Genomic DNA, 55839 nt, shown 5'->3' with positions numbered 1-55839 from the left:
CTCCTGGTTGAGCCGGGGCACGGCCAGTGCCGTCTTCTGGTCGCTGAGGCCGCCCTGGGGCGCTTGCACGGCCTCCGCCCGGGTGACGCGGCCACCGCTGACCGTGATCCGGACCTGCACCGGACCGTACTGGGTCTGCGCCGTCCCGCCGGTGACGGTCCGCGCCGCGGGGGCCGCCGGCCTGCCCTTGCCGGCCTTGTCCAGGGCCGACTGCAGCGACTGCCTGTACCCGGCGCTGGTGTACGTCGCGCCGGACACCGCGTCGATGTCCGCGCCGCCCGCCGTGACCGCCTCCCGGTTCAACCGGGGCACCGCCATCGCCGTGACCTGGTCGCTGTGGCCGCCCCTGGGCGCCTGCACCGCCTGGGCCCGGGTGATCCGGCCGCCGGAGACGGTGACGCGGACCTGCACGGCCCCGTACCGAGTGCGGGCCACGTCCCCGGTGACCGTGCCCGCCGCGGTGCCGCCCTGAGCGGACGGCTGCGCCGCGGGCGGCGGTGCGGCGACCGCGCCCGCCTGCGCCGACGCCGGGTCGGAGGCCGGTTTCAGCGTCAGCAGCAGGACGACACCGCAGACGGTGGCGGCACCGGCCAGCACGGTCCGCCGGACGGGGTGGTTCTTCCTCATCTGTGTGCAGCTCCCGCTCACATCTCGAAGGACTCGTGGTGGATACGACGGGCGGGCACGCCGGCGCCCCGCAGCGCCTCGTAGACGGACTGCGCGAACCCGGGCGGCCCGCACAGGAAGACATCGTGACGCTCCACGTCGGGGATCTTGCGGCGCAGCGACTCGGGCGAGATGTCGGGCCGCTCCCCGTCCGGGCTGTTCACGGCGTACATCAGCCGCGCCCCGCGCTCGTCGGCGATCGCCGCCAACTCGTCCCACAGAGCCAGGTCCTGCGTGCTGTTGGCCCGGTACAGCAGCGTGAGGTCGCCGGCCGCGCCGGGCAGCGTCTCGAACAGGGCCCGCATCGGCGTGATGCCGACACCGCCCGCCACCAGCAGCACCTTGCCCCGGCTGCGCCGCTGCGCGGTCAGCGCGCCGTAGGGCCCCTCCGCCCACACCCGGGTGCCCGGCGTCAGCTCGCGCAGCCGGGAGCTGTGGTCACCGATGGCCTTCACGGTGATCCGCAGCAGGCCGGGGCGCGGCGCCGCCGACAGCGAGTACGGGTGCGAGCTGAACCGCATCCCCGGCGCCAGGAACCGCCAGCGGAAGAACTGCCCGGCCTGCGCGCCGATGCGGTGCAGCCTGGTGCCGCTGATGAGGACCGACACGATGCCCGGCGTCTCCTCGATGACCGCCTCGACCCGCATACGGTGGCGCAGGTTGAGCCGGACCGGGGTGAGGACGCGGTACCAGAGCACCAGCGCGGTGACCGTGCCGTACAGCCCGTACCAGAAGGTCTTCGCGGCGGGTTCGACGGCGAAGTCGTTGCCGTCGCCGATCTGGTGCCAGAACGTCAGGAACACCGCCGCGTAGGTCAGCAGATGGACGTGGTACCAGGTGTCGTAGCCCAGCCTGCGGCGCACGCCGCCGGCCGACATCAGCCCGATGAGCAGCAGCAGACCGGTGCCGATCGCGGCCTTGCCCAGGTCGGGCAGCCCGGTGACCGAGTCGACCGTCTGCCGGACGATGTCCGTGACCGGCCTGCCCGCCTGGAGGGTGTAGCCCCACATGGTCAGGGCGATGTGCGCGAGCACCAGGCTGAGCGTGTAGCGGCCGCTCATCGCGTGCCAGCGCGCCACCCGGTCGGAGCCCACCCGCCGCTCCAGCGCGGGCACCCGCGCCATCTGCAGCACCACCAGCGCCATCAGGTAGCCGGCGAGCAGGCCGGTGATCCGGCCCGCGCCGAGGACCCTGCCGGTGTCGTCCGCGATGGACGGCGTGTTGCGCCACCACAGCCACAGCACGCCCGCCGCGCCCGCACCCACGGCGAACAGCAGCACGGCGGCGGGGGAGCGGCGCGGGCGGATACGGCGCATCGTCTGGCGGCGGGCGGCACGGCCGCCGGCGAGCGTGGTGCTCACGGTTCCTCCGGGGGGACGGGACCCTTGGCCCACACATACGGGCCGTCCCACGGGAGCGTTCAGAGGCCCGCCGAGTCCAGCGCCGACTGCAGCGACTGCTTGTAGCCGCCGCTGGTGTAGGTGGCGCCGGAGACGGAGTCGATGTCCGCGCTCTGCGCGTCCAGTGCCTCACGCCGCAGTTGGGGCAGGGCGTAGGCGTTGATCTCCTGGTCGCGCGGGTTGTCGGTGGGGTACGCGACCGCGGTGACGTCGGTGAGCTTGCCGCCGCTGACGGTGACCCGCACCTGGACGGGCCCCCAGCGGGTGTCGACCGACTCGCCGGTGGCGGTCTTCGTGCCCGTGGTGGTGCCGGCGCCGGGCTGCGCGGCCGAACTCGCGGCCGGCCGGGGCGAGCCGGCCGTGGCCGGCGCCGGAGTGGTGTGCGGCTTCAGCGACAGCATCAGCACCACCCCGGAGACGGTGGCGGCGCTCGCCAGCACGATCCGGCGCAGCGGACGGTTCTTCCTCAGTGCGTGCACTTCGCAGGCCTCACAGCTCGAACGACTCGTGGTGGATGCGCCGGTCCGGCACCCCGGCGGCGCGCAACTGCTCGTACACGTAACGGGCGAAGCCGTGCGGACCGCACAGATAGACGTCGTACGCGGCGAGGTCCCCGAACTCCGTCCGCAGGGCGGCGGCCGACAGGTCGGGGCGCTCGCCGTGCGGGCCGTTGAGGGCGTACCGCAGTCGGGCGCCGCGCCAGCGGGCCAGCGCCTCCAGCTCGCCGCCCAGCGCCAGGTCCTCCGCCCGGCGCGCCCGGTACAGCAGGGTCACCTCGCCCGGCAGCGTCTCGAACAGCGCGCGCAGCGGGGTGATGCCCACACCGCCCGCGATCAGCAGCGACTTCGCCGCCGTGCGCCGCTCGCCGGTCAGCGAGCCGTACGGCCCCTCCGCCCACACCCGGGTGCCCGGCCGCAGCACCGCCACGGCGGCGCTGTGCCCGCCGAGCGCCTTGACCGTGATCCGCATCCGGTCCGCACGCGGCGGCGCCGACAGGGAGTACGGCGTCGACGTCCACGCCAGCCCCGGAGCGAGGAACCGCCACCGGAAGAACTGCCCCGGCCGCGCCCCGAGTTCGTCCAGCCGCCGCCCGCGCACGACGACCGAGTACACGCCCGGCGCCTCGGCGTGCACGGACTCCACGCGCAGCCGGTGCCGGGAGTTGAGCCGCCACGGCGTCAGCAGACGGAACCACACCACCAGGGCGGCGGCCCCCAGATACAGCGCGTACCAGAAGGCGGTGGCGGCCGGCTTGCCGTTGAAGTCGTTGCCGAGGGTCAGCTGGTGACCGAATGCGAGGAAGACGGCGGCGTAGGTGAGCAGGTGGACGTAGTACCAGAACTCGTAGCCGGTGCGGCGGCGCACCGCGCGCGCCGAGGTGACGCCCACCGCGAGGAGGATCACCGTGCCGGCGGTGGCCTTCAGCATGTCGGGATAGTCCAGGACCACCGTCAGCGTCTCGTGCAGCAGCGAGGCGTGGTCCTGCGCGGCGTACCCGCTCAGGATCAGCGTGATGTGCGCGAGCAGCAGGCAGATCGTGTACCGGCCGGCCATGGCGTGCCAGCGGGCCACCCGGTCCGAGCCGATCCGCCGCTCCAGCAGCGGCACCCTGGCCATCAGCGCCACGAGCACCGCGCACGCGTACCCGCACAGCAGGCCCGCGATCCGCCCGGCCCCGGTCAGCCATCCCGCCGTACCGACCACGGACGCGGTGTCCGACCACCACAGCGCGATCACCGCCGCGACCCCCGCCCATATCGCGGCCAGCACGCCGGCCGCGGGGAAGGGCCGGGCGGGCGGCGCCACGGGCGGGGCCGCCCGCCGCTCGTCCACCGTCGTCATCAGTCGTGTCCTTTCGCCTGTCCGAAACGCAACTGTGCGGGGCGAACCTCTGAGGACCCTCTGAAACGGGGACCTCAGCGCGCACTCAAAGGAAACTCAGAGCCCCCGGCGACGCCCGCGGCCCGCGTCAGGGGCGATCCTGGAGGCAGCCATGAACACCATCACCCGCTCCGGCCGCCCCGCGCTCACCCGCCCCGACGGCACGCCCCTGCGCGTCCTCGTCGTCGACGACGACCCCGACCTCGCCGAGGTCCTCTCCGGCGCCCTGCGCTACGAGGGCTGGCAGATCCGCACGGCCGGCGACGGCGCGTCGGCGCTCACCGCCGCCCGCGAGCTGCTGCCCGACGCGGTCGTCCTGGACGTGATGCTCCCCGACACCGACGGTTTCGCCGTGCTGCGCGGCCTGCGCGCGGTCCGGCCGGACGTCTGCGTGCTGTTCCTCACCGCCCGCGACGCCGTGGAGGACCGCATCGCCGGCATCACCGCGGGCGGCGACGACTACGTCACCAAGCCGTTCAGCCTGGAGGAGGTCGTCGCCCGGCTGCGCGGCCTGCTGCGCCGCGCCGGCATGGCCCGCCAGAGCGAGGACGGGCCCCAGCTGGTCGTGGGCGACCTGGTCATGGACGAGGAGGCCCGCGAGGTCACCCGCGCCGGGGAGCTGATCGAGCTGTCCCCGACCGAGTTCGAGCTGCTGCGCTTCCTCATGCGCAACCCGCGCCGGGTGCTCAGCAAGGCCCAGATCCTCGACCGGGTCTGGTCGTACGACTTCGGCGGCCGCGCCCATGTCGTCGAGCTGTACATCTCCTACCTGCGCAAGAAGGTCGACGCCGGCCGGGACCCGATGATCCACACCGTGCGCGGCGCCGGATACGTGCTGAAGCCGGTGACGGCGTGAGGCCGCGCCTGCCCCGCCCGCGGACCGGGCGGCCGCCCCGGCGCCGGACCGCGCGCCTGCCCTGGCCGCGGACGCTGCGGGCCCGGCTCACCGCCGGTCTGGTGGTGCTGCTGGCGATCAGCTGCGCCGCGGTCGGGGTGGCCGCCGTCGTCGAACTGGACGGCTTCCTCACCCGCCGCCTCGACCAGCAGCTCACCGATGTCGGCAGCCGTTTCCCGTCCAGCCTGGAGCACGCCGGCCAGGTGCCGGACGACCACGACGGCGACGAGCACGGCGACACCCGCCGCCAGGCCACCGGCACCTTCGGCGCCCGCCTGCTGGACGGCACGGTCACCAACGCGGCCGTGGTCCGCTCCGGCGATACGACGACCGACCTCGGCGTGAACCTCACGCCCCGCGACGAGCGCACCCTTGCCGCCGTCCCGGTCGACGGCCACGGCCACAGCGTCCATCTGTCCGCGCTCGACGACTACCGGGTCATGGCGGGCCGCGGCCGGGACGGCGACGTGCTGGTCACCGGGCTGCCGCTGGAGCCCGTGGAAGCCGCGGTGCACCGCCTGGAGGCGGTCGCCGCGATCGTCTTCGGCGTCGCGCTCGCCGCGACGGGCGTGGCCGGGGCGCTGTGGGTGCGCTGGTCGCTGCGTCCGCTCAGCCGGGTCGCGGCGACCGCCACCCGGGTCAGCGAGCTGCCGCTGGCCAGCGGAGAGGTGGCTCTGCCGCCGCGGGCGCCGGAGTCCGACCCGCGCGGCGAGGTGGGGCGGGTCGCCGCCGCCTTCAACCGGATGCTCGGCCATGTCGAGGACGCGCTGACGAAACGGCACGCCAGCGAGGAGCGGCTGCGCCGCTTCGCCGCCGACGCCAGCCACGAGCTGCGCACCCCCGTCGCCTCGGTGCGCGGGCACGCGGAGCTGGCGCTGCTGCACCCCGGGCCGGTGCCGCCCGAGGTCGGCCGGGCCCTGGAGCGCATCGCCGCCGAGTCCTCCCGCATGGGCGAGATGGTCGACGAGATGCTGCTGCTGGCCCGCCTGGACGCGGGGCGCCCGCTGGAGAGCCACCCAGTCGACCTCACCCGGCTGGTGCTGGACGCGGTCACCGACGCCCGCGCCGCCGGCCCAGGCCACCGCTGGATGCTCGACCTGCCGGAGGAGCCGGTGACGGTCACCGGCGACGCCCACCGGCTGCAACAGGTGGTCGCCAACCTGCTGGCCAACGCGCGGGGCCACACACCCGCCGGCACGAAGGTCACCGTGTCCCTGACGTCCGACGGCCCGGAGGCGGTCCTCACCGTCCAGGACGACGGCCCCGGCATCCCCGCCGACCTCCAGCCGGACGTCTTCGAACGCTTCACCCGGGCCGACCACCGCCGCACCCACACCCCCGGCGGCGGCGCGGGCCTCGGCCTGTCGATCGTCTCGGCGGTGGTGAAGGCGCACGGCGGGAGCGTGGGGCTGGAGAGCCGCCCGGGCTCGACGGTGTTCACGGTGCGCCTGCCGGCCTGATCGGGGGCGCGGGGCCGTATCGATGTGCGGCTCCGCCGCGTGGGCGCACAGCACCTCAGTACCGCGTCACAGCCGTAACCCCGCTCACTGTCCCGACAGCGATGTGCGGCTTCCGACCCGGCACCACCCACCGCAGAATCCGCCGCATCGCATCCTCGGGCACGGACAGACAACCAGCAGTAGCCCCAGCCCCGTTGACATGCAAGAAGATGCCGGCGCCGCGCCCCCGCACCGGCGCCCGGTAGTTGAACCCGACGACGAGGGCGTAGGCGTACTGCGTGCGGTAGGACACCAGATGCTCGGCCTCCGCGGCCCGGCAGTCGGACGCGAGCGGCTCACTCCACCGGTTGTACGCACGCGAGCCGTTGTCCTGGCACCACCAGGAGTCCTGACGCACCCGGCGGTACGGCATCCGCGTACCGCCCGGCGCCGCTTTGACCCCGAAGGCGAACGGCAGCTCGTACAGCCCCGTCGGCGTCGTGTTCGTCCCCTGCCGCCGCGCCGCGCCCTCCACCAGCCCCCTCGCCCCGAACCGGGCCGGCGCGGAGCCCGCCCGCACCCACCGCTCGCCGCGCAGGTCCCACCAGCTGACCGTGCCCGTCGTCGAGCCGGTGCCCCGCGCCTGGGCGGTGATCAGCTGCGTGCCGCCGCCGGTGTCCCGCATCCGCTCGGGCAGGGGGACCTCGCCGCCGGGCGCGGCCCCGAGGACGACGGGCAGGGCCGCGCAGGCGAGGGCGGTGGCGACGACACGGGAGCGCATGGCTCAGACCGTAGACGGGGGCAACGGCAGCGGCAGCCCGGGTAGGCCGTCCAGGCTGGTCGCGATGTGCTCCTTCTTGGTGAAGTACGCGCTGAGCGAGGCGTCGTCCTCCCGGGCGAACCGCTTGCCGTGCAGGTCGCGGTCGGTGTCGTACGTCATGAACGGCACCGCGTATCCGCAGCTGTCGCGGACGAGTTCGGCGTGCACGACGACGACGGCGCGCAGGCCGTGCCGGGTGGGGTCGATGTCGGGGAAGCGGGCGAGCAGCTCCGGGAAGCGGGGGTCGTCGCGGAAGACGGGCTCGCCCCGGCCGTGCACGCGCACGATGTTCGGCGGACCCTGGAAGGCGCACCACATCAGCGTGATGCGTCCGTTCTCCCGCAGGTGGGCGATGGTCTCGGCGGTGGACCCGGCGAAGTCCAGATAGGCCACGGTGTGCTCGTCGAGCACCGCGAAGGAGCCCTTGAGGCCCTTGGGGGAGAGGTTGACCGTGCCGTCCTCCGCGAGAGGCGCGGTGGCGGTGAAGAAGATCGGCTGCTGCTCGATGAAGGCGCGGAGCCTGCCGTCGATACGTTCATAAGTCTTTCCCATGCCTAACGATTATGGTCCATGACCGTTCGACCGTCTAAGGAATTCGCCCGTCCGTTTCGGTCTCCGGAAGGGACGGATTGACGAACCATGCAGAGTTCTGCATACTCATGCATGTCAGCGAATGCACTGTGAGGAGAAACCCGTGACCGAGCGCGTCGTACTCGCCTATTCAGGCGGTCTGGACACCTCCGTCGCCATCGGCTGGATCGCCGAGGAGACGGGCGCCGAGGTCATCGCCGTTGCGGTCGACGTCGGCCAGGGCGGCGAGGACCTGGACGTCATCCGCAAGCGCGCCCTCGCGTGCGGTGCGGTCGAGGCGGAGGTCGCCGACGCCAAGGACGAGTTCGCCGACGAGTACTGCCTCCCGGCGATCAAGGCCAACGCCCTGTACATGGACCGCTACCCGCTGGTCTCCGCCCTGTCCCGGCCGACGATCGTCAAGCACCTCGTCGCCGCGGCCCACAAGCACGGCGCCAGCACCGTCGCCCACGGCTGCACCGGCAAGGGCAACGACCAGGTCCGCTTCGAGGCCGGCATCGTCGCCCTCGCCCCCGACCTGAAGTGCATCGCCCCGGTCCGTGACTACGCCATGACCCGGGACAAGGCCATCGCGTTCTGCGAGGAGAAGAACCTCCCGATCGCGACCACCAAGAAGTCCCCGTACTCCATCGACCAGAACGTCTTCGGGCGCGCCGTCGAGACCGGCTTCCTCGAGGACATCTGGAACGCCCCGATCGAGGACATCTACGAGTACACGCAGAACCCGGCCGTCGCCCGCGACGCCGACGAGGTGATCATCTCCTTCAAGGAGGGCGTCCCCGTCGCCATCGACGGCAAGCCCGTCACCGTCCTGCAGGCCATCCAGCAGCTCAACGAGCGCGCCGGCGCCCAGGGCATCGGCCGGATCGACATGGTCGAGGACCGTCTCGTCGGCATCAAGTCCCGCGAGGTCTACGAGGCTCCCGGCGCGATCGCCCTGATCACCGCCCACCAGGAGCTGGAGAACGTCACCGTCGAGCGCGAGCTCGCCCGCTACAAGCGCCAGGTCGAGCAGCGCTGGGGCGAGCTGGTCTACGACGGCCAGTGGTTCTCCCCGCTCAAGCGCGCCCTGGACGGCTTCATCAACGAGGCCAACCAGCACGTCACCGGCGACATCCGGATGACCCTGCACGGCGGCCGCGCGGTCGTCACCGGCCGGCGCTCGGCGGAGTCGCTCTACGACTTCAACCTCGCCACCTACGACACGGGCGACACGTTCGACCAGTCCGCGGCCAAGGGCTTCATCGACATCTACAGCCTGTCGTCGAAGATCGCCGCCAAGCGCGACCTGGCCTGACCCGCGAGGGTCACCTCACGCGCATCAGCCTGACAGCCGCCTCCCCGCCTGGAAAGGTGGGGAGGCGGTGGCACATCGAGAGCCCGAGCAAGAGCCTTTCCCCAGCTTGACAAGAGCCTTCCCCCAGCTTGAGGAGCAACGCAAGTGAGCAGCAACAGCGGTGACGTACGGCTCTGGGGCGGCCGTTTCGCCGACGGTCCCGCCGACGCCCTGGCGAAGCTGTCCGCATCCGTCCACTTCGACTGGCGGCTCGCGCCGTACGACATCGCCGGCTCGCGTGCCCACGCGCGCGTGCTGCACAAGGCGGGGCTCCTCACCGAGGACGAACTGACCCGGATGATCGCCGGGCTGGACCGGCTCGAAGCCGACGTGGCCGCCGGCACCTTCGTGGGCACCATCGCCGACGAGGACGTGCACACCGCCCTGGAGCGCGGCCTGCTGGAGCGCCTCGGTGCCGACCTCGGCGGCAAGCTGCGCGCCGGACGGTCGCGCAACGACCAGGTCGCGACCCTCTTCCGGATGTACCTGCGCGACCACGCCCGGATCGTCGGCGGTCTGATCGCCGAGCTGCAGGAGGCGCTGATCGGCCTCGCCGAGGCCCACCCGGACGTGGCCATGCCCGGCCGCACCCACCTCCAGCACGCCCAGCCGGTGCTCTTCGCCCACCACGTCCTCGCGCATGTGCAGTCCCTGTCGCGGGACGCCGAGCGGCTGCGCCAGTGGGACGAGCGCACGGCCGTCTCGCCGTACGGCTCGGGCGCCCTGGCCGGCTCCTCCCTCGGCCTGGACCCGGAGGCGGTGGCCGCGGACCTCGGCTTCGAGCACGGCAGCGTCGGCAACTCCATCGACGGCACGGCCTCCCGCGACTTCGTCGCCGAGTTCGCCTTCATCACCGCGATGATCGGGGTGAACCTGTCCCGGATCGCCGAGGAGATCATCATCTGGAACACGAAGGAGTTCTCCTTCGTGACCCTGCACGACGCGTTCTCCACCGGCTCGTCGATCATGCCGCAGAAGAAGAACCCGGACATCGCCGAGCTGGCGCGCGGCAAGTCCGGCCGCCTGATCGGCAACCTGACCGGCCTCATGGCCACCCTGAAGGCCCTCCCGCTCGCGTACAACCGCGACCTGCAGGAGGACAAGGAGCCCGTCTTCGACTCCTGCGACCAGCTGGAGGTGCTGCTCCCGGCCTTCACCGGCATGATCGCGACCCTCACCGTCAACCGCGAGCGCATGGAGGAACTGGCCCCGGCCGGCTTCTCCCTCGCCACCGACATCGCCGAGTGGCTGGTCAAGCAGGGCGTCCCGTTCCGCGTCGCGCACGAGGTCGCCGGCGAGTGCGTGAAGGTCGCCGAGGCCGAGGGCAAGGAGCTGGACGAGCTCACCGACGAGCAGTTCGCGAAGATCTCCGCCCACCTCACCCCCGAGGTGCGCTCGGTCCTCAACGTCCCCGGCGCCCTCGCCTCCCGCGACGGCCGCGGCGGCACGGCGCCGAGCGCGGTCGCCGTCCAGCTGGCGGAGGTCAAGGCGGACGTCGCGGCGCAGCAGGAGTGGGCGAACGCCAAGAAGTGACGTGAGGGCGTCGCGGGTTACGTTGGACGGCACCAGGCCGACCGAACGGAGTCCGCGATGCCCTTCGCACGTCTCGCGACCGCCACGACGCCCACCGCCCACCTCGGGCTGGGGCTCGCCGCCGTCGGCCGCCCGGGGTACATCAACCTCGGCCGGGACCGGGACCTGCCGGACGACCGCAGTGTGGACGCCCTGCGCGCCCGTACCCATGCACTCCTCGACGCCGCCTACGCCCAGGGCGTGCGCTACCTCGACGCGGCCCGCTCCTACGGCCGCTCGGAGGAGTTCCTCGCCGGCTGGCTGAAGGCCCACCCCGAGATCGAGGACGTCGTCGTCGGCAGCAAGTGGGGCTACACCTACACCGCCGACTGGTCCACCGACGCCGCGCAGCACGAGGTGAAAGACCACAGCCTGGCCGCCTACGAGCGGCAGCGCGCCGAGACCGACGCCCTCCTCGGCGACCGGCTCGACCTCTACCAGATCCACTCCGTCACCCCGGACAGCCCCGCCCTCACCGACGCCGGCCTGCACGCCCGGCTCGCCGAGGCCGCCGCGCAGGGCGTCACCATCGGGTTCTCCACCAGCGGCCCGGCCCAGGCCGACGCCGTACGGGCCGCGCTCGCCGTGACCGTCGACGGCGAGCCCCTCTTCCGGACCGTCCAGTCCACCTTCAACCTGCTGGAGACCTCCGCCGGCCCAGCCCTCGCCGAGGCGCACGCCGCCGGGCTCACGGTGATCGTCAAGGAGGGCGTGGCCAACGGGCGCCTCGCCGGTCCGCAGGCCCCGGACGCCCTGCGGGCCGTGGCCGCGGCCACCGGCCTCGGCTGCGACGCCGTTGCCCTCGCCTACGTGCTGCGCCGGCCGTGGGCGGGAGTCGTCCTGTCCGGCGCGGCGACCACCGAACAGCTCGCGTCCAACCTGCACGCGGCCGTCGTCGACCTGGACGAGGAGCAGCTCACCCGGCTGGCCGCCCTGGCCGAGGACCCGCGCGCCTACTGGGAGCAGCGCGCCCGGCTGCCCTGGCACTGAAACGCCCCGCCGGCGGGCCCCGGCAGCGAAAAGCGATCAATCCGCCTCCCGGTGAGTCACGCGCGCCCGCGATGAGACATCAATGTCTCACCTGGTCTATAGTTGTCTCATGGCTGTCGATCGTGACCAGGTGCTGCGCAGCGCCGCCGCGCTGCTGACCCGGAAATCCACCGCGACCATGGACGAGGTCGCCAAGGCCGCCGGGATCAGCCGGGCCACCCTGCACCGGCACTTCGCCGGACGCGACGCGCTGGTGCGGGCACTGGAGGCGCTCGGGCTCGGAGAGTGCGAGGCGGCCCTGGACGCCGCCCGGCTCGACGACGGCCCGGCCGCGGACGCCGTCCACCGGCTCGTGCGGGAGATCGAACCCGCCGCCGGCCTGCTCGCCTTCCTCTACACCGAGAACCAGCTCTTCGAGGGCGAGGAACGGCACGCGGGCTGGGCCCGCATCGACGAGCGCATGACCGCCCTCTTCGAGCGCGGCCGGCAAACGGGCGAGTTCCGTATCGACCTCACCCCTGCCTGGCTCACCGAGGCGCTGTACGGCCTGCTCGCCTCCGGCGCCTGGGCGGTGTCCGAGGGCCGAGTGGCACCCAACGACTTCACCTACATGATCGTCGAGCTGCTGCTCGGCGGCGCACGACGCAACGACCCGATCAGAAGAGAGGAATCATGACCAGCACCCTGCAGCCGGCCGGCGCGACGGAGGCGGTGAAGCGTCCGGGCCGCTGGCTCGCGCTGTCCGTCCTCGTCCTGGCCGTGCTGCTGGTGGCCGTCGACGCCACCGTCCTCGGCCTCGCGACCCCCTACATCAGCGAAGACCTGAAGCCGTCCGGCACCCAGCTGCTGTGGATCGGCGACGTCTACTCGTTCGTCATCGCCGGCCTGCTGGTCTCCATGGGCAGCCTCGGCGACCGCATCGGCCGCAAGCGGATCCTGCTCGTCGGCGCCACCGCGTTCGGTGCGATCTCCGTGCTCAACGCCTACGCCACCACCCCCGAGCTGATGATCCTGGCCCGGGCGCTGCTCGGCGTCGCGGGCGCCACCCTGATGCCGGCCACCCTGGCGCTGATCCGCAACATCTTCCACGACCCGCGCGAGCGCAGCTTCGCCATCGGCATCTGGGGCGCCACCGCGTCCGCCGGCACCGCCGTCGGCCCGATCACGGGCGGTTTCCTGCTGGAGCACTTCTGGTGGGGCACGGTGTTCCTCATCAACCTGCCGGTGATGGCGGTGCTGGTGCTGGTCGGCGTCAAAATGCTGCCGGAGTCACGCAATCCGAACCCGGGCCCGTGGGACCTGAGGAGCGTTCTGCTGTCGCTGTTCGGCATGATCGGCGTCGTGTACGCGGTCAAGGAAGCAGCCTCGCACGGCTTCAGCGTGCCCACCCTCGGCCTGGGCCTGCTGGGCGCGGCCGCCCTCTACGGCTTCGTCCGCCGTCAGCTGACCATGCCGACTCCGCTGCTGGACATGCGGCTGTTCCGCAGCCGTGGCTTCAGCGGTGCCGTGCTGGCCGACCTGCTGACCGTTCTCGGCATGTCGGGGCTGGTGTTCTTCCTGTCCCAGTACCTCCAGCTGGTGCAGGGCAGGCGGCCGTTCGAGGCGGGCCTGGCCGAAGCCCCGGCCGCCGTCGGCGCCGTGGCGGCCGGTCTGATCGCCGGCCGTGCGGCCCGCCGCTTCTCGGTCCGTGCGGTGGTGACCGGCGGCCTCGCCGCGGTCGGCCTCGCGCTGGCCGCGCTGACCCTGCTGGGCCGGTCGACGGGCTACCCGGTCCTCGGCACCGTGCTCCTGGTCGTCGGCGTCGGCGCGGGCTTCTCGTTCACCGTGACCGCCGACGTCATCCTCTCCAGCGTCCCCAAGGACCAGGCGGGCGCGGCCTCCGCGGTCTCCGAGACGGCGTACGAACTCGGCGCGGCGCTCGGCATCGCCGTCCTCGGCTCCATCGTGACGGGCGTCTACCGGCGCTTCCCGTCCCCGGCGGGCACCCCGGCCGAGGCCCACGAATCGCTCGGCGGCGCGATGGAGGCGGCGCAGGGCCTGCCGGCGGACAGCGCGGAGGCGTTGCTGGATTCGGCTCGCCAAGCCTTCGTGGACGGCCTCGCCCTGGCCTCGGGGGTCGGCGCAGCGGTCCTGCTGGCGGCGGCCGCAGCAGCGTGGTTCATGCTCCGCGGCCAACGGCTGGGCAACGCCGATTAAGAGCGCGGCTGACTGCGCGGCCAACGGCTTGGACAACACCGCTCGGGGGCGCGGCTGACGGCTTGGACAACACCGCTCAGGGACGCGGGGCCGCATCCGATATGCGGCTCCGCCGCGCGGGCGCGAGCAGCCACAACGGACCGGAACCCGCCGGCCGGCACAAGCCGACCCGGCGGGCAGGCGCACCGCCGAAGAACTACGCCGCTTCCTTCGCCTTGCTCGCGTACATGTCCACATACTCCTGCCCCGACAACCGCATGACCTCGGTCATCACGGAGTCCGTCACGGCCCGCAGCACGTACCGGTCCCGGTCCATGCCCTCGTACCGGGAGAACTCCATCGGCTCACCGAACCGCACGGTCACCTGCCCCGGCCGGGGCATCCCCGAGCCGCCCGGCTGGACCTTGTCCGTGCCGATCATGGCGAACGGGACCACCGGCGCACCGGTCATCAGCGTCAGCCGGGCGATGCCGGTGCGCCCCCGGTACAGCCGCCCGTCGGGCGAGCGGGTGCCCTCGGGGTAGATGCCGAAGACCTTGCCCTCCTCCAGCACCCGGCGGCCGGTCATGAGCGCCGCGACACCGCCGCGGCCGCCGTCGCGGTCGACCGGGATCATGCCGACGCCGGTGAAGAACCAGGCCATCAGCCGGCCCTTGAACCCCTTGCCGGTGACGTACTCGTCCTTGCCGATGAAGAACACCTGACGGTCGCAGACGACCGGCAGGATCATCGAGTCGATGAAGGTGAGGTGGTTGCCGGCGAGGATCACCGGGCCGTTGCCCGGAATGTGCTCGGCGCCCTCGACCCGGAAACGGAACATCAGGCGCATGACCGGTCCGAGCACTGCCTTGATGATCGCGAAGCGGGACAACGGGCCCTCCGGTGTCAACGGGTTCGATATGTGTCTGTGCAGGTGAGGACGATACTCGCGGTGACCGGGCCGGCGCACATCGGGTTCACCCAGGTCTTACACACTGTTGACGCCCGTTCACCTGCGGTGCCGCCGTGTGGATGGCGTGTGACACGCGGGCGACGATGTGACCGACGGCTCACCCGGACACCGCACGGTTACCCCGACGGTGGGTCACCAGCCGGGTGATGAGACGGAATACGACATCCGCAGTCATCCGTGTGTTCCGGCCGAGGCCTCCCCTTCGTCATGTGCACGCCCCTACGATCGCCGCGCACGGACATCGAGGGGCAGGAGGTCGCACATGGGCACACAGGAGTCGCGGGAGACCGAGGGAACGCCGAGCGGGGGGACCGGGCGGCGCGCGCTCCTCGGCGCCGCGGTGCTCGGCGCGGGCGTCTCCGTGCTGGGACTCGGCGGCACGGCGCGCGCGGCAGGCGGCGCCGCGCGGCACGGCGGGGGCCTGAAGAGCCTGCCCGTGCCGACGGTCATCGGGCACCGCGGCGCGAGCGGTTACCGGCCGGAGCACACCTTCGGCTCCTACCAGCTCGCCCTGGACCTCGGCGCCGACATCGTCGAGGCCGGCGACCTGGTGCCGACCCGCGACGGCCACCTGGTGTGCCGGCACGAGCCGGAGATCGGCGGCACCACGGACGTCGCCGACCATCCCGAGTTCGCCGACCGCAGGACCACCAAGACGCTCGACGGAGTGCCCACCACGGGCTGGTTCACCGAGGACTTCACCCTCGCCGAGCTGAAGACGCTGCGCGCGATCGAGCGCATCCCCGCCAACCGGCCGCACAACACGCTCTACAACGGCCGCTGGGAGATCCCCACCTTCGAAGAGGTCCTGCAGTGGCAGGACGAGCAGACCCGCAAGCGCGGCAAGCAGGTGTGGATCTACCCCGAGACCAAGCACCCCACCTACTTCCGCACGCTGGGCCTCGGCCTGGAGGAGCGGGTGGCCAAGCTGCTGCACAAGTACGGCAAGGACAAGCGCACCTCGCCGGTCATCCTGCAGTCCTTCGAACCGACCAGCATCCAGCGGCTGAACAAGCTCGTCGACAACCCGCTGGTCGTGCTGCTGTCGTCAGCCGACAGCCGCCCGTACGACTTCGTCGCCTCCGGTGACCCGCGCACGGTCGCCGACCTGATCACCCCGAAGGGCCTGCGCGAGATCGCCGGCTACGCGCAGGGCATCGGGCCCACCCTCGACCTGGTCATCCCCAAGGACGCGAACGGCGACCTCACGAAGCCGACCACGCTCGTCGCCGACGCGCACAAGGTGGGGCTGGTCCTGCACCCCTACACCATGCGCAACGAGAACCCCTTCCTGCCGGCGCGCTTCCGCAAGGGCACCGGCGCCGACGGCTACGGCGACGCGTTCGGCGCCTTCAGGACGTACTTCGCCACCGGCATCGACGGCGTCTTCACCGACAACCCGGACACCGGACTGCTGGCCCGCGAGGCCTTCGTCAACGGCTGACCGACCCGTTGGAGTGACCTCGGGCCGCCCGGGCAACCCGCCGCCCGGGCGGCCGCGTCATGCCGGACATGACGCACGCCGCGCCGCACCGGGCCCACGACCTGCTCACCGCCCTGCGCCCGCTGCTCGCCGCCGAGGCCCGCGCCGAGGCGCAGGCCTGCGGGGGCGAGGCCGCGGACCTGGAGCAGGCGGTCTGGCTGCGCCTGCTCGAACGCCTCGCCGCCACCGGCCCGCCCTCCGACCCGCACGGCTGGCTGCGCCGGGCCGTGCGCGCCGAGGCCCGCCGCACCCGTCGCACCCGACGGCGGGAGGAGCGGTACGACGGCGAGCCGGCCGGCCGGGAGCCCGGCCCGGAAGCGCTCGTCCTGGCCGCCGCGCGGGGTCGGGCGCTCCGCGCCGCGGTGCGCCGGCTGCCGGGCCGCTGCCCGGGGCTGCTGGAGGCGCTGCTGTCACCGCGGGACCTGACATACAGGGAAATCGCGGGGGAGTTGGGTATCTCACAGGGCAGTCTCGGCCCGGAACGCTCCAGATGTCTGGGATGTCTGCGTCGTTTGCTCGTACGGGAGGTTGCGGCGCGCTGACCGCGGGGATAGGAGTGGGGGACCACAGGTGATCAGGTGAGCGGGAGGCGTGCGCACATGGGCATGAGTGTGACCATCTCTGCGGCGACCGAGCAGGATGCCGAGCAGATCTTCAGGCTGCAGTACCTCTGCTTCCAGAGCGAGGCCGCGCTGTACGGCAACTACCGCATCGACCCGCTCGTCCAGACCCTGGACTCGGTGCGCGAGGAGGTCGCCCGGGACTGCGTCCACGTGGCGCGCCTCGGCGACGAGGTGGTCGGCTCGGTGCGCGGCCGGGTCACCGAGGACGGCTCGGCGGCCATCGGCAAGCTGTGCGTCCACCCGCGGCTGCAGGGCCACGGCATCGGCGCCCGGCTGCTGCGCACGGCCGAGACGACGCTGACCGAGGGGCACGGCGTCACACGGTTCCGCCTGCACACCGGCTACCGCAGCGAGGGCAACCTGCGGCTGTACCGCAAGGTCGGCTACCAGGCGGTCGGCACCGCCGAGGGCACGGACGGCGTACGCATGATCGTCCTGGAGAAGCCGGCCGGGGTGTACGCGCAGACGGCGTGACTCAGGGCTGCTGCTGCCGCGACGCGCGCAGCCAGTAGATCGCCGAGAGCGGCAGCAGCACCGGGATGAAGACGTACCCCATGCCGTAGTCGGACCACACGGTCGCGTCGGGGAACGCCGACGGCTCCACCAGGGTCCAGGTGCCGACGGTCAGCACCCCCGCGAGTTCGGCGGCGCAGCACCACAGGGCGGCCCGCCGGGCCCGCTCGCCGCCGCGCACCAGCGAGTACGTGATGAAGCCGTAGACGACACCGGCCACCGCCGACAGCGAGTAGGCCAGCGGCGCCCGGTCGAACTCCGTCGCGATCTGGTACACGGACCGCGACACCGCGCCGACCACCATCACGCCGTACAGCCACACCAGCAGCATGCCGGGCCCGCTGATCAGCCGGGCCGGCTTCTCCTGCACCGCCGTCATCTCAGCCTCCCCAGATGTCGTAGAGCCGTACTTCCAGCACGGCGAGCACCACGCCGCCCGCGGCGACGGTCACCGAACCCCACCGGGTGCGCTCGGCCAGCGACATGAACCCGGCCGCCGGGACGCACGCGAAGGCGCCCAGCAGATACGCGACGAAGATCGCCGTGCCCTGCTCGGGCTTCTCGCCCCGCGCCAGCTGCACGATCCCGACCACCAACTGGACCACCGCCAGCAGCGAGACCACGGCCATGCCGATGAAGTGCCAGTCCTTGGTCGGCTGGTCACGATAGGCCGCCCAGCCGCACCAGGCGGCCAGCAACAGCGCGGCGACCCCGGTCACCAGCGTCAGGACATCAAGCATGCAGCGACTTTATTACGGCCGAATCGCCCCGCCGTCCCCGCCCCCGGCCTCGTCCGGAGGACCCACGCCGCCGACACCGCCGAGGGCATCGAGAACGACACGTGCGCCTGCGCCGCGTCCGGTGCCGTCCCACCGCTGTCCACTATCCGGACAGCGGTGACCGGTCAGGACCGTATGTCTGGTTTACTGATCGCATGACCACGACGAGCGACCGCACCCCTGCGACCGAGGCGACCATGACGCCCGGTGCTCGTTGTATGTGTCGTACGCGCCGAATGTGCGCCTGCTAGAGGGCCCCCGCACCACCTGAGCCTCGCGCCCCGAAGCGAGTGCCCGCTCGTGTCCCGCTCCGCGCGACCGAGCCCGCCGCCCCGCGCGCACGTTCCCACCCCCACGGCCGCACCCCGCGCCGAAGAACCTGCCGCGCCCCGGCTGCCTTCGACCCTTCATGCCCCGTGCCCGGCGCCCACGACGTGCCGCGCACTCGACAGCGACGGAAACCCCACGTGATCACCACACAGGGCCTCACCAAGGTCTACCGCTCACGCGGCCGCGAGGTCACCGCCCTGGCCGGCGTCGACCTGCACGTCCGCGAAGGCGAGGTCTACGGCGTCATCGGCCAGTCCGGCGCCGGCAAGTCCTCCCTCATCCGCTGCGTCAACCTGCTGGAGCGCCCCACCTCCGGCACCGTGACCGTCGCCGGCCAGGACCTCACCGCCCTGGCCGGGCGCGGCCCGCGCGCCGGCCGCGAGCTGCGGCAGGCACGCAGCCGGATCGGCATGGTCTTCCAGCACTTCAACCTGCTGTCCTCACGGACCGTGCAGGACAACGTCGAGCTGCCCCTGGAGATCCTCGGCCACTCCGGCAAGGACCGCTCCCGCAAGGCGCTCGAACTGCTCGACCTCGTCGGCCTCGCCGACAAGGCGGGCGCCTACCCCGCCCAGCTCTCCGGCGGCCAGAAGCAGCGCGTCGGCATCGCCCGCGCCCTGGCCGGCGACCCCAAGGTGCTGCTGTCCGACGAGGCCACCAGCGCCCTCGACCCGGAGACCACCCGCTCCATCCTGACCCTGCTGCGCGACCTCAACCGCGAACTCGGCCTCACCGTCCTGCTCATCACGCACGAGATGGACGTCGTGAAGACGGTCTGCGACTCCGCCGCGCTGATGGAGAAGGGCCGCATCGTCGAGTCCGGCACGGTCAGCGAACTGCTCGCCACCCCCGGCAGCCGGCTCGCCGCCGCGCTGTTCCCGGTCGGCGGCGAGGCCTCCGCCGACGACCGCACCGTCCTCGACGTCACCTTCCACGGCGAGAGCGCCACCCAGCCCGTCATCTCCCAGCTCGCGCGCACCTACAACATCGACATCTCGATCCTCGGCGCCGCCATCGACACCGTCGGCGGCCTCCAGATCGGCCGCATGCGCATCGAGCTGCCCGGCCGCTACGAGGACAACGTCGTGCCCATCGGCTTCCTGCGCGAGCAGGGACTCCAGATCGACGTCCTGGGCCAGGAGCCCGTGCTGGTGAAGGAAGGTGCCAAGTGACCTGGACTGATTGGTCGGAGATGCAGCCCCTGCTGTCGCAGGCGTGTTGGGACACCCTCTACATGGTGGGCTGGTCCACCCTCATCGCCGTCGTCGGCGGCCTGCCGCTCGGCATCCTGCTGGTCCTCACCGACCGGGGCGGGCTGCTGCAGAACATCGTCGCGAACAAGGTCATCGGCCAGATCGTGAACATCGCCCGCTCGATGCCGTTCATCATCCTGATGGTCGCGTTGATGGGCTTCACCCGCTGGGTCACCGGCACCACCATCGGCCGCGACGCCGCGATCGTGCCGCTCGCGATCGGCGCGATCCCGTTCTTCGCGCGGCTCGTCGAGACATCCGTCCGCGAAGTGGACGGCGGTCTCGTGGAGGCGGTCCAGGCGATGGGCGGCAGCACCTGGAAGGTCGTCCGCAGCGTCCTCGTCCCCGAGTCGCTCCCCTCACTGATCTCCGGCACCACCACCACGATCATCGCCCTCATCGGCTACTCGGCCATGGCCGGCACCGTCGGCGCGGGCGGCCTCGGCGACATCGCCATCCGCTACGGCTACCAGCGCTTCGAGACCGGACTGATGTGGATCACGGTGGCCATCCTGGCCGTCGTCATCTCCCTGCTGCAGTTCGCCGGCGACCACATCGCCCGCACCCTGCACCGCCGCACCGGCAAGACCGGCGGCCTGCTCCTGTTCCGCCCGATGCGCGGCGTCTTCGGCGGCACGGTCGCCGCCGACGCCGTCCGCAAGGGCTGAGCACCCCGCAAACTCCCCGTCACCTCACAACGGGGTCGCACCACCCATAAGGAAAGGCACTTTTCGTGCGTAACACCGCCAAGATCACCACCGCCGTCCTCGCCGCCGGAGCCCTCACCCTGGGCCTGTCCGCCTGCGGCTCGGGCAAGGACTCCGCCAAGGACCCGAACGCCACGCTGACCGTCGCCGCCACGCCCACCCCGCAGGGCGAGATCCTGACCTACATCAAGGACAACCTGGCGCAGAAGGCCGGCCTCAAGCTCGAGGTCAAGGAGTTCACCGACTACGTGACTCCGAACACGGCCGTCCAGCAGGGCGAGGTCGACGCCAACTACTTCCAGCACAAGCCGTATCTCGACGACTTCAACAAGAAGAACGGCACCGACATCGTCCCGGTGCCCGGCGGCACGGTGCACCTGGAACCGCTCGGCGTCTACTCCAAGAGCCTGAAGAAGCTCGGCGACCTCAAGGCCGGCGCCACCGTCGCGCTGCCCAACGACACCACCAACGAGGCCCGTGCGCTCAAGCTCCTCGAGGACAACGGGGTCATCAAGCTCAAGGCCGGCGCCGGGTACTCCGCGACCCCCAAGGACGTCACGTCCAACCCCAAGAACCTGAAGTTCAAGGAGCTGGAGGCGGCCCAGCTGCCGCGCTCCCTCGGCGACGTGGACGCCGCCGTCATCAACGGCAACTACGCGCTGGAGGCCAAGCTCAGCCCCGCGAAGGACGCCCTCGCCGCGGAGAAGGCCCAGAACAACCCGTACGCCAACTTCCTCGCCGTGAAGAAGGGCAACGAGGACGACCCGCGCGTCAAGAAGCTCGCGAAGCTGCTGACCTCCCCCGAGGTGAAGAAGTTCATCGAGGACAAGTACCAGGGCGCCGTCGTCCCGGCGTTCTGAGCCGGCCTGTGCGCCAACGGGGTCCACTCCCTCACGGGGGCGGACCCCGTTGTGCGGTTCAGTGGTTACATGCTGCATGCTGGGCAGTTCAGCAGGCCTGACGGTCTCTCAAGAATCTCCCGAAGGTTACGGAGCGGCGCATGAGTAGCACCTTCCCCAACATCTCCATCAGCACGGAGCGGTTGGTGCTGCGTCCCCTCGACGAGGACGACGTGCCCGCCCTGACCGCGATGATGAACGACGAGCAGGTCGCCGCCTGGACCGACGTGCCCCAGCCGTTCACCGAGGACGGCGCCCGGCAGTGGATCACCGAGCACGCGCCCGCCGAGCGCACCACGGGACGCGGCCTCGACCTCGCGGTCACCGAGTTCCTCACCCAGCGCCTGGTCGGCGTCGTCCAGCTCACCAAGACCAACTGGCACATCCGCTCCACCGAACTGTCGTACATCGTCGCCCCCTGGGCCCGCGGCGAGGGCTACGCCTCCGAGGCCGCCCTCGCCACCGCCCAGTGGCTCTTCAACGACCAGAAGTTCGAACGCATCGAGCTGCGCACCGCCGCCGACAACACCGCCTCCCAGCAGGTCGCCCAGAAGATCGGCTGCATCAGCGAGGGCGTGCTGCGCAACGCCTGCATAGTCCACATCCGCACCGAGGACGGCACCTGGACCGACGTGCGCACCGACTTCATCGTGTGGAGCCTGCTCCCGGAGGACCTCGAGGGCGCCGACGAGCAGCTCGCCGACACCGGTGGCTTCGCGTCGTACTCCGACTGGAACTGAGCCGCGCCGCCGCACCAGGTACGCTCACCACCGCCCCCGGGCCCAGCACCCCTGACGACCTGCGCAACCTGGAGACTGACGACGATGGCCGACCGGGTCACGGTGATCGGCTGGGACGGCTCGCCGCTGACCGACGCGGCGCGCGCCGCCCTCGGCGCCGCCACGCTCGTGGCCGGTGCCGCCCACCACCTGGCACTGCCCGAGGTACCGCCCGGCGCCGAGCGCATCCGCCTGGGCAGCGTCGCCCTCGCCGCCCGCCGTATCGCCGCCCACCGCGGCACCGCCGTCGTCCTCGCCGACGGCGACCCCGGCTTCTTCGGCGTCGTGCGCACCCTGCGCGCCCCCGAGTTCGGCCTCGAGGTCGAGGTCGTCCCCGCCGTCTCCTCCGTCGCCGCCGCCTTCGCCCGCGCCGGCATGCCCTGGGACGACGCCCTCGTGGTCGTCGCCCACCCGCGCACCCTGCGCCGCGCGGTCAACGTGTGCCGCGCCCACACCAAGGTCGCCGTCCTCACCGCCCCCGGCGCGGGACCCGCCGAACTGGGGCTGCTCCTGGACGGCGTCCACCGCACCTTCGTCATCTGCGAGGAACTCGGCACCGAACGCGAACAGGTCTCCGTCGTCACCTCCGACAAGGCCGCCGACCACACCTGGCGCGACCCGAACGTCGTCATCGTCATCGGCGGCCGGGCCGGCGCCGCGGAGGACGGCGGCTGGATCGCCGGCCGCGACCCGGCCACCACGCCCCGCGGCTGGACCCTGCCCGCCGACGCCTACGACGGCGCCCTCGGCGAAGGCGAGAGCGAACCGCTGCGCGCCGCCCAACTCGCCCGGCTCGGGCCCCGCGTCGGCGACCTGGTGTGGGACATCGGCTGCGGCTCCGGCGCCTTCGCCACCGAGGCCGCCCGCGCCGGCGCCGCCGTCCTCGCCGTCGACCGGGACCCGGACGCCTGCGCCCGCACCGACGCTGCCGCCCGCCGCCACGGCGTCCAGCTGCAGATCGTCCAGGGCACCGCCCCGCAGGTCCTGGAGGACCTGCCCGAACCCGACGTCGTACGGGTCGGCGGCGGGGGAGCGGCCGTCGTCTCCGCCGTCGCCGACCGTCGCCCGCAGCGCATCGTCGCCCACGCCGGAACCCGGGACGCCGCCGAACTCATCGGCCGCGACCTGACCGAGCACGGCTACCAGGTCCAGTGCGCCCTGCTGCAGTCCGTCGAGCTCGACACCCGCGCCTGGACCGAGACCGAGCGGAGCGTGGCGTTCCTGCTCACCGGGGTGCTCACGGACCGAACCCCGTGATCGGCTTGTCGTATCGCGGGGTAGGCTGGCCGATCGTCGTACCGCGACCGGTCGCCCGGCGTTCCGCCGGTCAATGTCCGTAAAAACCGGTCCGTTTCGGGGCGGGTGTGGTACGGCAGAACGCGTGGACGCGCAACGTGGCGCAGTCCACAGCGGGCTGTCGCGGATCACGCTGTCGCGACGGCGCAACGGCCGGGACAATGCCACTGAATGGCTTTGTCGCCTTTTCCGGGCGGTCGTTCGTGCCGCTGGGCATGCCCGCTCGTTCTTCACTGCGGGGCGGTCGGTGCGCCGTTCCGGGTGAACTGGTCGTAGAGGCACTAACCGATGGGCGAGGGGTACGCATGACCGACACCGGCCAGGTCCCGGGCGAGGGGCTGCCGGAGAGCGCAGGCACGGTGGATCAGCCGGGCGTCTCCGCGCCCGGTGCGTACGCCTACCTCTCCGAGAGCCCCGCCGAGGACGAAGACCTGCTGCTGCCGGGCTCCCACGGGGCCTGGGGCAACGAGGTGGCACCGCCCGCGCCCGAGCCGGTCGTCGAGACCGTGCACAAGCCCGGCCCGCACGAGCTGTCCGGCCGCGACAGCGGCTCGGTCGACCTCAACGGGGTATGGCTCCCGGGCCCCGCGCCGCAGCGCACGGCGCCCACCCGGCCCATCCCGCCGATCACGCCCCGCCGCCCCCTGCACCTCGGCCCGCCCATCCCGGACACCTCCGCGAGCCCGGTCCGCTCCCTCGCCGACCGTGGCCCCGCGGACGCGCCGGTCCGGCAGGCGGGCCCGTCGGCCACCGGCCCCGAGTACCCCGACGCCCCGCAACCGGCCGCCACGCCGTGGCCCGACCAGGTCCAGGTGGCCGCCGGGGCGGCCCCCGCGGAAACGGTTGTTCCGGTGGCGGCCCCGCAGGCCGGCCCGGCGGACGCCGCCCAGGCCGCCGTGGCCCGCCTCGCGACGGAGGCGGTCACCGCGACGGGCAGCCATGTGCTGCCGCCGCAGGTCCAGGAGGCGCAGGTCCAGGAAGCGCAGGTCCAGGCGCAGGGGGAGGAGCCGCAGCAGCAGGCGGCGATGCCGGAGGCGGTGGCGGTGGCGGTGCCGGTGGCGGTGGCGTACGGCGAGGCAGCCGGGGCCGAGGCGCAGGTGCCGGCGCAGGCTTCGGCCGAGGGGCCGGGGCAGGTGCCGAGCGAGGTACCGGTCGCCGTGGAGCCGGAGGCGCCGGCGGCTGCCGAGCCCGTCGTCGCGGAGACGCCGGCGCCGGACGCGGCTGCCGAGACGGCGCCTGCCGACGGTGTCGTGGACGCCCCCGGAGACGGTGTCGTGGACACTCCCGGCGCCGGCGAGTCGGCGCAGGCCGATGTCCCTGAGCACGCGGTGACGGATGCGCCGCAGGCCGCCGAAGCTCCCCTCGTCGAGCAGGGGCCGGTGGATGAGCCGGCTGCGGAAGAGACCGCGGTGGCGGAGGCTCCCGCGGTGGACGCGCCGGTCGTGGACGCGCCGGCCGTGGACGCGCCCGCCGCGGAGGAGTCCGCGCCGGAGGAGGCCGCGGCGGGAGAGGCCGAGCCTGACCGGACGGGCGAGGACGCTGCCGCGCCGACGGCTGAGCCGGTCGCCGCGCAGGACCAGCCCGTCGACGCCGCGCAGCCCGCCGCTCCGGCGACGGAAGCAGCGCAGGCCGCCGCTGCGATCGTCGAGCCCGAGCCGGCCCCCGAACCCGAGCAGCTTCCGGCCGACGCGACGCCTGCTGCCGAGCCGGTCGCTGCCGAGGTGCCCCAGGCCGTCGAGCCGGTGGCGCCCGAGGGCGTCGAGCCGGTCGCCGCCCAGGCCGAGGCCGCGCAGGCTCCCGAGCCGCAGGCCCCCGAGGCGCCCCAGCTCTCCGAACTCCCCGCGGAAGCGCCGACGCCCGAGCCGGCCGCCGCCGAGGCACCGCAGGCCGATGAGCAGCCCGTGGCCGAAGCCCAGGCGATCGACGCGCCCGGGGAACAGGGTGCCGACGTGCTCCCGGCGGACGTTCCCCCGGCACCCGAGGCCCCCGTCGCACCGCAGGCCGAGGTGCCCACTGCCGTCCCGGAGGCCCAGCCCGCTGCCCCGGCTCAGGACGCGTCGGAAACCCTCACACCGGAGGCACCCCAGCCTGCCGCCGAGGCTCCGCAGGCTCCGGAGGCCGCTGCCGCGGAGGCCGCGCAGGCTGCTCAGCCCGCCGCCCCCGAGGCCCCCCAGCCTGCTGAGCCCGTCGCTGCCGGACCGGCCCTCGTCGAAGCCGGCCAGGCCACGGAGCCCGCCCCCGCGGAGGCGCACCAGCCCGTCGCCGTCGAACCGACCCCCGCCCAGCCCATGCCCGCCGACGCACCGCTGCCCGCCGACGCGACCGCCCCGGCCGCCGAGCCGGGCCCGGCCGCGCCCGCGCAGCCCACCGATGCCCCGGCCGCCGACCCGGGTACCCCCCAGGTCGTCGCCCCGCAGGACGCGTCCGCCACCGCACACCCCCCGGTGACCGCCGCCGCAGCCCAGGAGACCCCCGTGCCGACCCCGGACGAAGCGGCACAGCCCGCGCACGACGGCACCCAGCCCGCCGCGACCACAGAGCCCGCACCCGCCCCGGCCGCCCAGGCGGACACCGCGCCCGCCGCCCCGGCCCCCGCCGCCCAGCCCGCCCAGGGCCCGCAGGTGGCGCAGGGCCCCCAGGACGCCCCGCAGCCGCCGATGGCCGTCGCCGCCCCCGGGTCCCTGGAGACCGCCGCCCCGGAGACCGCAGCCCCCGCGGCCGTCGCCCCGGACGCCGCGCAGGCCGCCCCCGCCCCCGCCGCAGTCCCGGCCCCCGCCGAGGCGCAGCCCGCGCCCGCCGGCGCCGCCCCCCTGCCCGCTCCCGTTCCCGTGGCGGCGCAGGCCGAGCAGCCGCTCGGGCAGTTCGTGCCGGTCGAGGGTCAGGTGCCGACCACTCCGCATCTCGCCCCGACGCCGCCGCACCCCCTCACCCTGCCCGCTGAGGAGCCGCTCCCCGCTGCCGAGGCGCACCCCGTCGCCCCGGTCCCGGCCCCCCGTGAGGCCGAGTCCGAGGCCGACGCCGGTGTCGTCCAGCACGCGGAGGATCTGCAGACGAGGGCCGCGGACCAGGAGGACCAGGAACAGGCGCCGCAGTCGTCCGGCCCCGCCGCCCCCGGCTACGACGAGGCCGAGCGCGAGGCCGTGCTGAAGGTGATGCGCGAGCGCCGCGACATCCGCAACGGCTTCCGCAGCGACCCGATCCCGCACGAGGTCCTGCTGCGTGTCCTGGAGGCGGCGCACCACGCGCCGTCGGTCGGCCACTCCCAGCCGTGGGACTTCGTCGTCATCCGCTCCGCCGACACCCGCCGCGCGATGCACGAGCTGGCGACGCGACAGCGCGAGGCGTACGCCAAGTCGCTGCCGAAGGGCCGGGCCAAGCAGTTCAAGGAACTGAAGATCGAGGCGATCCTCGACACCCCGGTGAACATCGTCGTCACCGCCGACCCGACCCGCGGCGGCCGCCACACCCTCGGCCGCCACACGCAGCCGCAGATGGCGCCGTACTCCGCCGCCCTCGCGGTGGAGAACCTGTGGCTCGCCGCCCGCGCCGAGGGCCTCGGCGTCGGCTGGGTCAGCTTCTTCGACGAGCGGGAGATGGTCCGCGCGCTCGGCCTGCCCGAGCACCTGGAGGTCATCGCCTACCTGTGCGTCGGGTACGTCGACGAGTTCCCGGACGAGCCGGAGCTGATGCAGGCCGGCTGGTCCAAGCGCCGCCCGCTGTCCTGGGTCGTGCACGAGGAGACGTACGGCCGCCGTGCGCTGCCCGGTGAGGAGCCGCACGACCTGCTCGCCGAGACGGTCGCGCAGATCCGCCCGCTGGACGCCAAGGCGCTCGGCGAGGCCTGGGAGCGGCAGAAGCGCATGACCAAGCCGGCCGGCGCGCTCGGCATGCTGGAGATCATCTCCGCGCAGCTGTCCGGTCTGTCCCGGCAGTGCCCGCCGCCGATCCCTGAGCCCGCGGCCGTCGCGATCTTCGCCGGCGACCACGGGGTGCACGCCCAGGGCGTCACGCCCTGGCCGCAGGAGGTCACCGGGCAGATGGTGGCCAACTTCCTGGGCGGCGGCGCGGTCTGCAACGCCTTCGCCAGCCAGGTCGGCGCCGAGGTGTGCGTCGTGGACGTCGGCGTGGTGGCGGACCTGCCCGCCACCCCCGGCCTGCTGCCGCGCAAGATCCGCGGCGGCACCTCCGACATGACCACCGGCCCCGCGATGACCCGCGAGGAGGCCAAGAAGGCCATCGAGGTCGGCATCGAGACCGCTCGCGACCTGGTGGCGGCCGGCAACAAGGCGCTGCTCACCGGCGAGATGGGCATCGCCAACACCACCGCCTCCGCCGCGCTGATCTCCGTCTTCACCGGCGCCGACCCGGCCGAGGTCACCGGCCGCGGCACCGGCATCAACGACGAGACGCTGGCCCGCAAGACCGAGGTGGTCCGCCGCGCCCTGGAACTGCACCAGCCGGATCCGGCCGACCCGATCGGCGTCCTCGCGGCCGTCGGCGGCTTCGAGCACGCGGCCATGGTCGGCCTGCTGCTGGGCGGCGCCTCCCTGCGGACGCCGGTGATCCTCGACGGCGTCAGCGCGGGCGCCGCGGCGCTCGTCGCCCGGGCCATCGCGCCCGAGGTGCTCGCCGCCTGCATCGCCGGCCACCGCAGCGCCGAGCCCGGCCATGTGGCCGCGCTCAACAAGCTGGGCCTGCGCCCCCTGGTCGACCTCGACCTGCGCCTCGGTGAGGGCACCGGCGCGCTGCTCGCCCTGCCGCTGGTGCAGTCCACGGCCCGGGCGATGCACGAGGTGGCGACGTTCGACTCGGCCGGCGTCACCGAGAAGTAGGCGCCCGGCGAGGGGTGGTCCGGCGTTCACCTGCCGGACCACCCCTGCCACCCGCCCCGCCCACCGCCTAAAATCCGCACGTCAGGGCCGCTCCGGAGCCGCAGCGCGCCCCACCGCACCGCTGCACGAGGAGCCGTCCCTCATGGCCGAACACCCCGCCTACCCCGTAGGCCTCCGCCTCACCGGCCGCCGCGTGGTCGTCCTCGGCGGCGGCCAGGTCGCCCAGCGCCGCCTGCCCGCCCTCATCGCGGCCGGCGCGGACGTCCACCTCGTATCCCCGCAGGCGACCCCGTCGGTGGAGGCCATGGCCGACGCCGGCGAGATCACCTGGCACCGGCGCGCCTACCAGGACGGTGACCTCGCCGAGGCCTGGTACGCCCTGATCGCCACCAGCGACGCCGACGCCAACTCCGCCGCCTCCGCCGAGGCCGAGCGCCACCGCGTGTGGTGCGTGCGCTCCGACGACGCCGACGCGGCGACCGCCTGGACCCCGGCCACCGGTCACAGCGAGGGCGTCACCGTCGCCGTACTGACCACGAACGCCCGCGGCCGCGACCCGCGCCACACCGCCGCCATCCGCGACGCGGTCGTCGAGGGCCTGCGCGACGGCACCCTGGTCGCCCCCCACCACCGCACCCGCCACGCCGGTGTCGCCCTGGTCGGCGGCGGTCCCGGCGACCCGGACCTGATCACCGTGCGCGGCCGCCGCCTGCTCGCCGAGGCCGACGTCGTCATCGCCGACCGGCTCGGCCCGCGCGACCTGCTCGCCGAACTCCCGCCGCACGTCGAGGTGATCGACGCGGCGAAGATCCCCTACGGCCGGTACATGGCCCAGGAGGCCATCAACAACGCGCTGATCGAGCACGCCAAGCAGGGCAAGGCGGTGGTCCGGCTCAAGGGCGGCGACCCGTACGTCTTCGGCCGCGGCATGGAGGAACTGCAGGCGCTCGCCGAGGAGGGCATCCCCTGCACGGTCGTGCCCGGCATCTCCAGCTCGATCTCCGTCCCGGGCGCGGCGGGCATCCCGGTCACCCACCGGGGTGTCGCCCACGAGTTCACCGTCGTCAGCGGCCATGTCGCCCCTGACGACGAGCGCTCGCTGGTCGACTGGCCGTCGCTGGCCAAGCTGACCGGCACGCTCGTCGTCCTCATGGGCGTCGACAAGATCGGCAGGATCGCCGAGACGCTCGTCGCCCACGGCAAGTCCCCGGACACCCCCGTCGCCCTCGTCCAGGAGGGCACCACGTCCGCGCAGCGCCGCGTCGACGCCACCCTCGCGACGGTCGCGGAGACCGTCCGCGCCGAGGACGTGAAGCCCCCGGCGGTCATCGTCATCGGCGAGGTCGTGAAGGTCGGCCCGACGCCGTAACCCGGGGCAGCCTCCCTCACCGCGCCATTGGCTCCGCACGCACGACAAGCACGCACGACGAGCACGAACGACAACCACGCACGACAACCACGCACGACAAGGCAATATCTCCCCGTGGCCGAACTCATCACCATCGACGACCCCGACGACCCGCGCCTGAGCGACTACACCGGCCTGACCGACGTGGAGCTGCGCCGCAGGCGTGAGCCGGCCGAGGGCCTGTTCATCGCCGAGGGCGAGAAGGTCATCCGGCGGGCCGGGGAAGCCGGCTACGCGATGCGCTCGATGCTGCTGTCGGCCAAGTGGATCGACACCATGCGTGACGTCATCGACGAGTCGACGGCACCCGTCTACACGATCGACCCGGAGCTCGCCGAACGGGTCACCGGCTACCACGTCCACCGCGGCGCCCTCGCGTCCATGCAGCGCAAGCCGCTGCCCACGGCGGGCGAGCTCCTGGCGGGCGCCCGCCGGGTCGCGGTCATGGAGTCCGTCAACGACCACACCAACATCGGCGCGATCTTCCGCTCGGCCGCCGCCCTCGGCATGGACGCGGTGCTGCTGTCCCCGGACTGCGCCGACCCGCTCTACCGGCGCAGCGTGAAGGTGTCGATGGGCGCGGTCTTCTCCGTGCCGTACGCCCGGCTGGAGACGTGGCCGAGGGGGCTCGACTCGGTCCGCGAGGCCGGCTTCACGCTGCTCGCCCTCACGCCGGACGCGAAGGCCAGGACGCTCGACGAGTGCGCCCCGCACACCATGGACCGGGTCGCGCTCATGCTCGGCGCGGAGGGCGACGGCCTCTCCCGGCAGGCCCTGGTCGCCGCCGACGAATGGGTCCGCATCCCGATGTCCCACGGCGTGGACTCCCTCAACGTGGGCGCGGCGGCCGCGGTCGCCTTCTACGCGGTGGCGACGGGCCGCCCGTAGCCCTGAGGCAGGTACCCGCCCGTAGCCCTGAGGCAGGTCGCGCCGTGCGGGACCGGGGCGTCCTCCTGGCCCGCCCGCGCTCCGAGGCCGGGGCGGCTCTCAGCCCCGCAGCGCTGTGAGGCCGGAGTGCTCCCCCGGTCCTGCCGAGGTGTGAGGCCGGGGGCGCGCTCTCAGTCCCGCCACGCTCCCAGGCGGGCGGGGCTCTCGACGCCGCTTCCTCCGTGGCGGGCGTGGCTCTCGCCCCCGCTTCCTCCGTGGGGCGCGCGCTCTCAGTCCCGCCGCAGGGTGGACTCGTACCGCTGCGACATCAGCCCGTCCGCATCCAGGGACGTGACGTCCGGCCGCGCGCTCTGCTGCTGCGTCTGCCGTACGCCGCTGTCGCCGCCGAGCCCCCGGGCCGGGCCCTCGCAGCCCTGGACCAGGGCGATACCGAGCGCCACCAGCAGCGTCACCACCACGAACACGGTCAGCCGCTGGCGCAGCAGCCGTGGATTGGCCGGCCGCAGCCGCGTCCCCGTGGTGCGCGGCGCCGGACGCCCGGAGCCGTTGCGCGGCGCGGGCCGGCTGCCGCTGCCCGGCCGCCGGCCCTCGCGCGAGGCCGGCGTCGGCCGGCCGGCGGACCGGGAACCGGAGCCGCCCCGCGATACGGGCCCCCCGCCGCGCGAGGCCGCGCCACCGCCCCGGGACGGCATGTCGCCGCGTGAGGGCGTCCCGCCCCGGGCCGCGCCGGCCCGCGACCCAGCGCTCCCGCGCGGCGGCGGGGTCCCCGGGTTGCCCGTGGAGCCCTGCGGCCGTCGCTGGGTGTGCTCCGGGTACAGCGTGTCGGCCAGCCGCCCCGTGGGCCGGTCCGCCTCGGCGGATCGCGGCGCGGGCGGACGCACGTCGGCCAGGCCCTGCGCCTCGCGGGCCGCGATCTCCTTCAGCCGCAGGGACAGCTCCAGCGTGCTGGGCCGCTCCTCGGGGTCCTTCGCCAGGCAGGTGCGCACCAGCGGCGCGAGCGCGTCCGGTACGCCGTGCAGCTGCGGTTCCTCGTGCACCACCCGGTACAGCATCACCTCGGAACTGCCGTGCCCGAACGGCGAGTCACCGGTGCACGCGTACGCGAGGGTCGCCCCCAGCGAGAACACGTCCGTGGCCGGAGTGACCGTCGCGCCGCGCACCTGTTCCGGCGCCAGGAAGCCGGGCGAGCCGACGGCCGTGCCGACGTGCGTCAGCGTGGAGGCGCCGGTGGCCCAGGCGATGCCGAAGTCGATGATCCGCGGGCCCTTGGGGGAGAGCAGGATGTTGGACGGCTTCAGGTCCCGGTGGACCACGCCGGCCTCGTGCACGGCGACCAGCCCCTCCGACAGGGCGGCGCCGACCGCGGCGACGTCGGCCGCGATCAGCGGCCCCTCGTCGGCGACCTTGTCGTGCAGCGACGGCCCGGGCACGTACTGCGTCGCGAACCACGGCCGGTCCGCCTCCAGGTCGGCGGCGACCAGCCGGGCCGTACAGCCGCCCCGGATGCGCCGCGCCGCCGAGACCTCGCGCGCGAACCGCGACCGGAACTCCTGGTCCTCCGCGAGATCGGGACGGATCACCTTCAGCGCGACCCGCTGCCCCTTCTTGTCGGAGCCCAGGTAGACCACGCCCATACCGCCCGCGCCGAGCCGTCGGTGAAGCCTGAACGAGCCGACGACGCGCGGGTCCTCGCGCCTCAGGCGCATCATCGCCATGTTCATCCCCGCTGCCCGGTCCGTGTGACGTGGCACAGCTTACGTTTCCACGGCCGCTTGCGCGCAGAGGCCGCGCCCTCTCGTGCCGATGCGTTACCGGTCGCGGGCACGGCACTTGAGGCCGGGTCAGAAGCGGTACGGACGACCTGTTTGCGAACAGCGACCGATCCCAACCGCCCCTCGCATCCCGGAAGTTGATCTTGAAATGGGCGACCGCCCCTGGTCGGCTCCCGCGGAGGGGAGCACCTATCGACCGCGCGGGACGCGGACGGAACCGCCGGGCCGCCGGGCTGCGACGGCCGTATGCCCCAGAGCGGACGAAGTGATCGAAGTCACCCGGCCGGACCCCCGGGGAGGGGCTGAAAAGCCGGGACGAACCCGACAGGCGCAGGCGCCCCCTCCGGGAAGACCCCGAGACCTGGGGCCTCGTCTCCACCCAGGGGAGTAGTCCCCGGGGCGCGGCTCATCCTCCGGGAGGCCCGGCAATCGATACGAAGGCATGACGTCCCCGGCCCGCCGCCCGCCTAGATTTGAGGTCAAGCGGCGGGTGCAGCACTCGTCCCCCGAGGTCACGACACTCGCCGCTGCCAGGACTGCCCAACACGGTCGGGAGAGGGACCATGGCCCACACGGCACCGCGGACATTGCTCCGCACGCAGGGACGCCTCACGCGCCCCCGCCGCACGGGCCGCCGCCACCCCCTGGTGGCGACGCTGATGGCCCTTCCCCTGGCGGCCCTGCTCCTGCTCGTCTTCGACGGCTGGGAGACGGTGGCCACACAGGCGTCGTCCGTGGGTGTGATGCTGGGGCGCTGAGCGGCGACCCCAGGCCCGGAAGAGCGGTCCGGGCGGGGACATCCATCCATGAAACCCCGTGGGGACGGGGGTGCGGCGGACGGCAAAAAATGCCGGCGCAGCTGGGGAGCTGCGCCGGCATTGCTTTTCCCTGCGCGCGAACCACCTTCGGCAGGGGCGAATCCCGGCCGGTGACCACACCGCCCGCCCCAGGCCGGCGTCGACCGGTCACCCGTCACCCGCGTAGCCCGCGACCCGCCGTACCCTCACCCTCATGCCCAGCGCCCTCCTCGCCGATCTCACCCGCAAGGCCGGACAATGGGCACACCCCGCCGGCACGCCCTGCTCGGGCTGCGTGGAGAGCACGCTCGCCGACCGCTCCGACGCGACCGTCGTCCGTCACGCCGGCACGGTCGCCAAGGCGCACGCGCCGCACACCGACCCGGCCGCTCTCGCCCCCCGCCTCGCCATCGCCGCCCGGCTTCCCGACGTCCTGCTGCCCCCGCTGACCGAGACGCCGCTCACCCTGCACGGGCGCCCGGTGACCCACTGGCCGTACGGCGCCCCCGTGGACCCGGACGACCCGGACGCCGCCCCGTGGGAGGCCGCCGCCACCCTCCTCGCCCAGCTGCACCGCAGCCCCGCCCCTCCGGGCCTGCCCGAGATGCGCGGCCCGGCCAAGGCGGCGGACGCGGTCACCCGCCTGCGCGCCACCCTGAAAGCCACCCCCACCCAAGGCGACACCCACATCCCCGGCCCGCTCGCAGAAGCCCTCAGCCCCGCGCTCGCTGAAGCCACCGGCACGCGCACCCCCCTCGCCGAAGCCACCAGCCCCCCGCTCGCCGAAGCCACCGCCCACATCCCCACCCCCGCCGCCGAAGCCACCGGCACGCCCACCCCCCTCGCCGCAGCCACCCCCGTCCTGCGGGCCTGGGCCGTCCTGCCTGGCTGGGCCCGGGCCGAGGCGCCGATGCCCGGCCCCCTCGCCGTCTGCCACGGCGATCTGCATCTCGGTCAGCTCGTGCGGCATCCCGCCCCGGCCGGCGCCTGGCGGCTCATCGACGTCGACGATCTCGGCGTCGGCGTACCCGCCTGGGACCTGGCACGCCCGGCCGCCTGGTACGCCTGCGGGCTGCTCCCACCCGAGGAGTTCTCCCGCTTCCTGGACGCCTACCGCGCCGCCGGCGGCCCCGCGGTCCCCTCGAGCGGCGACCCGTGGCCGGCCCTGGACGTGCCGACGCGCGCCCTGACCGTGCAGACCGCCGCCCGGGCGCTCGTCAAGGCCGACGCGGCCGGCCGCCCGCTGGACGAGGTGGAGCAGGCCGTCGTGGACGCCTGCGCCCGCATGGTCACCGCCCCGGAGCAGACGGCGTCGCAGGTCACACCGTAGGGTGCAACCGACCGCGGCCGGACGGAGTCTGTCCTGGCGATACGCGAAGCAGGACCGAACGGCGAGGAGTTGAGGCGACCATGCAGTGTCCCAAGTGTCATGCGCCCATGCACACGTACAACCGCAACGGCGTGCAGATCGAGCAGTGCAGCGGCTGCCGGGGGATCTTCCTCGACTACGGCGAGCTGGAGGCGCTGACCCGCCTGGAGTCGCAGTGGTCCCAGCCGGCCCCGCCCCCGCCCGCCCCGCAGGCCTACCCGGCCCCGCCGGCGCCCGCCTGGGGCGCCCCGCAGCACGGCGGCCACCACGGCGGTCACTACGGCCACGGCGGTCACCACCGCCACAAGAGCTTCGGCCACATGCTCTTCTCCAGCTGAGAGCAGGCGGCCGAGAGCAGGCCGAGCGCCGCGGCACGAAGAAGCCCCCGGTCGCAGGACCGGGGGCTTCGGTGTGTGGACGATACTGGGATTGAACCAGTGACCTCTTCCGTGTCAGGGAAGCGCTCTCCCGCTGAGCTAATCGTCCGGGATCAGTGACCACCGGGTCACCGACAGTGCGCGATACTGGGATTGAACCAGTGACCTCTTCCGTGTCAGGGAAGCGCTCTCCCGCTGAGCTAATCGCGCGGGGCGGGATCTTCGAGAAGATCCGGGATCCGAAGATCCAGTGGACGATACTGGGATTGAACCAGTGACCTCTTCCGTGTCAGGGAAGCGCTCTCCCGCTGAGCTAATCGTCCTTGGAGGTGGAGACGGGATTTGAACCCGTGTAGACGGCTTTGCAGGCCGTTGCCTCGCCTCTCGGCCACTCCACCAGGAGTGTAGGGGATCCGGGAAGATCCCTACGTCCTTCGAGCGGACGACGAGGCTCGAACTCGCGACCTCAACCTTGGCAAGGTTGCGCTCTACCAACTGAGCTACGTCCGCCTGTCGTTTCGGTCCGCTTCCGCGTCCCGGCGACGTGTTGAACTCTAGCGGATTCCTGGGCCAGCACAAAAACACGTTTGCGCAGCGTGCTGCGCCGCATCCCCGCGACGACCTGGCCGGGACCGCTCACGCCCCTGCCCGGGGGTACCGGGCGGACACGCCCGGGCCACCCCGCGGACACCCGCCATAGACTCGACTGCGTGCTCGAACTCCCCCCGCTCGCCCGGTTCGGCGACCGCCTCGCCACCGGCCTGACCGACGTCACCGACGACCCCGCGGCGCTGGACTCCTCCGGCTTCTGGGCCGTCGCCGCGGACTTCGAGGGCCGGCTGACCTGCGCCCGCTTCTCGGACGTCCGTCACGCGCCGGTGCCCGCGCCCGTCCCGGGAGCCTGGCACGGCCCCGCCGCCGGCGACTGGACGTCCTCCCTCGACCGCGCCGCGTACACCGCGGGCGTGCGGAGGATCCGCGAGTACATCGCGGCCGGCGAGGTGTACCAGGCCAACCTCTGCCGGGTCCTGTCCGCGCCCGTCCCTCCGGACGCCGACGTGGACGCCCTCACGGCCCTGCTGGCCCGCGGCAACCCGGCGCCGTATGCAGGAACGATTCGACTGCCGGCGCACGGTGTGGAGATCGCCACCGCCTCGCCGGAGCTGTTCCTGCGCCGCCACGCGCGCGTGGTGGAGTCCGGGCCGATCAAGGGCACCGGCCGGACCGAGGCCGACCTGCTGGCGAAGGACTACGCCGAGAACGTGATGATCGTGGACCTCGTCCGCAACGACATCGGGCGGGTGTGCGTCACCGGCAGCGTCACCGTCCCCGACCTGTGCGCCGTCGAGAAGCACCCCGGCCTCGTCCACCTCGTCTCCACCGTGCGCGGCGAGCTGCGCGACGGAACCGGCTGGACCGAGCTGCTCGCCGCCGCCTTCCCGCCCGGCTCCGTCACCGGCGCCCCCAAGTCCAGCGCCCTGCGGATCATCGACGAGCTGGAGACGGCGCCCCGCGGCCCGTACTGCGGCGGCATCGGCTGGGTCGACGCCGACCGGGGCGCCGGCGAGCTGGCCGTCGGCATCCGCACCTTCTGGATCGACCGCGCCGACGGCACGCTGCGCTTCGGCACCGGCGCCGGGATCACCTGGGGTTCCGACCCGGAGGGGGAGTGGCGGGAGACCGAGCTGAAGGCGTCCCGGCTGCTCGCGGTAGCGTCGGGGGCGTACGAGGTGAGTGAAGAGGGACCGACGACGTACTACGGCGGCCCGGGGGACGCCCTCCGGACCGTCGGCGGCAGCGAGGTCCCCGGCCCGAAGTTGCGAGGTAGCGACCAGTGAAGATCTGGCTGGACGGCGCGCTGCAGGACGTCGAGTCCGCCCGCGTCTCCGTCTTCGACCACGGGCTGACCGTGGGCGACGGCATCTTCGAGACGGTGAAGGCGGTGGACGGCACGCCGTTCGCCCTGACCCGCCATCTCGACCGGATGACCCGCTCCGCGCGCGGCCTCGGCCTGCCCGACCCCGACCACGACGAGGTCCGCCGCGCCTGTACGGCCGTCCTGGCGGCCAATCCGATGCCGCTCGGCCGGCTGCGCATCACCTACACCGGCGGCCACGGCCCCCTCGGCTCGGACCGCGGTGAGCACGGCCCGACCCTGGTCGTCGCCCTGGGCGAGACCACGCGCCGCCCGGACTCCACGGCCGTCGTCACCGTCCCCTGGACCCGCAACGAGCGCGGCGCCCTCACCGGCCTGAAGACGACCTCCTACGCCGAGAACGTCGTCGCCCTCGCCCGCGCCCACGAACAGGGCGCCTCGGAGGCGCTGTTCGCCAACACCGTCGGACAGCTGTGCGAGGGCACCGGGTCGAACGTCTTCGTCGTGCTCGACGGCCAGATCCACACCCCGCCGGTCGCCTCCGGGTGCCTAGCCGGCATCACCCGGCAGCTGGTGGTCGAGTGGAGCGGCGCGAAGGAGACCGACCTGCCGCTCGACGTGCTCCAGCGCGCCGACGAGGTCTTCCTGACGTCCACGCTGCGCGACGTGCAGGCCGTGCACCGGATCGACGAGCGCGAACTGCCCGGCGCCCCCGGCCCGGTGACCGCCAAGGCCATGCGGGTCTTCCAGGAACGCGCCGGGGACGACCTCGACCCGTAGCCCGCGATATTCGGCTGACGCGGGGGCGTGCGGCGGGTAGAACACCGGTGATGACCACGACCCTGCGGCCGACCGAGCCGCTTCAGCGAAATGCCGACGGTACGCGGTCGCGCCGCTACCAGGTGTGCGTCAACGGCCGTCCCGCAGGGGCGATACACCTCGGCACCCACCCCGTGTTCGGCGACGCCGTGGCCCAGGTCCTCGACCTGCGCATCGAGGAACCCGACCGCCGGCGCGGCCGCGCCACCGTGGCCGCGCTCGCCGCCGAAGAGGTCGTACGCGGCTGGGGCTGCCGGCGGATCGAGGCGACCGTCCCGGCCGCCGACGGCGCCGCGTTCCGCCTCGCCACCACGCTCGGGTACGTGGTGCGCAACCGGAACATGACCAAGCCGCTCGGCGACACCCCTCCCCGGCTGCCCGAGGGCAGCGCCGGGCGGCCCATGACGGACGAGGAGTTCGGCTCCTGGCTGGCCCGGGCCAAGGAGAGCTACGCCCGCGACTGGGTCGAGCGCGGGGTGCCGGAGGCCGAGGCCCGGGCCAAGTCGGAGCGGGACCACGCCACCCTGCTGCCCGACGGCCGGTCCACTCCCGGCATGCTCTTCAGCGTCCTCGAACACGAGGGCACGCCGGTCGGCACGCTCTGGCTGGCCCTGCGCGAGGACGGCGCCTACGTCTTCGACGTCGAGGCCGACGCCGCGCACCGTGGCCGCGGCCACGGGCGCTCCCTGATGCTGCTGGCCGAGACGCAGGCCCTCACGGCGGGGCAGCGGATCATCGGCCTCAACGTCTTCGCGGGCAACACGCCCGCCGAACGGCTCTACGAGTCCCTCGGCTACGAGACGACGCTGTACTCCGTCTACAAACAGCTGGTGTAGCCGTACCCGAGGGGCAGTTGCCGGCGCTGTCCGAGCCGCCGCGTCTCGGGGGAGGGGCCGGGGCCGTCAGCTCTCCCGGCCGGACGCCAGCAGCCGGTCGGCGATCTCCTCGACGCGCTCGCGCAGGCCCTGCTGGCTCTTGCCGCCGTCGAGACGCTCGCCGCCGATGACGTACGTCGGGGTGCCCGTCACCCCGATCGCCTTGCCCTCGGCCTGGTCGGCGTCCACGATCAGGATGTGCCGGCCGTCGATCAGAGCGGTGTCGAACTCCTCGGCGTCCAGGCCGAGTTCGCCGGCCACCTCGACGAGGAACGGCTCTCCCTTCCGGTCCAGCTCCGCCACCCGGCCGAGCACCGCCTCCACGTACGGCCACCCCTGCCCCTGCACCGCGGCCTCCTCGGCGGCCTGCGCCGCGGCGAAGGAGTGGTGGTGCTTCTCCAGCGGGAAGTGCCGCAGCCGCACCTCCAGCCGCTCGCCGTAGCGGGCACGCAGGGCGCGCACGTCGTCGAGGGCGGTGCGGCAGTCGGGGCACTGCAACTCGCACCACACGTCGAGGACGACCGGGGCGGCGGGGGACGCGGGAGTGGTGGCCGCGGAGGAGGACTCGCTCATGCGCCCAGTCTCCCAGTCCGGCCCGCCGCACCCCAATCCGGACCGCGCCCGCCACACCCCAACCCGGACTGCGCCCGCCGCCCGCTACGTCCCTGAGGGTGCGGCGAGAGGCCATGTCACCGGGCCCTGGGGAGGAGGAACATCTGCTCCCAGGGGTGGAGAGAACCCGGAGGACCGGGAGGAGGCGACCCGGACATCTCCCTGATGTCGGGGCCCAGGCATGGCCCGCGGGGGATCGGGCGGTGCAGGATGGAAGGGACGAACCGACCGTGCGTCTGCCCGACCGAGCCCGCTGGAGGACCGGATGATTGCCGAGACCGTCTGCTCAGCCGTCGCCGCGGCGGGCCTGGGCATCGCGGTGGTCACCGCCTACCGCAAGCGCTACCTCGCCGCCGCCCGTATCGCGGCGTACGCCCTGGTGCCGCTCGGCCTGGTCATGACCGGGGTCGTCCAGTGGGCGGCCCACACCGCCTTCAGCCCCACGGCCTGGGCCGGAGTCGTGGTCCTGGGCGGCGCATGGGGCCTCTTCATGACGACCCGCGCCGTCGAACGCCGCCGCGGCGGCACCCGCGCCGAGCGCAAGGCGGCCCGCGCAGCCCAGCCCGACGCGGTGGCCCCGACCGCCTCCGCGGCCTCCCTCGGCCCCGGCACCCGGCCGGCGACCCGGTCCGCGACCGCACCCAAGGCGAAGGCGGCCGACGACTTCTCCGACATCGAGGCCATCCTCAAGAAGCACGGCATATGACGGACGCCCGCGAGCCGAAACGACACAGGGGGTCCGCGCACGCCCCGAAGTGATCACTTAATGATCACGGTTCGCGCAGGTCATCGCGGATTCCAGCGAACACCCGGACATTGGTGCGTGTTGATCGCCGGGGGTGGCCCGGCTGCGTCATCATCACCGCGAGATGCTGGACACGACGCAGCTGGACACGACACAGAGCGAGGCCGCGCCGCCGCAGGAAGAGCCGCGCGGCTGCCTCTTCGCCCTTTCCCAGCCACCGCTGATGATCTTCCTTGCGGTGATCGGGTGTCTGCTGCTCATGGCTTCGTTGCACGACCTGCTGTTGCTGTGAGCCCTACCCGTGGAGCCCGGCGCCACCCGCCGGGCCCCACGACCACCGAGCCGCCCATCGTGCGCCGGTCGCAGCGGCGTGCCGTCCGTGGGTCAGCCTGCTGCTTCCTTGCGGCGCGCCCGGTAGGCGGCCACATGCAGACGGTTGCCACAGGTGCGGCTGTCGCAGTACCGGCGCGAGCGGTTGCGGGACAGATCGACGAAGGCGCGCCGGCAGTCCGGCGCCTCGCACCGCCTGAGCCGCTCCTGCTCACCGGCCACCACGAAGAACGCCAGCGCCATCCCGCAGTCGGCCGCCAGGTGATCGGCGACCGACGCACCGGGGGCGAAGTAGTGCACATGCCAGTCGTAGCCGTCGTGGTCCGTCAGGCGCGGGGTGGTCCCGGCCGCCGCCACCAGGTCGTTGATCAGGACGGCCGCGCTGCGGGGGTCCGGCGCGGCGAAGATGCCGGCGAACCGTCCGCGGACCTTCCGCACGGCCGAGAGATCGAACTCCGACAGCACCCCCACATCGCTGATCTCGTGCTTTCGCACGAACTCCGCGAGCGCGCCGACATCCGGCAGCCCGTCCGGTGACGCGTCGTCCTCCGGCGCGGTGTTCACCAGGTCCACCACAGCGTCGAGGGCGCACCGGGTGTCGTGGGTGATCAGCACGTTTCGCTCCCTGGCCTGGGGGTCGGGCGGGCGCCCGCCGATGCTGGCCGATGGTAATGGCTCCCGACGACTGCGCACCGGTGCGCTCGGGCCCCGGATGCCGGTAGAACGCGACGGGGCACACGAGGGTTCCCGAGCGAACGCGCAGAGTGAGGGCAGGGGCCGTGAGGGGAGGAGTGGTCAGGGCAGGGGGCATGCGGGAGAGCGGTGGGAGCGGAGAGTCGGAGAGCGGTGGGAGCGGAGAGCCAGGGGGAGGCGGAGCGCGGTCGAAACGGGGCGGGGCCCCGGACGCGGGCACGCCGACGCCGTCCGGCAGCGAACTGCTCGGACGACGTCGGCGCATGCCCTATGCGGTTGTCCTGGCCCGAGCCGTCTCCCCGAGTGGACGACGCCGGGCGGCTTGGTGAGGGCCGCGGCCTAGCTCTCCGCCAGGATGTGGGAGAGCTCTTTGTCGAGATCGAAGTGCCGGTGCTCCGTGCCGGGAGGCACGGCGGCGTCCGTCCGCTTCAGAAACGACTCCAGGGCCCGCGCCGGGGCCTCGAGCAGGGCTTCCCCCTCCGGCGAGCTCAGGGCGATGCAGACCACGCCCTGACCGTGACTGCGCGACGGCCAGACGCGGACGTCGCCGGTGCCGGTGGGTCGGTGAAGCCCCTCGGCGAGGAGGTCGCGGGCGAACACCCACTCGACGGTCTCCTCGGCTCCGGTGTGGAAGGTGGCGTGCACGGCGTAGGGGTCGGCCGTGTCGTACCGCAGGCCTGCGGGGACAGGCAGGGAGGACTCGCTCGACACAACGAGGCGCAGGTGCAGCTCGCAGCTGACCGTGGTGTTCATAAGCGCCAGGGCCTTTCGCTCAGTGTGCGCTCGGGGATTCGCACGTCGGCGAAATCGACATGCCACCTACGGTGCCGTTGTAAACCCCTCTGAGGGTTTTGCGTCTCTTTACGTAACTCTTCCGGCCGAGAGATCTTCGCGAACTACGGCCATTCCGGTGACTGGTTTCCTTCGGGTAAAGTTTCGCCGTATGAATACGGGGAGTGACGGGTCGCGCGAGGTGGCCGTGACGGCGGACGGCGAGAAGCCGGGCGAGGCGCAGACCGGCGACGACGAGCGGGGGCTCGGGTCCCGGGCGCCGGAATTCATCAAGTCCCGCCGGATGCTCCATCTGAGCTGGCAGGTGGGCGTCTTCGTGGTCGGCCTCGCGGTCGTGGCGGGCGGCATCGTCATGCTGCCGCTTCCGGGGCCGGGCTGGGTCGTGATCTTCGGTGGCATGGCGATCTGGGCGACGGAGTTCGTCTGGGCGCAGCTGGTGCTCCGCTGGACGAAACGGAAGGTCACCGAGGCGGCCCACAGGGCGCTCGACCCCAAGGTGCGGCGGCGCAACATCATTCTCACGAGTGTGGGACTGGTCATCGTGGCGGCGCTCGTCGGCTTCTACGTGTGGAAGTTCGGGTTCGTCATGCCGTGGAAGATCAAGGATCAGTGACGCGTGCCGGGGCGCGGGCGGCCCGGGGCGTCCGTCCGTCCGGCCCCGGGTGGTCACAGGCACCCGCTGACATGGGGTAATGTTCTCCCTGCGCCCGGGCGATTAGCTCAGTGGGAGAGCGCTTCGTTCACACCGAAGAGGTCACTGGTTCGAACCCAGTATCGCCCACCCGGAAAACACCGGCCCGCCTGCGACAACGCAGGCGGGCCGGTGTCGTTCGGTGCGCGGAAATCGTCGTGGCGATGCCGCGGGCCTGCGGCCGGCCGGTGGTGTGCCGCTTCGGCGGGGCTTGTGGGGCGACTCCGGTGCCCTCGGGACGGTGTCGGGCGTCCCTGGAAGGCATCCCCGGCAGCGGGGTGGCGGGGGATGGGCGCAGGGCCTGCGCCGGGACCCGACGGCTCCGTCCGGCCCAGCTGCGCTTCGGTGGCCAGGCATGCCTGGGCCCCCTTCCATCGCCGCTCACACCGCCCGCCCGGTGCCGACCGCCGAGCAGCCACCCGCACCCGATCCCCCGCAGCCTGCCGCAGGGTGCCCCCTGGCCCTGGGCCCGCCCGCAGGCACGCGATCCCGCGCCGCCTGTCGGCAGACCCGCCCCAGGCCCCCGGCCCCCAGAACGGCCACCAGTCGCCCCCCCATGGCCACGCTGGGGTTGGCCGAGACCACCGGCCGCGCTGGGCCAAAGGATCAACCAGTCCATCGCACTGTTCGAGAAGACGTACCCGAAGATCAAGGTGAAGACCGGCTTCCAGGACTATGTGTCTTTCTGGGAGAAGTTCCAGACGCAGGCCGCGGGCGGAAATCCCCCGGACGTTTTCCAGAACTCCGTCGCATTTCTTAGAAGTACGACAAGCGCGGAGTCCTCCTCGACCTCAAGTCCCGGATCGATGAAGGCAATCTGAGGCTCAGTGACTTCCGAGACGGCGTCACATCCGTGGGAGAGGTGGACGGTAAGCAACTCGCCATACCCGTCGGCACCAACACCATGGCGCTGGTCATCGACAAGAAGCTCTTCCGGAAGGCCGGAGTCGAGCCGAAGCAGGGCTGGACCTGGGACGAGTACTTCAAGGCCCTGAAGACCATTCACGACAGGAGCAGGACAAGCCGAAGTCCTCCGTGACCGCCGGCCACGGCGCCTCGGAATTCACCTGGGACAACTTCACCGTCCGCTACACGGCCGAGGGCGACAGCGAGTACGGCCTCACCCCCATCCTCACCACGGACGGCAAGCAGACCGGGCAGTACCTGGCCTCCCTGATTCCGCTGCTTCAACGCGAGCAAGGCCGAGCAGGCGGCGCGCTACGGCTCCCACTTCGGCTCGCTGATCCTCTTCCAGGGCCACTCCCGTCTGGACGCCGCTACCAGGAGTCCGCGCCCTGGAGGACGGAGCGGCTGACCGGCCCGGCGACGCTGGTCGAGGGCAGCGAGGCGAGCTGGGTGTCCAGCAACGACACCGCGCTGTACGGCCTCGCCGCCATCGAGAACCTGGCGCTGCTGGGCGACAGGATGCCGTATCCGTCGGCTAGTTCATCCGCCCCAGCGCCTCCCGCACCCGCCGTACGTCCCGCAGGCGCCGTTCGTACGTCGCGCCGACGGCGAGCAGCAGGACTCCGGCCAGTGCGGGAGGCACCCAGCGGGGGAGGGCGTCGGCGACCTGCACCAGATAGGGGGCCAGCTCGTGCAGCGCGTCCAGCACGAGCACTCCGCCGCCCAGCAGCAGCGGCGCCCGCAGCCGGTGCCGGGCGCCCACCAGGGTGACCAGCAGCGCCGCCGCGCCCAGCAGCCACGGGCGGGTGGCGTGCGCGTCCGTCCAGGCGGCCGCGAGGCTCGGCGCCAGCGTCACCGCGAGACCCGGCCCGTACGCCGTCCACGACGACGCCCGCGGATCCCGGCGCCGGCGCAGCACGCCCAGTGCGAGCGCCGGGACGGACACCGGCAGCGTGTACGCCTCCGGTGCCGTGACGTCCCAGGCCGCGAGGCGCACCCAGGCGGCCAGCGCGAACAGGGCGGTGGCCGCGTAGGCGGCGGGACGGCGGTCGGCGCGCACCGCCGTCCCGGCGGCGATCACCGCGCACAGCGACAGCACCAGCGCGAGCATCCCGGGATCGGTGACGGTCAGTCCGATCGCCAGGAGACCGGCGACCACGCCCGTCGCCTCGACCGCCACGGTCGTCATCGCCTCGGCAATCCGCGCCGCGAGCAGCGCCGCCACGGCCGGGACCACCAGCACGAGCAGCGCGGTGTGCGACGGCGCCCAGTCCGCCGCCGCCCCCACCGCGCAGGCCAGCGCGGCGCCGTACCCGAGCGCGGCCGGGGCCGTGACCGGGGCGAGGCCCGGCCGCCGGGAGGCCGCCGCGAAGAGCGCCGTCAGGGCGGTGAGCGCCCCGAGGGTCACGGACCGCGCCGGCAGCGCGAGGAACGCCAGCGAGACCGAGGTGAGCAGGGCGAGCACCAGCGCGGGCAGCGCCTCGACGCGCCCGGTCGTCCGGCTCCGCGCCGCCCCCGCGAGCAGACCGGCCGTCGCCAGCGCCGCCACGAGCAGCGCCGCAGGGTACGGCGCGGCCAGCGCCACCGGTACGACCATGAGCGCGGCCCACCCGAGCACCAGCGCGCCCGTCAGCGCGCGGGGCCGCCAGGCCACATCGCGGACGGCGAGCGCGAGGACCGCGGCGACGGCGGCCAGGACCAGCGGGGCCGTCTGCAACTGCGGCAGCCACGGCTCACCGGCCGTCACGGCCTCCCGGGCCCCGCCCGGCGCCCCCGACCAGACACGGGTCACCGAGGTGACCGGCCCCAGCAGCGTGAGCGCGAGCAGCGGCAGCGCCCACACCACCGCAAGACCCTGCACGGTGGCGGAGGCGACGGCGAGACCGCGCCGCACCTGCTCCGGCAGCCGATCCGCCCGGCCCGCCGCCAGCAGCCCCAGCCCGACGGCGAGATGGACCGGAACCGTCCAGGTGACCGGCAGCGCCGGGCGGGCCGTGCCGCCGAGCGCGGTGACCGTGAGCAGACCGGCCGCGACGGACAACCCCACGGCCTGTCCCTCGGCACGTTCGTGCCGGGCCGCCGCCAGCGCGACGGCGGCCGCGAACAGCAGAAGTCCCGCCGCCCGGGCACCGGCGCCCGGCCCGCCGGCCGTCCACGACAGCCCGGCCGCGCCCAGCGCGCCGCACGCCCCCGTGCCGTACGCGCCGGCCATGGCGGCGATCCGCACCGCCTTGGCCGGAGCGCGCAGCGCCACCACGGTGTCGCACGCGGCCGTCGCCAGCAGCGCGGCGGTCGCCCCGAAACGCCCGGCGTCGGCCGCCGCCGCCCACAGCAGCAGCGGCAGCTGGGCCGCGGCCAGCGCCGCCGGAAGCGGCAGCCGCAGCGCGGCCGTACGCGGCAGCAGTCCGTAGCCCGTCCACACGGCGGCCAGCACCGCCGACGCACCGGCCGCGTACGCCGTGCCGTCCGCCGCGGTGAGGGCGGTCTCGTGCAGCGCGTACGCGTCGAGCACCGTCAGCGCCAGCGCGAGTCCGGCGACCGCCTCGGCCGTCGAGCGCAGGCCGCGCCCCAGCAGTGGCAGCGGGGCGGCCAGGGCGGCCACCGTGACCGCGCCCAGCGCCAGAGAGCGGCCGGTGATCCCCAGGTGTCCCCAGCTGACCACCGTGAAGGCGATCGCTGCGATGGTGAGCAGCAGGCCGCCGAGGAGCAGCAGCACGTTCTGCACGCGCGGGGCGGTGGCCTCCGGGCGGGGCTGCGCGGGCGTGGGAGCGGGCGGCACCGGTCCCGGCGGCAGCGAGGGCAGACGGGCGACCAGCCAGGCGCGGCGGGCCAGCAACTGGGCCCGGCGGGCGTCCAGTTGCCACAGCTCGGCGTCGAGGAGCCGCAGCTCCTCGGCCGGTGGCGGAACGTGTGTCATGGTTCGGAGTGTGGGCCGTGTCATGCCGTACGGCATGAGCGCACGTACTCAGAACCTACTCATGTCCCGGTCAGCGGCCCTGGAGCGGGCAGACTCGGCCCATGGACTGGACGCACTACCGCTTCCTCAGCGAATGGCCGCTGCCCGCCCCGCCGGCCACCGTCTACCGCGCCCTGGAGCGGGTCGAGGACTACCCCCGCTGGTGGCCCCAGGTGCGCACGGTGACCCGGCTCGACGACGCGACGGGCGTGATCACGATCCGCTCCCTGCTGCCGTACGCGATGACCTTCACCGCGCGCGTGGTGCGCCGCGACCCGGCTGCGGGGGTCCTCGAGAGCGGGCTGTCCGGCGACGTCGACGGCTGGGCGCGCTGGACCGTCACCGGCACCGGGCCCGGCAGCCTCGCCCGCTACGAGCAGGTCGTCGACGTGAACAAGCCGCTGCTGCGGCGGCTGGCCGTGCCCGGACGGCCGCTCTTCCGCGCCAACCACCGGCTGATGATGCGCGCCGGGCGGCGCGGACTCGTGGACCATCTCGGAGCGGTTTGAAGGAAGCCCGCCGGCACCTGTATTGTTCAGTGCGTTCCCGGGCGATTAGCTCAGTGGGAGAGCGCTTCGTTCACACCGAAGAGGTCACTGGTTCGAACCCAGTATCGCCCACCGGGAGGAAGGCCGGTCCGCAGCAGCGGACCGGCCTTCCGCGTTCTCACGCCGCCGCCGGCAGCTCCGGGCGCAGCGGCCACGCCGGGTCGACCTCCTCCTCCGAACCGCTGCGCGCGAACCACGCCTGAAGGCCACGGGCCTGTGCCGCGTGCCACGTCGCCTGCAGGGTGTGCAACTCGGCCGGGGTCAGCCGCTCCAGCCGGGCGGCGAACCGCCGGCCCAGGGCCCGGACGACCTCCAGCGAGGCCAGCGCGTCGGCCGCCGCGTCGTGTGCCTCGTCCAGGGTGACGCCGTAGTGCGCGCACAGGTCGGTCAGCGTGCGGCGGCCCTTGCGGTAGCGGTCCAGGTGTTTGTCCAGCACCCGCGGGTCCAGCACCAGCAGCGGCGCCCGCTCGAACCACCGGTCCAGGCTGGAGGCCCGGTGCCGGCGCAGCTCACGGTCCAGCAGCGTCAGGTCGAACGGCGCGTTCATCACCACCAGCGGGCGGCGGGCCAGCGCCTGTTCGGCCAGCTGCTCGGCTATCTCGTACATCACCGGCGCCGGCCAGCGGCCGTTGCGCTGCAGATGATCCTCCGTCAGCCCATGCACCGCCGTCGCCTCCTGCGGCACCGGCACGCCCGGGTTGACCAGCCAGCGGCTCACCCGCGGGCGGTAGCCCGGACCGTCCTGGACGACGAGGGAGGCCGACACGATCCGATCGGTCTCGACGTCCACGCCGGTGGTCTCCGTGTCGAAAGCGGCCAGGGGGCCCTCGTACCAGCACGTCATACCCAACAACCCCTCGTTCACCATCGGCAGTTGACGCACCGTCCTCTGCCCGATCCGGTGATACCCGGGCTGTTTGCGCCGTACGCCGGGAGGAGACAACAGGAGTGCGGGTCTTTGCAGTTCAGCGGCTCGCAGCGGGGAATCACTTTGCGTGGAAGGCTGTTCGCCATGGCGATAGCGCAGCCCGAACGGGGCGGGCTGCTGCCCGACAGCACGGGCCCCCTTCGCGGCACACTCGCCACCACCGCCTGCATGGAGACACTGCAGGTGGGCTATCTGCACGCGGTCGCGGCGGCCGCTGGGTGCTCGCTGTCCCAGCCGTTCCCGGACAACGGCATCGACTGGCACGTCAGCCATGGCTCGCCCGGGCACACCGTGGACGACGAGGTCACCATCAAGGTGCAGCTGAAGGCCACGTACCAGCTCGCGCCCCATCCGCCGGGCCGCTTCTTCTCCTTCACGCTCGACAACGACCACCTGCGCAAGCTCGCCCGCACACCGGTCTCCGTGCACAAGATCCTCGTCGTCATGATCGTCCCGCGGTCCCAGGACCAGTGGCTGCGCGCCGGCCACGACCGGCTCGACCTGCGGCACTGCTGCTACTGGGTCAACCTCGCCGGGCACCCGATCACCGGGCGGAACCGCACCACCGTGCGCGTCCCGACCTCGCGCATCTTCGACGACCGGGCGCTGTGCGAGATCATGACGCGGGTCGGGACGGGAGGCAGACCATGACCCACCGCCCACTGCCCGGCTCCCCGCGGGCACACACCGAGATCTTCCCGGAGCGGCCGCCCGCGCCCGGTGACGTCGACCCGGCCGTCCTCACCGCCCTGCTGCACCGGCACGGCTGGCAGCGCCGCGGCGGTGCCCCCGGCCGCTACGGCCGCTGGACGCCGCCCGGGCCGGGCGGGGCCGGCACCAGCCTGCTCGTGCCGGTCAGCCGCGCCTTCCCCGACAGCGACGACCTGCTCGGCGAGGCGCTCGACGCGCTGGCCCGCAGCGGTACGCCGTCCGCGCGGGAGGTGCTTGTCTCGCTCGCCGTGCCCAGCGACGAGATCCGCTGGTGGCGGGACGCGCCGCCCGGCGGCCCGCCCGGCAGCACGGCCTGGAGCGCGCAGGAGCGGCTGCGCGGCGCCGCCCGGCGGATGCTGCTCGCGGCGGCGCTGGCCACGCGGGCGCAGGCCGGGTACTACGGGGCCCGGCACCGCCGGCCCGCCGCGGCCCTGCTGGACCACGTGCTGGTCGGGGCGGGCGGCGACGGCGCCGGCCTGACCGCCTTCGTGCCGGTCGCCTCCGCGCGTCCGCTGGCCGTCAGGCTTCAGCAGGCGCTGTACGCGGCGCGGGAGGCCGTGGACTACCAGCGCGCGACCGGAGGCATGGACGCGTTCGACGGCGCGGTGCGGGCGGGCGTCAGCCGGGAACTCACGGAAGCGCTGATCGCGCTCGTGGAGGGGACGGAAGGGGCGCGCGTCGCGGTGCAGTGGGCGCCGGGGGCGGGTGTGCCGCAGGGCTGCGCGGCGGACGGGGAGCCGGTGGAGTTCTCGCCCGGGGACCTGACGGTGCTGCGGGAGGCCGGGGCGCGCTATCTGCACGCCGAGCCCGCGGTGCCGGTCGTCGTGACGGGGACCGTCGTACGGATGCGGCGCGCTTCGCCGCGCGGCGAGGGCACGATCCGGCTGCGCGTCCTGGCCGGCGCGGAGGTTCCGCATGTGCGGCTGACCCTGGACGAGGAGGACTACCGCATCGCCGGGCACGCGCATCTGGTCGGGCTGCCGGTGCGGGTCCACGGACGGCTGGAGAGCCGGGGCGGCTTCCGCCGGCTCACCGGGGTGTCGGGGGTGGTGCCGGTGGAGGTGGACGAGGCGGAGCGGGACCGGCTGATCAAGTCGCTCCAGGAGAACCTGGACTTCTTCGAGGAGGCGTGCGGAGGGGATTGAGCGCGGGGCGAGGGAGCGGGCGGGGCCGTCGTCCGTCTGCGGGTCTCGTCGTGGCTGGTCGCGCCCACGCGGCGGAGCCGCATATCGACGCAGCCCCGCGCCCCTGGGGCGGCCGCACACACCCTTGATCACGGGCCCATCCTGGCCGGGCTCCCCGCACCGGTTTCGCCTCCGGAGGTGTCGGGTCGGTACGATCCTTACTCGTGCGTGCGCTCGGGTATGGCGCCGCATCCCCACCTTCAGTCAGGAGAGACCGGTGTCAGACGTCCGTGTGATCATCCAGCGCGATTCCGAGCGGGAAGAACGCGTGGTGACGACGGGCACTACGGCCGCCGACCTCTTCGCCGGCGAGCGCTCGATCGTGGCCGCCCGTGTCGGCGGTGAGCTCAGAGACCTCGCCCACGAGGTCAAGGACGGCGAGACCGTCGAGGGCGTCGAGATCTCCTCCGAGGACGGTCTGGGCATCCTGCGCCACTCCACCGCGCACGTCATGGCGCAGGCCGTGCAGGAGCTCTTCCCCGAGGCCAAGCTCGGCATCGGCCCGCCCATCCGCGACGGCTTCTACTACGACTTCGACGTCGCCGAGCCCTTCCACCCCGATGACCTCAAGCGCATCGAGAAGAAGATGCAGGAGATCATCAAGCGCGGCCAGCGCTTCTCCCGCCGCGTCACCACCGACGAGGACGCCCGCGAGGAGCTGGCCGGCGAGCCGTACAAGCTCGAGCTGATCGGTCTCAAGGGCAACGCCGCCCAGGCCGCCGAGGGCGCGGACGCCGAGGTCGGCGGCGGCGAGCTGACGATCTACGACAACCTCGACGCCAAGACCGGCGAGCTGTGCTGGAAGGACCTCTGCCGCGGTCCCCACCTGCCCACCACCCGGATCATCCCTGCGTTCAAGCTGATGCGCTCGGCCGCCGCCTACTGGCGCGGCAGCGAGAAGAACCCGCAGCTCCAGCGCATCTACGGCACCGCCTGGCCGACCAAGGACGCGCTGAAGGCCTATCTGGACTTCCTCGCCGAGGCCGAGAAGCGTGATCACCGCAAGCTCGGTGCGGAGCTCGACCTGTTCTCCTTCCCGGAGGAGCTCGGCCCCGGCCTCGCCGTGTTCCACCCCAAGGGCGGGGTGATCCGCAAGGAGATGGAGACCTACTCGCGCAAGCGGCACGAGGTCTCCGGCTACGAATTCGTGAACACGCCGCACATTTCGAAGGAGCGGCTGTTCGAGATCTCCGGGCACCTGCCGCACTACGCCGACGGCATGTTCCCGGCCATCGAGTTCGACGAGCAGAACTACCGCCTCAAGGCGATGAACTGCCCGATGCACAACCTGATCTTCAAGTCGCGCGGGCGTTCCTACCGTGAACTGCCGCTGCGCCTCTTCGAGTTCGGCACCGTGTACCGGTACGAGAAGTCGGGCGTCGTGCACGGCCTGACCCGCTCGCGCGGCTTCACCCAGGACGACTCGCACATCTACTGCACCAAGGAGCAGATGCCGCAGGAGCTGGACACGCTCCTGACCTTCGTCCTGGACCTGCTGCGCGACTACGGCCTGACCGAGTTCGAGCTGGAGCTGTCCACCCGTGACGACTCCGACAAGTTCATCGGCACCGACGAGGACTGGGAGGAGGCCACCGAGGCCCTCCGTCAGGCCGCCGAGAAGCAGAACCTGCCGCTGGTCCCGGACCCGGGCGGCGCCGCCTACTACGGCCCGAAGATCTCCGTGCAGGCCAAGGACGCCATCGGCCGCTCCTGGCAGATGTCGACCATCCAGGTCGACTTCAACCAGCCCAAGCGGTTCGGCCTGGAGTACACCGCCGCGGACGGCTCCCGCCAGCAGCCGGTGATGATCCACCGCGCGCTGTTCGGCTCCATCGAGCGGTTCTTCGGCGTGCTCCTGGAGCACTACGCGGGCGCCTTCCCGGCGTGGCTCGCGCCGGTGCAGGCCGTCGGCATCCCGATCGGCGACGCCCACGTCGAGTACCTGCAGCGCTGGGCCGAGGCCGCGAAGGAGAAGGGTCTGCGGGTCGAGGTGGACTCCTCCTCCGACCGTATGCAGAAGAAGATCCGCAACGCCCAGAAGCAGAAGGTGCCGTTCATGGTCATCGCGGGCGACGAGGACATGGGTCACGAGACCGTGTCCTTCCGCTACCGTGACGGCTCCCAGGAGAACGGCATCCCGTTCGACGAGGCGATCGCGAAGATCGTGAAGGTCGTCGAGGAGCGGGCGCAGATCTGACCCCGCTGTGAGCAGGCCCCCGGTGACTTGATCTCGCCGGGGGCCTTGCCCTGTCACCCACGTGGACGCCATATGCTGCACGCATGACGAGTGAGCCGGAGCAGCAGATCGGAGTGGGGACGCAGGACGCGTTCCAGCGCCTGTGGACGCCCCACCGGATGGCCTACATCCAGGGGGAGAACAAGCCCACCGGCCCGGGGGCCGAGGACGGCTGCCCCTTCTGCTCCCTCCCGGCCAAGTCCGACGAGGACGGGCTGATCGTCAAGCGCGGCCGGCAGGTGTACGCGGTGCTCAACCTGTACCCGTACAACGGCGGCCACCTGATGACCGTGCCCTACCGTCATGTCGCCGACTACACCGACCTGACGGACACGGAGACCGCCGAACTGGCGGAGCTGACCAAGCAGGCCATGACGGCGCTGCGCACCGCCTCCGGCGCGCACGGCTTCAACATCGGCATGAACCAGGGCTCGGTGGCCGGCGCGGGCATCGCGGCCCACCTCCACCAGCACATCGTCCCCCGCTGGGGCGGCGACACGAACTTCATGCCGGTCGTCGGCCACACCAAGGTGCTGCCGCAGCTTCTGGCCGACACCCGCACGATGCTGGCCGAGGCCTGGCCGGCGGCCTGAGAGGACGGGGCTGCCCGCGCCCTGCGCGGCCGCGGGCGCCGCTCACGCGTCGTAGACGTCCGCCTTCTTCGGCGAGACGTCCTGGACCGCGGTACTGAGGAACGCCGAGCGCGTCCCGAACTTCTCCGTGTCCGCCCCGTTCTCCTCCAGCACCTTGATCGCCGCCGCGTGCACCACTCGCAGGACCGGCGTCGCCGCTCGCAGCGCGTCGTCCGCCATGAAACGGTGCCGCCACGGCTGGTCCGCCCACGCGTGCCGCAGACCGAACGGCTCCGGCAGCCCTATCGTGCCGCCGAGCCACTTCAGCGCCGGGGGATACCAGGTCAGCGGCGCCCGCACCGCGAGCCGTACCACCTCGTTGGTGGTGACCAGGGGCAGGTTGACCTTGCGGGTCTCCCACGGCTTGAAGGACTTGGCGACCTCCTTGGTCGGCGCCTCCGGCTTGGTCGTGAACAGCGGGTTCACCGGCCCCAGCGCATGCCCGGTGACCTCGATGCGCAGCGTCGCGTGCAGGACCGTCACGGTGATCAGCATGGTGATCACCAACTGGCCGTCCCACAGCGTCCATTGCACGCCCAGGTAGTGCCGGTCACCCGCGCCGAACTGCTGCTTGTTGCAGATGTCCTGTATCGCGTGCGACTTGACCTGGTAGGCATCGACGTCCGTGCCCGACGGCCGGGCCACCTCCTTGGCGTTCTCGCCGATCGGCGTGACGATCCAGTGCCGTATCGAGGGGGCCGGGAAGCCGCCGGTGTTCAGCGGGCCGCGCTCCAGCATGCGCAGCCGGTCGTGGATCGCGCGGATCACGTCCCAGCTGCGGAAGGGGTGGATCTCCCGGCCGGGATCGGCCGGCACCAGCTCCTCGGCGAGCTGCCAGGCCCCCCAGCGGGTGCCCATGCCGAGGATGCCCTTGGGGCCGGCGTAGAAGACGGAGTTCGACTGCTGCTCGGCGCCGAGCCGGGCCAGGGACTGGCGCAGCTGCTCGGCGGCCGTCTCACGCGGGCCGGTGGGCACCGCCTCGGGCACCTTCGCGCCGACGCTGCTGCCCGACAGCAGGCTGTCCCAGCGCTCCCTGAGGTCCGTGGCGGTGCGCTCGCAGATGCGCCGGGCCCAGAACCAGCCGGCCACCGGCATCACCACGGCGGCGCGGGCGTACCAGCGCCAGAAGCCGCTGAACGGCATGCGGAGCAGGAACACCACGGCGAGCGCGGCCACGGCGACGAGCAGGGTGGTCGCCAGCGCCGAGGCCCGCCTGTTGTCGGTCTTGTCGATGGTGGTGCGGATCTGGAAGACCAGCAGCCAGACCAGGAACCCGGGCAGGAAGAGCACCCCGCACAGCACGATCGCGGCGGACAGCCGGTTGTCGCGGTCGCGGCGGATGTTGTTCGCCGCCAGGCAGTGCTCGACGACGGCCTGCGGCTCGGTGCCGAAGGACTGGATGAGCGGCTTGCGGCCCTCGCCGATCATGCGGTCCACGACGGCGCGGGAGAACGCCTCGCCCAGGTTCGGCCGGAACAGCGCGATCTTGCCGGGCTTCACCTCCGACTGGTGCCACTCGTTGTCGGCCTTCTTGATCTCCTCCATCGGGTTGTCCCGGTAGGCCGCGGAGGCCAGCGCGAACGTCGCCGTCTGGCCCGCGTCGCCGGTGCGCGGCACCTGTGGCCCGAAGAAGTCCGCGTAACCGCCGTCCACGCTCATCCCCACCCCCGGTCGCCGCACTGCTCGCTTCTGCGGCCTTCCCGACTTCCGTCCCGACCACACCTGTTGATCAGGTCATCAGCGTATCCGCACGCACCGACATCCGTCGGCGGACGGCCCAAGGAGCCGCCCGCCGAGCCGGAAGAGCCCCGCGCGCACGCCGGTTGTGCGCGGGGGGAGGTCAACTATGAAGCCGCGCGCTCCTGTTCCCGGAACCGCTCGGCGACCTGCGCCGGCATCGGTTCGTGCCGCACGTAGCGGCGCTCGAAGCGCGCGGTGCCGTGGGTCATCGACCGCAGATCGATGGCGTACCGCCCGATCTCGATCTCCGGCACCTCGGCCCGTACCAGGGTGCGCCCGCCGCTGGTCTGCTCGGTGCCCAGCACCCGGCCGCGCCGGCCGGACAGGTCGCTCATCACGGCGCCGACGTACTCGTCGCCGACCAGCACGGACACCTCGGCCACCGGCTCCAGCAGATGGATCTTCGCGTCGGCCGCGGCCTCCCGCAGGGCGAGCGCGCCCGCGGTCTGGAAGGCGGCGTCGGAGGAGTCCACCGAGTGCGCCTTGCCGTCGAGCAGCGTCACCCGCACGTCGATGAGCGGGTGGCCGGCCGCGACGCCCTTGGCCGCCTGCGCCCGCACCCCCTTCTCGACCGACGGGATGAACTGCCGGGGCACGGCCCCGCCGACCACCTTGTCGACGAACTCGACGCCCGAGCCGCCCGGCAGCGGTTCCACCTCGATCTCGCAGATGGCGTACTGCCCGTGCCCGCCGGACTGCTTCACGTGCCGGCCGCGCCCGGCGGACTTGTTCGCGAACGTCTCCCGCAGGGCCACCCGGTGCGGTACGACGTCGACCTGGACGCCGTAGCGGGTGCGCAGCCGCTCCAGCGCGACGTCGGCGTGCGCCTCGCCCAGGCACCACAGCACCACCTGGTGGGTGTCCTGGTTCTGTTCCAGGCGCATGGTGGGGTCCTCGGCGACCAGCCGCCCCAGGCCCTGGGACAGCTTGTCCTCGTCCGCCTTGCTGTGCGCCTGGATGGCCAGCGGCAGCAGCGGGTCCGGCATCTGCCAGGGCTCCATCAGCAGCGGGTCGTCCTTGGCGGAGAGCGTGTCGCCGGTCTCGGCGCGGCTGAGCTTCGCCACGCACACCAGGTCGCCCGCGACGGCGTGCGTCACCGGCCGCTGCTGCTTGCCGAATGGGGTGGACAGGGCGCCGATCTTCTCGTCGACGTCGTGGTCCTCGTGGCCGCGGTCGGCCAGGCCGTGCCCGGAGACGTGGACGGTCTGGTCGGGGCGCAGGGTGCCGGAGAAGACGCGGACCAGGGAGATCCGGCCGACGTAGGGGTCGGAGGCGGTCTTGACGACCTCGGCGACCAGCGGTCCGTCGGTGTCGCACGGCTTCAGCTCGCGCGGCGCGCCGTCGAGGGTGGTCACCGCGGGCGTGGGGTGCTCGAAGGGGGTCGGGAACCCGCCGGTGATCAGCTCCAGCAGCTCCACCGTGCCGATGCCCTGCTTGGCGCCCCCGGCGGCCGGTGCGGCGGCCAGGACGGGGAAGAACGTGCCGCGTGCCACGGCCCGCTCCAGGTCCTGGACGAGCGTCTTCAGCTCGACCTGCTCGCCGCCGAGGTAGCGGTCCATCAGGGTCTCGTCCTCGCTCTCGGCGATGATCCCCTCGATGAGCCGGTTACGGGCCTCGGTGAGGTCCGGGAGCTGGTCCTCGCCGGGCTCGGACTCCTTGCGCTCGCCGGAGGAGTAGTCGAACAGCTTCTGCGTGAGCAGTCCGACCAGACCGGTCACGGGC

At 73.0% G+C, this 55839-nt stretch carries 49 protein-coding genes, 7 tRNA genes and 2 pseudogenes (2 of these 58 running past the window's edge); 36 read left to right on the top strand and 22 right to left on the bottom strand.

The window, feature by feature from the left end; genetic code table 11:
• The 4 genes in view from AC0B9F_RS26975 to AC0B9F_RS26960 are tightly spaced (at most 59 nt apart) and all read right to left on the bottom strand, a layout consistent with a single transcriptional unit that may run on beyond the window.
• A protein-coding gene (locus tag AC0B9F_RS26975) for an FMN-binding protein (RefSeq protein ID WP_472006924.1) crosses the window boundary here: on the bottom strand, positions 1 to 627 show its 5' portion. It extends 108 nt beyond the left edge of the window; the window shows 627 of its 735 coding nt (coding positions 1–627); the start codon lies at positions 625 to 627; its stop codon lies off the left edge, out of view.
• 17 nt (positions 628 to 644) lie between these two features.
• A complete protein-coding gene (locus AC0B9F_RS26970) occupies positions 645 to 2027 on the bottom strand; it encodes a ferredoxin reductase family protein (protein ID WP_472006923.1) in 1383 nt (460 codons plus the stop codon).
• Positions 2028 to 2086: 59 nt separating this feature from the next.
• The gene (locus tag AC0B9F_RS26965) at positions 2087 to 2545 is read right to left on the bottom strand and encodes an FMN-binding protein (protein ID WP_472006921.1); all 459 of its coding nucleotides are present in this window, start codon (positions 2543 to 2545) and stop codon (positions 2087 to 2089) included.
• Between the two features lie 10 nt (positions 2546 to 2555).
• On the bottom strand, positions 2556 to 3908 hold the full coding sequence (locus AC0B9F_RS26960) for a ferredoxin reductase family protein (RefSeq protein WP_472006920.1): 1353 nt from the start codon (positions 3906 to 3908) through the stop codon (positions 2556 to 2558).
• Positions 3909 to 4059: 151 nt separating this feature from the next.
• Here AC0B9F_RS26960 and AC0B9F_RS26955 point away from each other — a divergent pair, with 151 nt between their 5' ends.
• Positions 4060 to 4803, top strand: a complete 744-nt coding sequence (locus AC0B9F_RS26955; protein ID WP_472006918.1) for a response regulator transcription factor — start codon at positions 4060 to 4062, stop codon at positions 4801 to 4803.
• A complete protein-coding gene (locus AC0B9F_RS26950) occupies positions 4800 to 6302 on the top strand; it encodes a sensor histidine kinase (protein ID WP_472006916.1) in 1503 nt (500 codons plus the stop codon). The genes AC0B9F_RS26955 and AC0B9F_RS26950 overlap by 4 nt, the downstream gene beginning before the upstream one ends.
• Positions 6303 to 6357: 55 nt before the next feature.
• On the opposite strand, the gene AC0B9F_RS26945 is transcribed toward AC0B9F_RS26950, so the two are convergent.
• Positions 6358 to 7062, bottom strand: a complete 705-nt coding sequence (locus AC0B9F_RS26945) for a L,D-transpeptidase family protein (RefSeq protein WP_472006915.1) — start codon at positions 7060 to 7062, stop codon at positions 6358 to 6360.
• Positions 7063 to 7065: 3 nt separating this feature from the next.
• Positions 7066 to 7653, bottom strand: coding sequence for a pyridoxamine 5'-phosphate oxidase family protein (locus tag AC0B9F_RS26940; protein ID WP_472006914.1), 588 nt, complete (start codon positions 7651 to 7653; stop codon positions 7066 to 7068).
• Between the two features lie 142 nt (positions 7654 to 7795).
• Here AC0B9F_RS26940 and AC0B9F_RS26935 point away from each other — a divergent pair, with 142 nt between their 5' ends.
• From AC0B9F_RS26935 to AC0B9F_RS26915, 5 genes are all read left to right on the top strand, one after another.
• Positions 7796 to 8989 carry an argininosuccinate synthase gene (locus AC0B9F_RS26935; protein ID WP_472006912.1) on the top strand — a complete coding sequence of 398 codons (1194 nt, stop codon included), beginning with the start codon at positions 7796 to 7798 and terminating at the stop codon, positions 8987 to 8989.
• Between the two features lie 144 nt (positions 8990 to 9133).
• Positions 9134 to 10561, top strand: coding sequence for an argininosuccinate lyase (argH, locus tag AC0B9F_RS26930; protein WP_472006911.1), 1428 nt, complete (start codon positions 9134 to 9136; stop codon positions 10559 to 10561).
• A gap of 57 nt (positions 10562 to 10618) precedes the next feature.
• Positions 10619 to 11590, top strand: a complete 972-nt coding sequence (locus AC0B9F_RS26925; protein ID WP_472006910.1) for an aldo/keto reductase — start codon at positions 10619 to 10621, stop codon at positions 11588 to 11590.
• 109 nt (positions 11591 to 11699) lie between these two features.
• On the top strand, positions 11700 to 12266 hold the full coding sequence (locus AC0B9F_RS26920) for a TetR/AcrR family transcriptional regulator (RefSeq protein ID WP_472006908.1): 567 nt from the start codon (positions 11700 to 11702) through the stop codon (positions 12264 to 12266).
• Positions 12263 to 13786: an MFS transporter gene (locus tag AC0B9F_RS26915; RefSeq protein WP_472006906.1), complete on the top strand. Its 1524-nt coding sequence runs from the start codon at positions 12263 to 12265 to the stop codon at positions 13784 to 13786. The genes AC0B9F_RS26920 and AC0B9F_RS26915 overlap by 4 nt, the downstream gene beginning before the upstream one ends.
• A 196-nt stretch (positions 13787 to 13982) precedes the next feature.
• Here AC0B9F_RS26915 and AC0B9F_RS26910 read toward each other — a convergent pair whose 3' ends face one another.
• Complete coding sequence (locus tag AC0B9F_RS26910; RefSeq protein ID WP_472006904.1) at positions 13983 to 14657, bottom strand: lysophospholipid acyltransferase family protein; 675 nt, start codon at positions 14655 to 14657, stop codon at positions 13983 to 13985.
• A gap of 343 nt (positions 14658 to 15000) precedes the next feature.
• Here AC0B9F_RS26910 and AC0B9F_RS26905 point away from each other — a divergent pair, with 343 nt between their 5' ends.
• The 3 genes from AC0B9F_RS26905 to AC0B9F_RS26895 all read left to right on the top strand — a co-directional run bounded on the left by AC0B9F_RS26905 (position 15001) and on the right by AC0B9F_RS26895 (position 17318).
• Positions 15001 to 16182 (top strand): glycerophosphodiester phosphodiesterase, encoded by a 1182-nt coding sequence (locus AC0B9F_RS26905; RefSeq protein ID WP_472006903.1) that lies wholly within the window; start codon positions 15001 to 15003, stop codon positions 16180 to 16182.
• 68 nt (positions 16183 to 16250) lie between these two features.
• A complete protein-coding gene (locus AC0B9F_RS26900; protein WP_472006901.1) occupies positions 16251 to 16763 on the top strand; it encodes a sigma-70 family RNA polymerase sigma factor in 513 nt (170 codons plus the stop codon).
• 57 nt (positions 16764 to 16820) lie between these two features.
• Positions 16821 to 17318 carry a GNAT family N-acetyltransferase gene (locus AC0B9F_RS26895; protein WP_472006899.1) on the top strand — a complete coding sequence of 166 codons (498 nt, stop codon included), beginning with the start codon at positions 16821 to 16823 and terminating at the stop codon, positions 17316 to 17318.
• Between the two features lies 1 nt (position 17319).
• Here AC0B9F_RS26895 and AC0B9F_RS26890 read toward each other — a convergent pair whose 3' ends face one another.
• Both AC0B9F_RS26890 and AC0B9F_RS26885 read right to left on the bottom strand, forming a co-directional pair.
• Complete coding sequence (locus AC0B9F_RS26890; protein WP_472006897.1) at positions 17320 to 17736, bottom strand: hypothetical protein; 417 nt, start codon at positions 17734 to 17736, stop codon at positions 17320 to 17322.
• Position 17737: 1 nt separating this feature from the next.
• A complete protein-coding gene (locus AC0B9F_RS26885) occupies positions 17738 to 18097 on the bottom strand; it encodes a hypothetical protein (RefSeq protein WP_363264978.1) in 360 nt (119 codons plus the stop codon).
• Between the two features lie 506 nt (positions 18098 to 18603).
• Here AC0B9F_RS26885 and AC0B9F_RS26880 point away from each other — a divergent pair.
• From AC0B9F_RS26880 to AC0B9F_RS26845, 8 genes are all read left to right on the top strand, one after another.
• Complete coding sequence (locus AC0B9F_RS26880) at positions 18604 to 19638, top strand: methionine ABC transporter ATP-binding protein (protein ID WP_472006895.1); 1035 nt, start codon at positions 18604 to 18606, stop codon at positions 19636 to 19638.
• A gap of 20 nt (positions 19639 to 19658) precedes the next feature.
• The gene (locus AC0B9F_RS26875) at positions 19659 to 20387 is read left to right on the top strand and encodes a methionine ABC transporter permease (RefSeq protein WP_472007285.1); all 729 of its coding nucleotides are present in this window, start codon (positions 19659 to 19661) and stop codon (positions 20385 to 20387) included.
• Between the two features lie 65 nt (positions 20388 to 20452).
• Positions 20453 to 21286, top strand: a complete 834-nt coding sequence (locus AC0B9F_RS26870) for a MetQ/NlpA family ABC transporter substrate-binding protein (protein WP_472006893.1) — start codon at positions 20453 to 20455, stop codon at positions 21284 to 21286.
• Between the two features lie 140 nt (positions 21287 to 21426).
• The gene (locus AC0B9F_RS26865; protein WP_472006891.1) at positions 21427 to 22065 is read left to right on the top strand and encodes a GNAT family N-acetyltransferase; all 639 of its coding nucleotides are present in this window, start codon (positions 21427 to 21429) and stop codon (positions 22063 to 22065) included.
• Between the two features lie 84 nt (positions 22066 to 22149).
• A complete protein-coding gene (gene cbiE, locus AC0B9F_RS26860) occupies positions 22150 to 23361 on the top strand; it encodes a precorrin-6y C5,15-methyltransferase (decarboxylating) subunit CbiE (RefSeq protein WP_472006889.1) in 1212 nt (403 codons plus the stop codon).
• A 344-nt stretch (positions 23362 to 23705) separates the two neighbouring features.
• Complete coding sequence (gene cobT, locus AC0B9F_RS26855) at positions 23706 to 28232, top strand: nicotinate-nucleotide--dimethylbenzimidazole phosphoribosyltransferase (RefSeq protein WP_472006887.1); 4527 nt, start codon at positions 23706 to 23708, stop codon at positions 28230 to 28232.
• A 142-nt stretch (positions 28233 to 28374) separates the two neighbouring features.
• Positions 28375 to 29601, top strand: a complete 1227-nt coding sequence (gene cobA, locus AC0B9F_RS26850) for a uroporphyrinogen-III C-methyltransferase (protein WP_472006885.1) — start codon at positions 28375 to 28377, stop codon at positions 29599 to 29601.
• A gap of 114 nt (positions 29602 to 29715) precedes the next feature.
• On the top strand, positions 29716 to 30528 hold the full coding sequence (locus AC0B9F_RS26845; protein ID WP_472006883.1) for a TrmH family RNA methyltransferase: 813 nt from the start codon (positions 29716 to 29718) through the stop codon (positions 30526 to 30528).
• 269 nt (positions 30529 to 30797) lie between these two features.
• On the opposite strand, the gene AC0B9F_RS26840 is transcribed toward AC0B9F_RS26845, so the two are convergent.
• Entirely contained in the window at positions 30798 to 32249 is a 1452-nt protein-coding gene (locus AC0B9F_RS26840) for a serine/threonine-protein kinase (RefSeq protein WP_472007284.1), read from the bottom strand.
• A gap of 614 nt (positions 32250 to 32863) precedes the next feature.
• On the opposite strand from AC0B9F_RS26840, the gene AC0B9F_RS26835 reads away from it, so the two are divergent.
• The 3 genes from AC0B9F_RS26835 (at position 32864) to AC0B9F_RS26825 (ending at position 34804) form a co-directional block, all read left to right on the top strand.
• Complete coding sequence (locus tag AC0B9F_RS26835; protein ID WP_361625205.1) at positions 32864 to 33058, top strand: hypothetical protein; 195 nt, start codon at positions 32864 to 32866, stop codon at positions 33056 to 33058.
• A 253-nt stretch (positions 33059 to 33311) separates the two neighbouring features.
• Positions 33312 to 34427 carry a phosphotransferase gene (locus AC0B9F_RS26830; RefSeq protein WP_472006882.1) on the top strand — a complete coding sequence of 372 codons (1116 nt, stop codon included), beginning with the start codon at positions 33312 to 33314 and terminating at the stop codon, positions 34425 to 34427.
• 80 nt (positions 34428 to 34507) lie between these two features.
• Positions 34508 to 34804 carry a TFIIB-type zinc ribbon-containing protein gene (locus AC0B9F_RS26825; protein ID WP_472006880.1) on the top strand — a complete coding sequence of 99 codons (297 nt, stop codon included), beginning with the start codon at positions 34508 to 34510 and terminating at the stop codon, positions 34802 to 34804.
• 76 nt (positions 34805 to 34880) lie between these two features.
• On the opposite strand, the gene AC0B9F_RS26820 is transcribed toward AC0B9F_RS26825, so the two are convergent.
• The 5 genes from AC0B9F_RS26820 to AC0B9F_RS26800 all read right to left on the bottom strand — a co-directional run bounded on the left by AC0B9F_RS26820 (position 34881) and on the right by AC0B9F_RS26800 (position 35353).
• Positions 34881 to 34952 (bottom strand) — tRNA-Val (locus AC0B9F_RS26820).
• A gap of 29 nt (positions 34953 to 34981) precedes the next feature.
• Positions 34982 to 35053 (bottom strand) — tRNA-Val (locus AC0B9F_RS26815).
• Positions 35054 to 35094: 41 nt separating this feature from the next.
• Positions 35095 to 35166: transfer RNA gene (locus AC0B9F_RS26810), tRNA-Val, on the bottom strand.
• A 1-nt stretch (position 35167) separates the two neighbouring features.
• A tRNA-Cys gene (locus tag AC0B9F_RS26805) sits at positions 35168 to 35241 on the bottom strand.
• Between the two features lie 39 nt (positions 35242 to 35280).
• Positions 35281 to 35353: transfer RNA gene (locus tag AC0B9F_RS26800), tRNA-Gly, on the bottom strand.
• Between the two features lie 200 nt (positions 35354 to 35553).
• Between AC0B9F_RS26800 and AC0B9F_RS26795 the strand changes: the two genes are divergently transcribed.
• From AC0B9F_RS26795 to AC0B9F_RS26785, 3 genes are read left to right on the top strand one after another with little or no spacing between them, the layout of a single operon-like run.
• The gene (locus AC0B9F_RS26795; RefSeq protein WP_472006878.1) at positions 35554 to 36681 is read left to right on the top strand and encodes a chorismate-binding protein; all 1128 of its coding nucleotides are present in this window, start codon (positions 35554 to 35556) and stop codon (positions 36679 to 36681) included.
• Positions 36678 to 37499, top strand: a complete 822-nt coding sequence (locus AC0B9F_RS26790; RefSeq protein ID WP_472006876.1) for an aminotransferase class IV — start codon at positions 36678 to 36680, stop codon at positions 37497 to 37499. Before AC0B9F_RS26795 ends, AC0B9F_RS26790 begins: the two co-directional genes overlap by 4 nt.
• 50 nt (positions 37500 to 37549) lie before the next feature.
• Entirely contained in the window at positions 37550 to 38374 is an 825-nt protein-coding gene (locus tag AC0B9F_RS26785; protein WP_472006874.1) for a GNAT family N-acetyltransferase, read from the top strand.
• A gap of 66 nt (positions 38375 to 38440) precedes the next feature.
• On the opposite strand, the gene AC0B9F_RS26780 is transcribed toward AC0B9F_RS26785, so the two are convergent.
• Positions 38441 to 38986 carry a DsbA family protein gene (locus AC0B9F_RS26780; protein WP_472006873.1) on the bottom strand — a complete coding sequence of 182 codons (546 nt, stop codon included), beginning with the start codon at positions 38984 to 38986 and terminating at the stop codon, positions 38441 to 38443.
• A gap of 304 nt (positions 38987 to 39290) precedes the next feature.
• On the opposite strand from AC0B9F_RS26780, the gene AC0B9F_RS26775 reads away from it, so the two are divergent.
• Both AC0B9F_RS26775 and AC0B9F_RS26770 read left to right on the top strand, forming a co-directional pair.
• Entirely contained in the window at positions 39291 to 39731 is a 441-nt protein-coding gene (locus AC0B9F_RS26775) for a hypothetical protein (RefSeq protein ID WP_472006871.1), read from the top strand.
• Between the two features lie 163 nt (positions 39732 to 39894).
• Positions 39895 to 40062, top strand: coding sequence for a hypothetical protein (locus tag AC0B9F_RS26770; RefSeq protein ID WP_361625181.1), 168 nt, complete (start codon positions 39895 to 39897; stop codon positions 40060 to 40062).
• Between the two features lie 92 nt (positions 40063 to 40154).
• On the opposite strand, the gene AC0B9F_RS26765 is transcribed toward AC0B9F_RS26770, so the two are convergent.
• Both AC0B9F_RS26765 and AC0B9F_RS26760 read right to left on the bottom strand, forming a co-directional pair.
• A complete protein-coding gene (locus tag AC0B9F_RS26765; protein ID WP_472006869.1) occupies positions 40155 to 40715 on the bottom strand; it encodes a CGNR zinc finger domain-containing protein in 561 nt (186 codons plus the stop codon).
• Between the two features lie 417 nt (positions 40716 to 41132).
• Positions 41133 to 41546: an SsgA family sporulation/cell division regulator gene (locus tag AC0B9F_RS26760; RefSeq protein WP_030011909.1), complete on the bottom strand. Its 414-nt coding sequence runs from the start codon at positions 41544 to 41546 to the stop codon at positions 41133 to 41135.
• A 190-nt stretch (positions 41547 to 41736) separates the two neighbouring features.
• Between AC0B9F_RS26760 and AC0B9F_RS26755 the strand changes: the two genes are divergently transcribed.
• From AC0B9F_RS26755 to AC0B9F_RS26740, 4 genes and pseudogenes are all read left to right on the top strand, one after another.
• Entirely contained in the window at positions 41737 to 42198 is a 462-nt protein-coding gene (locus tag AC0B9F_RS26755) for a TIGR02611 family protein (protein WP_472006866.1), read from the top strand.
• 96 nt (positions 42199 to 42294) lie between these two features.
• Positions 42295 to 42366, top strand: a tRNA-Val gene (locus AC0B9F_RS26750).
• Positions 42367 to 42869: 503 nt separating this feature from the next.
• A pseudogene (locus AC0B9F_RS26745) lies at positions 42870 to 43455 on the top strand (ABC transporter substrate-binding protein); the annotation flags it as partial.
• A 1-nt stretch (position 43456) separates the two neighbouring features.
• Positions 43457 to 43707, top strand: a pseudogene (locus tag AC0B9F_RS26740) (exo-rhamnogalacturonan lyase family protein); the annotation flags it as partial.
• 10 nt (positions 43708 to 43717) lie between these two features.
• Here AC0B9F_RS26740 and AC0B9F_RS26735 read toward each other — a convergent pair.
• Positions 43718 to 46099 carry an SCO7613 C-terminal domain-containing membrane protein gene (locus AC0B9F_RS26735; protein WP_472006864.1) on the bottom strand — a complete coding sequence of 794 codons (2382 nt, stop codon included), beginning with the start codon at positions 46097 to 46099 and terminating at the stop codon, positions 43718 to 43720.
• A gap of 101 nt (positions 46100 to 46200) precedes the next feature.
• On the opposite strand from AC0B9F_RS26735, the gene AC0B9F_RS26730 reads away from it, so the two are divergent.
• Both AC0B9F_RS26730 and AC0B9F_RS26725 read left to right on the top strand, forming a co-directional pair.
• On the top strand, positions 46201 to 46647 hold the full coding sequence (locus AC0B9F_RS26730) for an SRPBCC family protein (protein ID WP_472006862.1): 447 nt from the start codon (positions 46201 to 46203) through the stop codon (positions 46645 to 46647).
• A 39-nt stretch (positions 46648 to 46686) separates the two neighbouring features.
• A tRNA-Val gene (locus tag AC0B9F_RS26725) sits at positions 46687 to 46758 on the top strand.
• 46 nt (positions 46759 to 46804) lie between these two features.
• Here the strand turns inward: AC0B9F_RS26725 and AC0B9F_RS26720 are convergent.
• Positions 46805 to 47530: an exonuclease domain-containing protein gene (locus AC0B9F_RS26720; RefSeq protein WP_472006860.1), complete on the bottom strand. Its 726-nt coding sequence runs from the start codon at positions 47528 to 47530 to the stop codon at positions 46805 to 46807.
• 168 nt (positions 47531 to 47698) lie between these two features.
• On the opposite strand from AC0B9F_RS26720, the gene AC0B9F_RS26715 reads away from it, so the two are divergent.
• The 4 genes from AC0B9F_RS26715 (at position 47699) to AC0B9F_RS26700 (ending at position 52338) form a co-directional block, all read left to right on the top strand.
• Positions 47699 to 48265: a DUF4365 domain-containing protein gene (locus AC0B9F_RS26715; protein ID WP_472006859.1), complete on the top strand. Its 567-nt coding sequence runs from the start codon at positions 47699 to 47701 to the stop codon at positions 48263 to 48265.
• Positions 48262 to 49470, top strand: a complete 1209-nt coding sequence (locus AC0B9F_RS26710) for a hypothetical protein (protein ID WP_472006857.1) — start codon at positions 48262 to 48264, stop codon at positions 49468 to 49470. Before AC0B9F_RS26715 ends, AC0B9F_RS26710 begins: the two co-directional genes overlap by 4 nt.
• 256 nt (positions 49471 to 49726) lie before the next feature.
• Entirely contained in the window at positions 49727 to 51706 is a 1980-nt protein-coding gene (gene thrS / locus AC0B9F_RS26705; RefSeq protein ID WP_472006856.1) for a threonine--tRNA ligase, read from the top strand.
• An 83-nt stretch (positions 51707 to 51789) separates the two neighbouring features.
• Complete coding sequence (locus tag AC0B9F_RS26700; protein ID WP_472006855.1) at positions 51790 to 52338, top strand: HIT family protein; 549 nt, start codon at positions 51790 to 51792, stop codon at positions 52336 to 52338.
• Between the two features lie 42 nt (positions 52339 to 52380).
• Here the strand turns inward: AC0B9F_RS26700 and AC0B9F_RS26695 are convergent, their stop codons facing one another.
• Together AC0B9F_RS26695 and AC0B9F_RS26690 are read right to left on the bottom strand one after the other, a co-directional pair.
• On the bottom strand, positions 52381 to 54036 hold the full coding sequence (locus AC0B9F_RS26695; protein WP_472006854.1) for a hypothetical protein: 1656 nt from the start codon (positions 54034 to 54036) through the stop codon (positions 52381 to 52383).
• 185 nt (positions 54037 to 54221) lie between these two features.
• Positions 54222 to 55839, bottom strand: partial view of an elongation factor G-like protein EF-G2 gene (locus tag AC0B9F_RS26690; RefSeq protein WP_472006853.1) — the 3' portion only. It continues 581 nt past the right edge of the window; 1618 of the gene's 2199 nt are visible here — the last part of the coding sequence; its start codon lies off the right edge, out of view; it ends in the stop codon at positions 54222 to 54224.

Source organism: Streptomyces sp. NPDC097129 (assembly GCF_055668065.1).
This window is presented reverse-complemented; position numbering and strand designations above follow the sequence as displayed.

Coding starts and splice junctions, on each gene's coding strand:
- AC0B9F_RS26785 (WP_472006874.1), top strand. CDS start 37,550: ATGACCACGACCCTGCGGCCGACCGAGCCGCTTCAGCGAAATGCCGAC.
- AC0B9F_RS26885 (WP_363264978.1), bottom strand. CDS start 18,097: ATGCTTGATGTCCTGACGCTGGTGACCGGGGTCGCCGCGCTGTTGCTG.
- AC0B9F_RS26875 (WP_472007285.1), top strand. CDS start 19,659: ATGCAGCCCCTGCTGTCGCAGGCGTGTTGGGACACCCTCTACATGGTG.
- AC0B9F_RS26925 (WP_472006910.1), top strand. CDS start 10,619: ATGCCCTTCGCACGTCTCGCGACCGCCACGACGCCCACCGCCCACCTC.
- AC0B9F_RS26710 (WP_472006857.1), top strand. CDS start 48,262: ATGACCCACCGCCCACTGCCCGGCTCCCCGCGGGCACACACCGAGATC.
- AC0B9F_RS26905 (WP_472006903.1), top strand. CDS start 15,001: ATGGGCACACAGGAGTCGCGGGAGACCGAGGGAACGCCGAGCGGGGGG.
- AC0B9F_RS26915 (WP_472006906.1), top strand. CDS start 12,263: ATGACCAGCACCCTGCAGCCGGCCGGCGCGACGGAGGCGGTGAAGCGT.
- cobA (WP_472006885.1), top strand. CDS start 28,375: ATGGCCGAACACCCCGCCTACCCCGTAGGCCTCCGCCTCACCGGCCGC.
- AC0B9F_RS26770 (WP_361625181.1), top strand. CDS start 39,895: ATGCTGGACACGACGCAGCTGGACACGACACAGAGCGAGGCCGCGCCG.
- AC0B9F_RS26920 (WP_472006908.1), top strand. CDS start 11,700: ATGGCTGTCGATCGTGACCAGGTGCTGCGCAGCGCCGCCGCGCTGCTG.
- cbiE (WP_472006889.1), top strand. CDS start 22,150: ATGGCCGACCGGGTCACGGTGATCGGCTGGGACGGCTCGCCGCTGACC.
- AC0B9F_RS26730 (WP_472006862.1), top strand. CDS start 46,201: ATGGACTGGACGCACTACCGCTTCCTCAGCGAATGGCCGCTGCCCGCC.
- AC0B9F_RS26835 (WP_361625205.1), top strand. CDS start 32,864: ATGGCCCACACGGCACCGCGGACATTGCTCCGCACGCAGGGACGCCTC.
- AC0B9F_RS26755 (WP_472006866.1), top strand. CDS start 41,737: ATGAATACGGGGAGTGACGGGTCGCGCGAGGTGGCCGTGACGGCGGAC.
- AC0B9F_RS26780 (WP_472006873.1), bottom strand. CDS start 38,986: ATGAGCGAGTCCTCCTCCGCGGCCACCACTCCCGCGTCCCCCGCCGCC.
- AC0B9F_RS26895 (WP_472006899.1), top strand. CDS start 16,821: ATGGGCATGAGTGTGACCATCTCTGCGGCGACCGAGCAGGATGCCGAG.
- AC0B9F_RS26960 (WP_472006920.1), bottom strand. CDS start 3,908: ATGACGACGGTGGACGAGCGGCGGGCGGCCCCGCCCGTGGCGCCGCCC.
- AC0B9F_RS26955 (WP_472006918.1), top strand. CDS start 4,060: ATGAACACCATCACCCGCTCCGGCCGCCCCGCGCTCACCCGCCCCGAC.
- AC0B9F_RS26900 (WP_472006901.1), top strand. CDS start 16,251: ATGACGCACGCCGCGCCGCACCGGGCCCACGACCTGCTCACCGCCCTG.
- AC0B9F_RS26940 (WP_472006914.1), bottom strand. CDS start 7,653: ATGGGAAAGACTTATGAACGTATCGACGGCAGGCTCCGCGCCTTCATC.
- AC0B9F_RS26825 (WP_472006880.1), top strand. CDS start 34,508: ATGCAGTGTCCCAAGTGTCATGCGCCCATGCACACGTACAACCGCAAC.
- AC0B9F_RS26830 (WP_472006882.1), top strand. CDS start 33,312: ATGCCCAGCGCCCTCCTCGCCGATCTCACCCGCAAGGCCGGACAATGG.
- AC0B9F_RS26720 (WP_472006860.1), bottom strand. CDS start 47,530: ATGACGTGCTGGTACGAGGGCCCCCTGGCCGCTTTCGACACGGAGACC.
- AC0B9F_RS26760 (WP_030011909.1), bottom strand. CDS start 41,546: ATGAACACCACGGTCAGCTGCGAGCTGCACCTGCGCCTCGTTGTGTCG.
- AC0B9F_RS26865 (WP_472006891.1), top strand. CDS start 21,427: ATGAGTAGCACCTTCCCCAACATCTCCATCAGCACGGAGCGGTTGGTG.
- cobT (WP_472006887.1), top strand. CDS start 23,706: ATGACCGACACCGGCCAGGTCCCGGGCGAGGGGCTGCCGGAGAGCGCA.
- AC0B9F_RS26715 (WP_472006859.1), top strand. CDS start 47,699: ATGGCGATAGCGCAGCCCGAACGGGGCGGGCTGCTGCCCGACAGCACG.
- AC0B9F_RS26695 (WP_472006854.1), bottom strand. CDS start 54,036: ATGAGCGTGGACGGCGGTTACGCGGACTTCTTCGGGCCACAGGTGCCG.
- AC0B9F_RS26840 (WP_472007284.1), bottom strand. CDS start 32,249: ATGAACATGGCGATGATGCGCCTGAGGCGCGAGGACCCGCGCGTCGTC.
- AC0B9F_RS26735 (WP_472006864.1), bottom strand. CDS start 46,099: ATGACACACGTTCCGCCACCGGCCGAGGAGCTGCGGCTCCTCGACGCC.
- AC0B9F_RS26890 (WP_472006897.1), bottom strand. CDS start 17,736: ATGACGGCGGTGCAGGAGAAGCCGGCCCGGCTGATCAGCGGGCCCGGC.
- AC0B9F_RS26700 (WP_472006855.1), top strand. CDS start 51,790: ATGACGAGTGAGCCGGAGCAGCAGATCGGAGTGGGGACGCAGGACGCG.
- AC0B9F_RS26945 (WP_472006915.1), bottom strand. CDS start 7,062: ATGCGCTCCCGTGTCGTCGCCACCGCCCTCGCCTGCGCGGCCCTGCCC.
- AC0B9F_RS26775 (WP_472006871.1), top strand. CDS start 39,291: ATGATTGCCGAGACCGTCTGCTCAGCCGTCGCCGCGGCGGGCCTGGGC.